General features: G+C 36.2%; 74 protein-coding genes, 6 tRNA genes and 1 CRISPR repeat array (1 of these 81 running past the window's edge). Of the genes, 13 read left to right on the top strand and 67 right to left on the bottom strand.

All coding sequences use genetic code 11. The features are described 5' to 3' along the window. Both BUC12_RS20165 and BUC12_RS18215 read right to left on the bottom strand, forming a co-directional pair. Positions 1-197: hypothetical protein (locus BUC12_RS20165; RefSeq protein WP_221407224.1), on the bottom strand; the 197-nt coding region annotated here is incomplete at its 3' end. A 212-nt stretch (positions 198-409) separates the two neighbouring features. Beyond that, the gene (locus BUC12_RS18215) at positions 410-757 is read right to left on the bottom strand and encodes a hypothetical protein (RefSeq protein WP_062184187.1); all 348 of its coding nucleotides are present in this window, start codon (positions 755-757) and stop codon (positions 410-412) included. A 337-nt stretch (positions 758-1,094) separates the two neighbouring features. On the opposite strand from BUC12_RS18215, the gene BUC12_RS18220 reads away from it, so the two are divergent. Both BUC12_RS18220 and BUC12_RS18225 read left to right on the top strand, forming a co-directional pair. Further along, positions 1,095-1,307: a hypothetical protein gene (locus BUC12_RS18220; protein WP_062184191.1), complete on the top strand. Its 213-nt coding sequence runs from the start codon at positions 1,095-1,097 to the stop codon at positions 1,305-1,307. 9 nt (positions 1,308-1,316) lie between these two features. Further along, entirely contained in the window at positions 1,317-1,814 is a 498-nt protein-coding gene (locus BUC12_RS18225; RefSeq protein ID WP_062184193.1) for a hypothetical protein, read from the top strand. 137 nt (positions 1,815-1,951) lie between these two features. After that, a CRISPR array of direct repeats spans positions 1,952-2,458; the repeat unit is 47 nt; unit sequence ACTGTATTTCAAGGAACTAAGATACAAAATTGAAAGCTTATCACAAC. 32 nt (positions 2,459-2,490) lie between these two features. Here BUC12_RS18225 and BUC12_RS18230 read toward each other — a convergent pair. From BUC12_RS18230 to BUC12_RS18240, 3 genes are read right to left on the bottom strand one after another with little or no spacing between them, the layout of a single operon-like run. Further along, positions 2,491-2,814 (bottom strand): SH3 beta-barrel fold-containing protein, encoded by a 324-nt coding sequence (locus tag BUC12_RS18230; protein ID WP_062184196.1) that lies wholly within the window; start codon positions 2,812-2,814, stop codon positions 2,491-2,493. A gap of 43 nt (positions 2,815-2,857) precedes the next feature. Beyond that, positions 2,858-3,181 carry a hypothetical protein gene (locus BUC12_RS18235; protein ID WP_062184199.1) on the bottom strand — a complete coding sequence of 108 codons (324 nt, stop codon included), beginning with the start codon at positions 3,179-3,181 and terminating at the stop codon, positions 2,858-2,860. A 37-nt stretch (positions 3,182-3,218) separates the two neighbouring features. Beyond that, entirely contained in the window at positions 3,219-3,533 is a 315-nt protein-coding gene (locus BUC12_RS18240) for a hypothetical protein (RefSeq protein ID WP_062184202.1), read from the bottom strand. 155 nt (positions 3,534-3,688) lie between these two features. Between BUC12_RS18240 and BUC12_RS18245 the strand changes: the two genes are divergently transcribed. Genes BUC12_RS18245 through BUC12_RS18255 form a run of 3 tightly spaced genes read left to right on the top strand, consistent with a single transcriptional unit; the run spans position 3,689 to position 5,188 of the window. Next, on the top strand, positions 3,689-3,970 hold the full coding sequence (locus tag BUC12_RS18245; RefSeq protein WP_062184205.1) for a helix-turn-helix domain-containing protein: 282 nt from the start codon (positions 3,689-3,691) through the stop codon (positions 3,968-3,970). Positions 3,971-4,016: 46 nt separating this feature from the next. Then, positions 4,017-4,757 (top strand): zinc ribbon domain-containing protein, encoded by a 741-nt coding sequence (locus tag BUC12_RS20170; protein WP_062184208.1) that lies wholly within the window; start codon positions 4,017-4,019, stop codon positions 4,755-4,757. A gap of 14 nt (positions 4,758-4,771) precedes the next feature. Then, complete coding sequence (locus BUC12_RS18255) at positions 4,772-5,188, top strand: hypothetical protein (RefSeq protein WP_062184211.1); 417 nt, start codon at positions 4,772-4,774, stop codon at positions 5,186-5,188. Positions 5,189-5,236: 48 nt separating this feature from the next. Here BUC12_RS18255 and BUC12_RS18260 read toward each other — a convergent pair whose 3' ends face one another. The 15 genes from BUC12_RS18260 to BUC12_RS18330 form a co-directional block, all read right to left on the bottom strand. Beyond that, on the bottom strand, positions 5,237-8,251 hold the full coding sequence (locus BUC12_RS18260) for a hypothetical protein (RefSeq protein ID WP_062184214.1): 3,015 nt from the start codon (positions 8,249-8,251) through the stop codon (positions 5,237-5,239). A gap of 4 nt (positions 8,252-8,255) precedes the next feature. Continuing rightward, the gene (locus tag BUC12_RS18265; protein WP_062184217.1) at positions 8,256-10,742 is read right to left on the bottom strand and encodes a hypothetical protein; all 2,487 of its coding nucleotides are present in this window, start codon (positions 10,740-10,742) and stop codon (positions 8,256-8,258) included. A gap of 2 nt (positions 10,743-10,744) precedes the next feature. Next, on the bottom strand, positions 10,745-11,749 hold the full coding sequence (locus tag BUC12_RS18270; RefSeq protein WP_062184220.1) for a hypothetical protein: 1,005 nt from the start codon (positions 11,747-11,749) through the stop codon (positions 10,745-10,747). A gap of 1 nt (position 11,750) precedes the next feature. Further along, positions 11,751-16,031, bottom strand: coding sequence for a tape measure protein (locus tag BUC12_RS18275; RefSeq protein WP_062184225.1), 4,281 nt, complete (start codon positions 16,029-16,031; stop codon positions 11,751-11,753). A gap of 3 nt (positions 16,032-16,034) precedes the next feature. After that, entirely contained in the window at positions 16,035-16,220 is a 186-nt protein-coding gene (locus BUC12_RS18280) for a hypothetical protein (protein ID WP_139262117.1), read from the bottom strand. 14 nt (positions 16,221-16,234) lie between these two features. After that, a complete protein-coding gene (locus tag BUC12_RS18285; RefSeq protein WP_062184230.1) occupies positions 16,235-16,717 on the bottom strand; it encodes a hypothetical protein in 483 nt (160 codons plus the stop codon). A gap of 20 nt (positions 16,718-16,737) precedes the next feature. Beyond that, positions 16,738-16,808: transfer RNA gene (locus BUC12_RS18290), tRNA-Met, on the bottom strand. A gap of 40 nt (positions 16,809-16,848) precedes the next feature. Continuing rightward, positions 16,849-17,394: a hypothetical protein gene (locus BUC12_RS18295; RefSeq protein WP_062184232.1), complete on the bottom strand. Its 546-nt coding sequence runs from the start codon at positions 17,392-17,394 to the stop codon at positions 16,849-16,851. A gap of 11 nt (positions 17,395-17,405) precedes the next feature. Next, positions 17,406-17,831, bottom strand: a complete 426-nt coding sequence (locus BUC12_RS18300) for a hypothetical protein (RefSeq protein ID WP_062184235.1) — start codon at positions 17,829-17,831, stop codon at positions 17,406-17,408. Next, positions 17,828-18,283 (bottom strand): hypothetical protein, encoded by a 456-nt coding sequence (locus BUC12_RS18305; protein WP_062184238.1) that lies wholly within the window; start codon positions 18,281-18,283, stop codon positions 17,828-17,830. Before BUC12_RS18305 ends, BUC12_RS18300 begins: the two co-directional genes overlap by 4 nt. Continuing rightward, positions 18,274-18,600, bottom strand: coding sequence for a hypothetical protein (locus BUC12_RS18310; protein WP_062184241.1), 327 nt, complete (start codon positions 18,598-18,600; stop codon positions 18,274-18,276). Before BUC12_RS18310 ends, BUC12_RS18305 begins: the two co-directional genes overlap by 10 nt. Continuing rightward, positions 18,600-18,911 (bottom strand): DUF6706 family protein, encoded by a 312-nt coding sequence (locus BUC12_RS18315; RefSeq protein WP_062184244.1) that lies wholly within the window; start codon positions 18,909-18,911, stop codon positions 18,600-18,602. Before BUC12_RS18315 ends, BUC12_RS18310 begins: the two co-directional genes overlap by 1 nt. Then, positions 18,908-19,987, bottom strand: coding sequence for a hypothetical protein (locus BUC12_RS18320; RefSeq protein ID WP_062184247.1), 1,080 nt, complete (start codon positions 19,985-19,987; stop codon positions 18,908-18,910). Before BUC12_RS18320 ends, BUC12_RS18315 begins: the two co-directional genes overlap by 4 nt. Before the next feature lie 14 nt (positions 19,988-20,001). Continuing rightward, positions 20,002-20,595, bottom strand: coding sequence for a hypothetical protein (locus tag BUC12_RS18325; protein WP_062184250.1), 594 nt, complete (start codon positions 20,593-20,595; stop codon positions 20,002-20,004). Positions 20,596-20,598: 3 nt separating this feature from the next. Beyond that, positions 20,599-21,288 (bottom strand): hypothetical protein, encoded by a 690-nt coding sequence (locus BUC12_RS18330; RefSeq protein WP_062184254.1) that lies wholly within the window; start codon positions 21,286-21,288, stop codon positions 20,599-20,601. Between the two features lie 225 nt (positions 21,289-21,513). Between BUC12_RS18330 and BUC12_RS20175 the strand changes: the two genes are divergently transcribed. Further along, on the top strand, positions 21,514-21,687 hold the full coding sequence (locus BUC12_RS20175) for a hypothetical protein (protein ID WP_157257581.1): 174 nt from the start codon (positions 21,514-21,516) through the stop codon (positions 21,685-21,687). Between the two features lie 45 nt (positions 21,688-21,732). Here the strand turns inward: BUC12_RS20175 and BUC12_RS18335 are convergent, their stop codons facing one another. The 8 genes from BUC12_RS18335 to BUC12_RS18365 are packed head-to-tail and all read right to left on the bottom strand — an operon-like array spanning position 21,733 to position 23,759. Next, on the bottom strand, positions 21,733-21,918 hold the full coding sequence (locus BUC12_RS18335) for a hypothetical protein (protein ID WP_062184257.1): 186 nt from the start codon (positions 21,916-21,918) through the stop codon (positions 21,733-21,735). Between the two features lie 19 nt (positions 21,919-21,937). After that, complete coding sequence (locus BUC12_RS18340) at positions 21,938-22,186, bottom strand: hypothetical protein (RefSeq protein ID WP_062184260.1); 249 nt, start codon at positions 22,184-22,186, stop codon at positions 21,938-21,940. Further along, a complete protein-coding gene (locus tag BUC12_RS18345; RefSeq protein ID WP_139262118.1) occupies positions 22,183-22,374 on the bottom strand; it encodes a hypothetical protein in 192 nt (63 codons plus the stop codon). Before BUC12_RS18345 ends, BUC12_RS18340 begins: the two co-directional genes overlap by 4 nt. Before the next feature lie 16 nt (positions 22,375-22,390). Further along, positions 22,391-22,576: a hypothetical protein gene (locus tag BUC12_RS20180; RefSeq protein ID WP_062179222.1), complete on the bottom strand. Its 186-nt coding sequence runs from the start codon at positions 22,574-22,576 to the stop codon at positions 22,391-22,393. 10 nt (positions 22,577-22,586) lie between these two features. After that, positions 22,587-22,790 carry a hypothetical protein gene (locus tag BUC12_RS18350; RefSeq protein ID WP_062184264.1) on the bottom strand — a complete coding sequence of 68 codons (204 nt, stop codon included), beginning with the start codon at positions 22,788-22,790 and terminating at the stop codon, positions 22,587-22,589. Positions 22,791-22,800: 10 nt separating this feature from the next. Beyond that, a complete protein-coding gene (locus BUC12_RS18355; RefSeq protein WP_062184267.1) occupies positions 22,801-23,121 on the bottom strand; it encodes an SH3 beta-barrel fold-containing protein in 321 nt (106 codons plus the stop codon). 18 nt (positions 23,122-23,139) lie between these two features. Then, positions 23,140-23,526, bottom strand: coding sequence for a hypothetical protein (locus tag BUC12_RS18360; RefSeq protein WP_062184270.1), 387 nt, complete (start codon positions 23,524-23,526; stop codon positions 23,140-23,142). A gap of 44 nt (positions 23,527-23,570) precedes the next feature. Further along, a complete protein-coding gene (locus tag BUC12_RS18365) occupies positions 23,571-23,759 on the bottom strand; it encodes a hypothetical protein (protein ID WP_062184273.1) in 189 nt (62 codons plus the stop codon). A 173-nt stretch (positions 23,760-23,932) separates the two neighbouring features. Between BUC12_RS18365 and BUC12_RS18370 the strand changes: the two genes are divergently transcribed. Together BUC12_RS18370 and BUC12_RS18375 are read left to right on the top strand one after the other, a co-directional pair. Beyond that, complete coding sequence (locus tag BUC12_RS18370) at positions 23,933-24,232, top strand: helix-turn-helix domain-containing protein (protein WP_062184276.1); 300 nt, start codon at positions 23,933-23,935, stop codon at positions 24,230-24,232. Between the two features lie 7 nt (positions 24,233-24,239). Next, positions 24,240-24,755: a hypothetical protein gene (locus BUC12_RS18375; RefSeq protein WP_139262119.1), complete on the top strand. Its 516-nt coding sequence runs from the start codon at positions 24,240-24,242 to the stop codon at positions 24,753-24,755. A gap of 12 nt (positions 24,756-24,767) precedes the next feature. Here BUC12_RS18375 and BUC12_RS18380 read toward each other — a convergent pair whose 3' ends face one another. The 37 genes from BUC12_RS18380 to BUC12_RS18535 form a co-directional block, all read right to left on the bottom strand. After that, positions 24,768-25,685 (bottom strand): structural protein, encoded by a 918-nt coding sequence (locus BUC12_RS18380; protein ID WP_062184283.1) that lies wholly within the window; start codon positions 25,683-25,685, stop codon positions 24,768-24,770. 98 nt (positions 25,686-25,783) lie between these two features. Beyond that, complete coding sequence (locus tag BUC12_RS20405; RefSeq protein WP_262485553.1) at positions 25,784-25,915, bottom strand: hypothetical protein; 132 nt, start codon at positions 25,913-25,915, stop codon at positions 25,784-25,786. 234 nt (positions 25,916-26,149) lie between these two features. Next, positions 26,150-27,643: a phage portal protein gene (locus BUC12_RS18385; protein ID WP_062184286.1), complete on the bottom strand. Its 1,494-nt coding sequence runs from the start codon at positions 27,641-27,643 to the stop codon at positions 26,150-26,152. Positions 27,644-27,654: 11 nt separating this feature from the next. Then, positions 27,655-28,896 (bottom strand): PBSX family phage terminase large subunit, encoded by a 1,242-nt coding sequence (locus BUC12_RS18390; protein WP_062184290.1) that lies wholly within the window; start codon positions 28,894-28,896, stop codon positions 27,655-27,657. Next, positions 28,841-29,401, bottom strand: coding sequence for a hypothetical protein (locus BUC12_RS18395; RefSeq protein WP_062184294.1), 561 nt, complete (start codon positions 29,399-29,401; stop codon positions 28,841-28,843). The genes BUC12_RS18390 and BUC12_RS18395 overlap by 56 nt, the downstream gene beginning before the upstream one ends. A 7-nt stretch (positions 29,402-29,408) precedes the next feature. Next, positions 29,409-30,149, bottom strand: coding sequence for a ParB N-terminal domain-containing protein (locus tag BUC12_RS18400; RefSeq protein ID WP_062184296.1), 741 nt, complete (start codon positions 30,147-30,149; stop codon positions 29,409-29,411). Then, on the bottom strand, positions 30,142-30,819 hold the full coding sequence (locus tag BUC12_RS18405; RefSeq protein ID WP_062184300.1) for a phosphoadenosine phosphosulfate reductase domain-containing protein: 678 nt from the start codon (positions 30,817-30,819) through the stop codon (positions 30,142-30,144). Before BUC12_RS18405 ends, BUC12_RS18400 begins: the two co-directional genes overlap by 8 nt. 245 nt (positions 30,820-31,064) lie before the next feature. Then, positions 31,065-31,424 (bottom strand): hypothetical protein, encoded by a 360-nt coding sequence (locus BUC12_RS18410; protein WP_062184303.1) that lies wholly within the window; start codon positions 31,422-31,424, stop codon positions 31,065-31,067. Positions 31,425-31,566: 142 nt separating this feature from the next. Next, positions 31,567-31,640: transfer RNA gene (locus tag BUC12_RS18415), tRNA-Val, on the bottom strand. 2 nt (positions 31,641-31,642) lie between these two features. Beyond that, entirely contained in the window at positions 31,643-32,089 is a 447-nt protein-coding gene (locus BUC12_RS18420) for a hypothetical protein (protein WP_062184306.1), read from the bottom strand. A 98-nt stretch (positions 32,090-32,187) separates the two neighbouring features. Beyond that, positions 32,188-32,868: a hypothetical protein gene (locus BUC12_RS18425; RefSeq protein WP_062184309.1), complete on the bottom strand. Its 681-nt coding sequence runs from the start codon at positions 32,866-32,868 to the stop codon at positions 32,188-32,190. Between the two features lie 77 nt (positions 32,869-32,945). Then, complete coding sequence (gene dnaB / locus BUC12_RS18430; RefSeq protein ID WP_062184312.1) at positions 32,946-34,364, bottom strand: replicative DNA helicase; 1,419 nt, start codon at positions 34,362-34,364, stop codon at positions 32,946-32,948. Beyond that, positions 34,348-35,196, bottom strand: a complete 849-nt coding sequence (locus tag BUC12_RS20385; protein WP_236689415.1) for a hypothetical protein — start codon at positions 35,194-35,196, stop codon at positions 34,348-34,350. The genes dnaB and BUC12_RS20385 overlap by 17 nt, the downstream gene beginning before the upstream one ends. Further along, positions 35,196-35,378, bottom strand: a complete 183-nt coding sequence (locus BUC12_RS18440; protein ID WP_062184315.1) for a hypothetical protein — start codon at positions 35,376-35,378, stop codon at positions 35,196-35,198. Before BUC12_RS18440 ends, BUC12_RS20385 begins: the two co-directional genes overlap by 1 nt. Then, on the bottom strand, positions 35,375-37,522 hold the full coding sequence (locus BUC12_RS18445) for a DNA cytosine methyltransferase (RefSeq protein ID WP_062184380.1): 2,148 nt from the start codon (positions 37,520-37,522) through the stop codon (positions 35,375-35,377). Before BUC12_RS18445 ends, BUC12_RS18440 begins: the two co-directional genes overlap by 4 nt. Beyond that, positions 37,522-37,725: a hypothetical protein gene (locus BUC12_RS19910; protein ID WP_073357338.1), complete on the bottom strand. Its 204-nt coding sequence runs from the start codon at positions 37,723-37,725 to the stop codon at positions 37,522-37,524. Before BUC12_RS19910 ends, BUC12_RS18445 begins: the two co-directional genes overlap by 1 nt. Further along, positions 37,712-40,234, bottom strand: a complete 2,523-nt coding sequence (locus BUC12_RS18455; protein WP_062184317.1) for a DNA methyltransferase — start codon at positions 40,232-40,234, stop codon at positions 37,712-37,714. Before BUC12_RS18455 ends, BUC12_RS19910 begins: the two co-directional genes overlap by 14 nt. Positions 40,235-40,344: 110 nt before the next feature. After that, positions 40,345-42,003 carry a DEAD/DEAH box helicase gene (locus tag BUC12_RS18460; protein ID WP_062184320.1) on the bottom strand — a complete coding sequence of 553 codons (1,659 nt, stop codon included), beginning with the start codon at positions 42,001-42,003 and terminating at the stop codon, positions 40,345-40,347. Continuing rightward, positions 41,988-42,356 (bottom strand): PDDEXK family nuclease, encoded by a 369-nt coding sequence (locus BUC12_RS18465; RefSeq protein WP_062184324.1) that lies wholly within the window; start codon positions 42,354-42,356, stop codon positions 41,988-41,990. Before BUC12_RS18465 ends, BUC12_RS18460 begins: the two co-directional genes overlap by 16 nt. Beyond that, the gene (locus tag BUC12_RS18470; protein ID WP_062184326.1) at positions 42,356-42,835 is read right to left on the bottom strand and encodes a hypothetical protein; all 480 of its coding nucleotides are present in this window, start codon (positions 42,833-42,835) and stop codon (positions 42,356-42,358) included. The genes BUC12_RS18465 and BUC12_RS18470 overlap by 1 nt, the downstream gene beginning before the upstream one ends. 11 nt (positions 42,836-42,846) lie before the next feature. Further along, positions 42,847-43,260 carry a NinB/YbcN family protein gene (locus BUC12_RS18475; RefSeq protein ID WP_062184329.1) on the bottom strand — a complete coding sequence of 138 codons (414 nt, stop codon included), beginning with the start codon at positions 43,258-43,260 and terminating at the stop codon, positions 42,847-42,849. Between the two features lie 5 nt (positions 43,261-43,265). Continuing rightward, complete coding sequence (locus BUC12_RS18480) at positions 43,266-43,472, bottom strand: hypothetical protein (RefSeq protein ID WP_062184332.1); 207 nt, start codon at positions 43,470-43,472, stop codon at positions 43,266-43,268. A 1-nt stretch (position 43,473) separates the two neighbouring features. Then, on the bottom strand, positions 43,474-44,121 hold the full coding sequence (locus BUC12_RS18485; RefSeq protein WP_062184335.1) for a PD-(D/E)XK nuclease-like domain-containing protein: 648 nt from the start codon (positions 44,119-44,121) through the stop codon (positions 43,474-43,476). A gap of 8 nt (positions 44,122-44,129) precedes the next feature. Then, the gene (locus BUC12_RS18490; RefSeq protein ID WP_062184338.1) at positions 44,130-45,329 is read right to left on the bottom strand and encodes a hypothetical protein; all 1,200 of its coding nucleotides are present in this window, start codon (positions 45,327-45,329) and stop codon (positions 44,130-44,132) included. 24 nt (positions 45,330-45,353) lie between these two features. Beyond that, the gene (locus BUC12_RS18495; protein ID WP_062184341.1) at positions 45,354-46,265 is read right to left on the bottom strand and encodes a hypothetical protein; all 912 of its coding nucleotides are present in this window, start codon (positions 46,263-46,265) and stop codon (positions 45,354-45,356) included. Positions 46,266-46,285: 20 nt separating this feature from the next. Beyond that, positions 46,286-46,696 carry a helix-turn-helix domain-containing protein gene (locus BUC12_RS18500; RefSeq protein WP_062184344.1) on the bottom strand — a complete coding sequence of 137 codons (411 nt, stop codon included), beginning with the start codon at positions 46,694-46,696 and terminating at the stop codon, positions 46,286-46,288. Positions 46,697-46,718: 22 nt separating this feature from the next. Further along, complete coding sequence (locus tag BUC12_RS18505) at positions 46,719-46,985, bottom strand: hypothetical protein (RefSeq protein WP_062184348.1); 267 nt, start codon at positions 46,983-46,985, stop codon at positions 46,719-46,721. A 31-nt stretch (positions 46,986-47,016) separates the two neighbouring features. Beyond that, positions 47,017-47,334 (bottom strand): hypothetical protein, encoded by a 318-nt coding sequence (locus BUC12_RS18510; protein ID WP_062184350.1) that lies wholly within the window; start codon positions 47,332-47,334, stop codon positions 47,017-47,019. Next, positions 47,306-48,304, bottom strand: coding sequence for a reverse transcriptase/maturase family protein (locus tag BUC12_RS18515; protein ID WP_062184352.1), 999 nt, complete (start codon positions 48,302-48,304; stop codon positions 47,306-47,308). Before BUC12_RS18515 ends, BUC12_RS18510 begins: the two co-directional genes overlap by 29 nt. A gap of 223 nt (positions 48,305-48,527) precedes the next feature. Then, positions 48,528-48,932, bottom strand: a complete 405-nt coding sequence (locus BUC12_RS18520) for a hypothetical protein (protein ID WP_062184355.1) — start codon at positions 48,930-48,932, stop codon at positions 48,528-48,530. Between the two features lie 24 nt (positions 48,933-48,956). Beyond that, complete coding sequence (locus tag BUC12_RS18525) at positions 48,957-49,397, bottom strand: hypothetical protein (protein ID WP_139262121.1); 441 nt, start codon at positions 49,395-49,397, stop codon at positions 48,957-48,959. 241 nt (positions 49,398-49,638) lie between these two features. Further along, positions 49,639-49,785, bottom strand: a tRNA-OTHER gene (locus BUC12_RS20185). A 9-nt stretch (positions 49,786-49,794) separates the two neighbouring features. After that, on the bottom strand, positions 49,795-49,950 hold the full coding sequence (locus BUC12_RS20190; protein ID WP_157257585.1) for a hypothetical protein: 156 nt from the start codon (positions 49,948-49,950) through the stop codon (positions 49,795-49,797). An 80-nt stretch (positions 49,951-50,030) separates the two neighbouring features. Further along, a tRNA-OTHER gene (locus BUC12_RS20195) sits at positions 50,031-50,108 on the bottom strand. 8 nt (positions 50,109-50,116) lie between these two features. Beyond that, positions 50,117-50,332 carry a hypothetical protein gene (locus BUC12_RS18530; protein WP_062184361.1) on the bottom strand — a complete coding sequence of 72 codons (216 nt, stop codon included), beginning with the start codon at positions 50,330-50,332 and terminating at the stop codon, positions 50,117-50,119. A gap of 112 nt (positions 50,333-50,444) precedes the next feature. Continuing rightward, complete coding sequence (locus BUC12_RS20200; protein WP_157257587.1) at positions 50,445-50,603, bottom strand: hypothetical protein; 159 nt, start codon at positions 50,601-50,603, stop codon at positions 50,445-50,447. Between the two features lie 2 nt (positions 50,604-50,605). Next, on the bottom strand, positions 50,606-50,893 hold the full coding sequence (locus BUC12_RS18535; protein WP_062184365.1) for a hypothetical protein: 288 nt from the start codon (positions 50,891-50,893) through the stop codon (positions 50,606-50,608). Positions 50,894-51,079: 186 nt separating this feature from the next. Here BUC12_RS18535 and BUC12_RS18540 point away from each other — a divergent pair, with 186 nt between their 5' ends. From BUC12_RS18540 to BUC12_RS18555, 4 genes are all read left to right on the top strand, one after another. Beyond that, a complete protein-coding gene (locus BUC12_RS18540) occupies positions 51,080-51,421 on the top strand; it encodes a hypothetical protein (protein ID WP_062184368.1) in 342 nt (113 codons plus the stop codon). A 260-nt stretch (positions 51,422-51,681) separates the two neighbouring features. After that, positions 51,682-52,320: a LexA family transcriptional regulator gene (locus BUC12_RS18545; protein WP_062184371.1), complete on the top strand. Its 639-nt coding sequence runs from the start codon at positions 51,682-51,684 to the stop codon at positions 52,318-52,320. Positions 52,321-52,379: 59 nt separating this feature from the next. After that, positions 52,380-53,465 (top strand): type I restriction endonuclease, encoded by a 1,086-nt coding sequence (locus BUC12_RS18550; RefSeq protein ID WP_062184374.1) that lies wholly within the window; start codon positions 52,380-52,382, stop codon positions 53,463-53,465. Between the two features lie 2 nt (positions 53,466-53,467). Further along, positions 53,468-53,884, top strand: a complete 417-nt coding sequence (locus tag BUC12_RS18555; protein WP_062184377.1) for a hypothetical protein — start codon at positions 53,468-53,470, stop codon at positions 53,882-53,884. A gap of 86 nt (positions 53,885-53,970) precedes the next feature. Here the strand turns inward: BUC12_RS18555 and BUC12_RS18560 are convergent. After that, positions 53,971-54,054: transfer RNA gene (locus BUC12_RS18560), tRNA-Leu, on the bottom strand. A gap of 41 nt (positions 54,055-54,095) precedes the next feature. Next, positions 54,096-54,168 (bottom strand) — tRNA-Gly (locus BUC12_RS18565). 148 nt (positions 54,169-54,316) lie between these two features. Between BUC12_RS18565 and dprA the strand changes: the two genes are divergently transcribed. Then, positions 54,317-55,046, top strand: the 5' portion of a protein-coding gene (gene dprA / locus BUC12_RS18570) for a DNA-processing protein DprA (RefSeq protein WP_062185371.1). It continues 389 nt past the right edge of the window; 730 of the gene's 1,119 nt are visible here — the first part of the coding sequence; its start codon is at positions 54,317-54,319; its stop codon lies beyond the right edge, outside the window.

The following is a 55,046-nucleotide window of genomic DNA, read 5'->3' on the forward strand; positions in this document are numbered from 1 at the left end:
ATATCAGCTAGTTCTTCTTTGTTTATACCTTTCCATAGCTCTGCTGCGGTTTTAGCAGCTTCTTTATAGCGTCCTTTATCTTCGTCTTTCTCGAATATCGACTTTATTTCTACCATACACATTATAATAGCAGCTCCTATCGTTGCGTATGGAATGTTACTCGGATTGATCTCTGAAATAATAATTAGTGAATCCACTAGGCTAAAAGCCAATAATAGATTATACCTCTTTCGCAATTTATCCAAAGTCCTGTCAAGTCCATAAGTATGAGTATATATACCTTTTGCCTTTGATTTACTTATACCGGACCATAGATCAGCAATTACAGCCAGTAAGACTATTATATACGCAAACAGAACTTTATATATCGCTGGTAGATATGGGTCTAGTATTTCTCGAACTATTTCTTTCATTTGGCTTTCTTATTTATAGATAAATACTTTATGAATTCAAACCTTTTTCGGACACCTAAATATCCCATATCAACCTGATTACTATATGCCTCCCTTTCGAATGATATATTGTAATAAGCGGCTTTAGCATTCCGGTATTGGATCAACCTAACAATCCATTCTACACCGTACCAGAGATAGAAGAATAAGTATAAAAGCTCTTTCATCTGTCTGGTGTGAATTTGTTCATGGTTAATAGTGGTATCCGATATCGGTTTATACTCTTTCCGAGCAAAGATGATCCCGAAAAGATTAATCGCTATATACCCTTTGATTGGCAAAATGGTGTTGTAGATTATTTTCATCTGGTTATTTATCCTAAAATATAAAGAGGCTGCTTATTTTTATATTAAAGGTAAAGACATAAAAAATGCCTACCATGTAAATGATAGGCTAGGGATAAACAGAACGATATATGTTTGAATATCATCCCTATATTTGTTGAATAATTATTATATTAAATTAGAAAGTGATGGTAGAAGTGTGTTTTTTTTTGTATTCAGAAGAACTTAATGTCAACTTTTGATGTTCTTACTATATCTTATAACATCATGTACTATAAGATTTTTTAGCTTTATTTTTTATTTGTAATTGAAAAATAATTGTAGTTTTGCACAAAACACGTGAACAAACTAAATAACTATGAGTATGGCAAATATATTCAGTCGTATATCTTCCAGAAAATCCGAAAGAACACAAGAGGAACTTACTATGCAGTATAAGAGACAATTAATGGAAGCCTTAAGCATAGACAAGCTAAACGATGCTTGGCAAATAGCAAAAAAAGAAGTTGAAGAAGAAGAGGCTCAGAAAGAGGAATCAGAACATAAACGATTATCTTTAGCTGTTAAGTAGTAAGATAGCATGGAAAAGCAAAACGACACAAATCCGATACAGACAAAATCTCCCCACTTTTACGACAACCTTACAGCCTCCTTAGATAACGAAATTTTAATAGCTTTGGCCTACGACCGGTATAAGCGTGAAAAAATAAAGGTAATCAAAGACTTCAGGGATTCCGGAATGAATAGTAAGAATATCGATAAAAAGATGAAGGAATGGCAAAAGACCGAATGTAACAAAGTGGATTTATACATAGACAAAGCTACAAGTACCTACGCTAAATCTATGCAAATAGCGTTAGAGGGTCCCTCTAAAGAGCTAGCTGAAGAAAGGAATGCCTTTAGGAATAGCGTAGCTCATTTTTGCCCCAAAAGAGAAACCCGGACCTCATCTTTTTTGTGGTCAGTTGGAGCTTCTGTTGTAGCATGGCTCATAACTATATTAATTGTGTTGATAGCATGGGTGTCTCGTTTGCCTAAGGGTACATCTGATAGATTGATAGCTCTTATTTCGGGATGATAATGGTGTTTTAAAGATAGTATAGTAGAAAATAAAAATCCCGACGATAATCGGGATTTTTATTTGAAATACATCATTTTTTGGAATCCTAATGAGTTGTGATAGTTGTTGAATTACAGCGTATTATCTATACATATACTGTATTTCAAGGAACTAAGATACAAAATTGAAAGCTTATCACAACAACGGTTTACTATCGTACACGACTTCTAAACTGTATTTCAAGGAACTAAGATACAAAATTGAAAGCTTATCACAACCGCATGGAGCTGGCACCATTAGTACTCTTTACTGTATTTCAAGGAACTAAGATACAAAATTGAAAGCTTATCACAACAATTGTATTGCTTTTAGTTTAGCGTTCTTGACTGTATTTCAAGGAACTAAGATACAAAATTGAAAGCTTATCACAACTGCCTCACTCTTAGCTTTGCTTATTATAGACTGTATTTCAAGGAACTAAGATACAAAATTGAAAGCTTATCACAACAAGTAACATACAGCATTCTTCTGATACTTCACTGTATTTCAAGGAACTAAGATACAAAATTGAAAGCTTATGACAACATTTAATTTATTGTTATTAAATAAAAGTAAACTGTATTTCAAGGAACTAAGATACAAAATTGAAAGCTTATGACAACTACATTAATGGAGTTGTCATAACTCTATATATTTATGCGATTGATATTATATTCATTCTCTTAAATGATCTGAAAGCTTCTTTTTCAGTGTCCCAGTAGGTAAAAAGAAGATCATTCGATTTTCTCTCTGTGCCTTTTATCTTATCAGCTATTACATCTTCTTTCAAAGTGCCGAATGCTTGACGAATCGAACCATCGATCTTTTGAAAATAAAACTTAGCGATACCCTTACGCATTGCTTTCGCTAATTTGAATAGTTGCCATGCCTTTTTAAGACATTCTGCGAATGCTTCGCCTGTTACCTTGAATAGTCGCCATGCTTCGCTCATTATTCTGCTTAAATCTGTAGTTTTCATAATCTTTATTTTTTTATGCGGGGCTTTCGCCCCGATTGGTTATTTAATTTACGTTATCTTCTATCTCGTAATCACATGAACCATTACATCGAGTAATCTCAGCTACTGCGATGCCGGTTATATCTACATACATACAGAAGTTGTCTACTTCTACGATATGCCAGCCATCATTGTAACGTACATATCCATCTTCATAGATAGTTTGTATAAGTGTACGGCCGTCAGGCATTTCATAAGATGCCAGTTCACAAGGATTTTTGATAGTGCCATTATTATACTCGCTAATGTCGGACATAGCTTTTAGGACTCTATTAGCTAACTTTCTTTTAGTATCGAATTTGTCTGTATATATATGTGTTGCTTTCATATGTGTGTATTTGAAGCCCCCGAAGGGGCTGTTTGTCTTATGCTGTCATTAATTCGCTCATATATCTCTCATATTCATTGTACGCTTTTATACTCATTTCGAGAAGCTCAAATTTGCCATCTCTTTGAATACATACAAAGTCAACAACTACACCTACTTGCTTAGTTAAGAAAAGCATATAGTCAACACCTTCTACTTTTATTAATTTAGGCATATCCTTAGAAGATAGATTGTAATTCATACGTACAACTTCACATACATCTTCAGGTCTGCAATAAGAGCAATAAGGGTTATAATCTTCTTTTTTTAAGCCCTTAATGAAGTTTACTTTGTTTGAATCGTTTGCTTTCATATGTGATATTTAAATTATAAAATATGTTGTTATAATTATATCACAAATATAAAAATATATTTTATATTACGCAAGCTTTTATAAGAAATTATTTTATATTTGTATGTTTTTATAAAATGTATTCTTATATTTGCTGTATAATTAATACTTTACTTATGTTCAGAATTAAGGAGATTATAAAAGAGAAAAATTTAAAAGTCAGTGATATTGCTGATAACATGGGAATTGCTCAGCCAAGCTTAAGTAATCTAATAAATGGGAAGACGAAACCATCTCTAGATATGCTCGAAAGAATTGCGGAAGCATTAAATGTTCCCATTAAAGAGTTATTTGCAAATGATGGGATTACCGGCTTTATTAAAATAAAAGAAGATATTAGAGAAATAAATTCAATACAGGATATTGAAAAATTATTAGAAGAAATAAAAGGAAAATAGAAAGGAATGTTTAGTTTTGTGTAAACAAACAAAACTATATAATGCTATGGCTCTGATCAATTGTTCTGAATGCGGTAAGCAAGTTAGCGATAAAGCTGTAAGTTGCCCCACCTGTGGAAATCCAATAAACAAACACACTACATCTAATGCGATATCTTCATCCAATGATATAATGAAATGTCCTAAATGTAATTCCACAAATTTAACAAGTGATAAAAAAGGGTTTAGTGGACGGAAAGCTGTTGCAGGTGCTGTTCTTACAGGGGGGATAGGATTGTTAGCTGGCACCATAGGAAGTAATAAAATGATGATTACTTGTCTGAACTGTGGATATAAATATAAAGCAGGAGAATACCATTCTGAAAAGCGAAAATTTGACAATGAAAGAGCTATAAATAGACGCATTGCGAACGGAGAAGAATCTTTTGCCGGACTTATAATAGTGGGATTTATATTTAGTATTGTCGGGGCTATTATATCCTATAATTTATATCAAAGCGATTGGGATTTCTTAGGGACAATATTTACTATAGCTACATTTATATGTGTTGCTTTCACAATATTAGTCATATACTCAGAGAATAATAAAACTTTGACTAAGAATAAGCCCGCAAATAAAAATAATACTAATACTTTATCTGATAATCAACTTGATAATATTTTAAAAGATTATATTCGAAAGGGGCAATTATTGCAAGCCGTAGACTTTTATAGGTTAAGGAAGGGTATTGAATTTAACGAAGCAAAAGACTATATAGATAATTTAGCTTCAAATATTAATAAATAAAATCACCAACTAGGATGAAACAACTACTAACTATCCTATTTGCAATAACATTATTCGCTTGCAGTAGCGATGAAAATGAACCAATAGTTACACAAGATTATACCAGTTTTACGATCGCTCGTGAAACTGACAATTCTATAACATACAATTGCGTTATCGGCTATCAGGGATCAGACGGTATATGGATTCGTGTCGCATCTCTTGGAGATATTAAAGGAAAAACGGAGTCCAAAGAAATAATAGTTGATTACGCCAAAATTAAAGAGGTTTATATGTTTCAAGATTATTATGAGAATGGAGCATATAAAGAAACATTAATTGCTGTTAACCCATTTGTTTTAAAGGAAAATATTAAAAATACATTTATCATATCTAATAATTACAGCATCAGAACCGTAAACAAAGATGATCCCAAACAATACCCGATATGATCTAATTATTAAATATCCGATCTAGGAAGGATCGGATATTTTTTTATTTTAATATTTATATTTGCTCAGTAACCATACTTTTACTTTAACATCATCTACCAGTCTATCATCAACACATACAACCGTAGCCGTCTCTCCCTCGACAATATCAATATAAGTACTCTCGGTACTGTTCTGATATAACTTATGACCTGTAGGAGGTTGTAACCTTATAGAACCGCTCATCCATTGCTTCAACTCGAGTTTTAAACCGATATAAGCGTCAGCAGGCAGCGTAACGGTTTGCTGTACGGTCGAATCAGAGAAAATATAAGTATCGGTTGTTAATAGTTCGGTGTTTTGGTCGGTTGTTCCGGATATCTGTTTTACCTTTAATATTAACCCATTCACTCGAAGCTTATCGAACCAACCACCATAAGCAGGAGTTACATCCGAAGCATTCACATTTGAAGCAGTTCCGTAAACACCTATCGTACCTTTATAATTCTCTCCAGTATTTATTGCGCCCCGACCTAACGCTGAAACAGAAGATAGGTAAGTATTACCATCAACGGCGGAACTAACATAACTACCCCTGCTTGACACATTCAACCCATTAGCCGAAAGGCGGGAATTATTATTTGTATTGTATGCATAAATACCATAAGACCCAGGATCGATCTCTATCGTTTCCTGTCCTTGCAGTTCCGGCGAGTCCCAAAGCTTTTTGACCCTGAATATACCGTTAGTACCATCCAGTAGTATTTTAGGAGTGCCATCCGTATTTTGAGCAATAGAGCTGAACTTGTCATTATCGATAATCCACCCGGCAAATAAAGCCTCACCGAATACTTTTAATGTTTCGCGAATTACAGCATTGGCCAGAGTCAAAGTGTTCTCTTCTGTCACATTCCAATCTAAGCCCGGCACTTTAAACTGATTATCCAACAATCGCCACCAACTATTCCCGTCGCTCGAATAAATATTATCGACAGTCATTTGTCCGGGCAGAATCTCGGTGTATCCGTACACGGTTCGAAAAGAACGATCCCCTTCAAATTCGGAACTCAGATAACCGACCCATAAGCAATAATAGCCATCAATATCATAAAGCCCTATACCCTCAGAGGATATAAAGAATTCACCGGTACCGATCATTAAGCCATCCGTCTCGTCAAATGATTTAGAGCATTTCATATAGACATAATATCCCTGATCTGTTTCAGTGAGAACATCAGTCAAATATTGAGTAACACTCCAGTACTTGTACTGGTCAGGCTGCCGGTTCGGCTGCATCGTATCAATGTCAAGAGTCATATGCTTCACATTACTCGCCGGTAAGAGGAATTTCTTCGTTTCCGGATCAAAAGCAAAAGCCGGAGTTTGAACAGTCAGCCAGTCGGCCGCAACAAATTGATATTGCAGGGTTTCATCACCAAATAAAGCCATCATCGAATGAATAGATACAGAACTTAGAAGCTGTTCAACAAAGCTACCCGATGGATCACGCATTGCATTTAATAACTCCATCGATTGGGCCCAGCTTCTTTTAGCGAATCGTATCACCTCCTGTTGTTTCCGGTCAACCGTCTGCTCATTATTCTCTACCTTATTGACGACTGATGTGTTGAATGAAGTACGGGTAACACTATTCGATAATTCAATCTTAGGCATTCTCGGCTTATTGACAAACCGTGTAGTCGCTGTTATCCGGATATCAGCACCTTCAGGTAAGAAATGAGGATCGGTAAGGTGGATAAAGTAACCGATATTCAAACGGTCACCGATAACACCCCAATTCTCTTTAGCATACTTCTGGTCCAAAGTAACCGAATAAGTATATTGAGGCTGTTCATTCTCGTACAGATAAGCGACAACCTCATTCAAGGCTTTCTCTTCCGCTTCATCTATGTACTCCTGAGGTAATTTAATATGAAATACAGCATACTTATCACCAACTGCAGGGATAATAGTACCTTGAGGATATACCAAGCCATTCTCTGAAATAGGCTGAATACGGAACCGTTTTGTCGTATGGTCGTAAGCGAAAGTAAATTCTTTTTCCGATCCGGCCAGTTCACCTGTTTGAAAGATAATAGCAGCCGTTTCTCCGGCAATCGCCAGCTGATTGTAGTCGATTACATTATCAGCATCAATAAATGCCCATAAACCCTTGCTGTCGTCTATTTCTTCAACGCCGGTAATAGTACCTTCATGTGACGGGTAAATCTCGGTAACATCGAGTGTTTCCTCAGGAGGAACAGCAACATCCCTCAGTGGTACTGCACGCTCAATATAAGAACCTGTAGAATCGGTTACATATTCAATTCCTTCGTAAACAATAGTCCTGCTTTTCGGCAGCCGTAAAGTATCATTACCATACGAAGCAAAATCAATATTCCGGTCGGATGATTCGATCCAGACGCGCGAGATAGGTGTTTTATAAATCTTTCTCTCAAGACCATACAGAATACCGTTTCCTTCACCATAAGCAAGTGGGATAGGAGGGAAGTCTTTTCTCTCTACTTTCTTTAAATGAACCGTTTTACCTTCAACATTGAATTCGGTCTTATACCTGTCAGCGACATCACCCAAGAATTCATAACAGAACATATCGTTTATGTCGATAGTCATTTCAACACCATCAATACACTCTCCTTTAGTCCATCCCCTGTTACGGTCGTTATAGTTCATACAATCGATAATCATATCCAGAAAGTCGGAAGGAGTACCACGCAATGAATATTTAATCTTCGGTGGAGCGTTTAACTCGATACTTCCATCCGGCTCTTTATTCAGTGTAATGAACTTAAACTTTGTTTTCTTCATATAAGCAACAGGAGCCTCAAGAACTAAAGTGTATTCGTAATTCCTGTTACCCGATTTCTTGAAGTTATTCTCGCTGACCAGATAATACATCATGTTCTGGAATACACAGTACATATCAATAGGCATATCTATATACTGTGTCAGGTTGAAATACAAACTCAGGTCGTCACGATTCATTATCGAATTATAAGCGTATGATTCGTCCGATACTTCAATGTCGATCAAGGGTGTAGTATTTGGATTATATAGTTGCATGCAGTTACCAGTTTAATTGAAAGTCCCGTTTATCATTTGTAAAATCGTTCACCCCGATTTGCCATATAATCAGGTCGATTGTACTTAATGAACCTATTACCTCAGATTTAAATATACTAGGGTCGCCGCCCGTCATTGTATTGCCCGTATCAATCCCGTCGAGATTAGTAGCACGTAAGGTCATACCTGAACCTCCGCTTATCGTAACAGTAGCCCCAAGAGCCACGCAAGCCCGACGTAAGAATTGCGCCCACGCAACACCGCCCCAGTCGTTATAAGTAGCTCCGACTGTGATCGAGTCCCCGACCAACTTAACACGCATACCCGTCATATCGCCGTATATGGAACGCAATTGCCCTGTTAGTAATTGCGTTAACAGGTTCGCCAAAGCTTGCGATCCGTCATCCATTCCCGGATGTAGCCCGTCCGAAGTCCAGTTCATCAGGTTGTTGACAGATGTTCCATCACTATTTACATTCTTTGCGAAATTTGTCAGCCCTGAAATAGCAGCCAAGTCTATGAATGGAATATTCCGATTCTTACATACTGCTCTCTGAGTCGCAATTAAAGCTTCTATTTCGGGGTAGTTTACAAAATGACCAACAAAGCAATGCAATGCCTTTTCTTTACTTGCATATACCTGATCTAAACAGGTATTGAATGAACCGACAAACGAGTTTAACCCTCGCATATTTATATCATATTTAGCGATGGGCGTTTCACCGTCATAGATTTGATCCGATGATACTCGCAGATTTGGTAAAGTATATAGTGTATCGCTATCCGGAAATACACCGACATCTTTCAGATCGCCACCCTTAATTGATACTTCAAGTCCGGTTTCTTCTCCTGAATCGCTATCAGGATCTTGATATATCTTCCAGAATCTGTAATCACGCTTTTCCGGCAGGTCTTGATCGTAAGTTGTCTTGAACGAAGATACGTTCGCAATATTGAATCTTACGAACTTACATCCAAGGCCTCTGGGTATTAAACCTGTTTGCACCCGTGCGTAATATGAATTTGGAATATTGGTTTGCGTAAATACAACAGCCGGAGGCGCCATAGGCACACCTAGTGTCTTATCACCCCAAGGTATTTCCTTTTTATTCTCATCATACATGATAAACGGTATCAACGTATTACCATCTGTCATAGTGGTGTAGTTGGTAAAGCTGGGAATATAAAACAATCCGCCGTCACCGTCTACTTCAAAATAAAAGTCAAGGTAACCGAGATTATTGCCTCCCGTTGTTGGCGCTGCCGTGGGTAAACCTCCGGTCGCCTCTAAAATAACATTGGGAACAATAGGTAAATCACTGGATGTTGGATATTGAGGCCTTAAATCCGTTACAAATCTATTCTTCAGGGTAGTCGATGAACCACCACCGGATGAACTCGATATCCCTTTTATTTTTGTTACAGTGTCGCTGACTACATTTTCAAAATCGAAACTCTGTAATTCATTGCCGGAAACATCAGTAAGAGCCGCCGCCGAACCTGTCGTACTACTGCCTGCATACTCGTACAGTTCAATCTCATTTCTTATATCGAAGCGGAACCAGTCCATTTTTGTCGTTAATATTGCTCCTGAATTGGTAAAGAAATTTGCATCCGAACAAAACACGGGTACAACTAACCACAACTCGACATTTGGAGTAGTGAACTTAAACGGATTGCCCCATTCAGGATAAGCAACATACGACGGATATGCCGTTGTTCCCGTTACAGGTTCAGTTCCGGAAGCTGCCGAAGCAAACAGCAATACGGATGCCATGTGCCGTTGAGTCACGTTCTGATACGGGGCGGTATTGTCATACACCCACAAATTATTAGCAGGAGCAGGAGCATCGGGTATCGATCGCTTCGTAAAGTCCATTGCTGCTGATTCCGGATCATAATCCACAATTGGCGGAAATAAGTCCTGATATCCGGTCTTTACGTTCCGAAGTTCATACGTTGTCGCCGGCTTTAACTTCATCATTAAAAATCGGTTCGTATTAGTCGATGTTGTTTTCTGAATGAATACGCCAACACCTGTAAGGGTCGAACCGATACCGTTGAAATACCAGGAATTATATCCGGAGAATAAATAGCCGTTTGCAGCCCCTGTTTCGGTTGCCCGGAAAGCAGTTGTCAGGTCGGTTGCTCCGCTCGATCCGTCGTTGCTATCGACGGCAGGTTTGAAGTAAGCGGCGGCTTGAGTCTCCGAATTTACTTTATCAGCTTTGGTCGCCAATTGCACAAGTGTTACTTCTCCGTCAGCTCCTTTTGACGGATTACCGGAATCAACCCCATCGATAAGCCAGTTACCATTCGCCCCGACAGTTACGACAGGCGAATGTCCGTCTGCTCCTTTGTTCCCTTGGAGTTGCTCAAGAGTAACTTTAACCGAATTATTATTTGCATCAACAGCAGGAACTAGTAGGCCAGGGGTGAGAGTCCCATCCGGAAAGTCCGATATCTTTATCGTTTTATATTTATCAGCCATTATTATATTTCTATTAAAAAGTTATCATCTTCTGTTACAAACATCAGTTTATCCTCGGTACCCAGTACCTTAACCGTTGTCTTCGGTCTGGATTTGGTAAATACCAGAACCAAGTTGAACTGACATAAAATATAGGATGGGTGCATTTCTATCTTAAAATTCGAAGAACTTTTATAGTGACATTCGAATGTATCATTCATATAGTCGACACCCAGTAACCTTTCATCCGGTGCAGTTAAAGCCGAAAAGAAAGCGGTATAGTTATTCCAGAACATATCTATATTCTTTGTCAGAAAGCTGCATTCAAGAGTAACCTCTTTGCTCTTGAATACATTGAATGATGTATCATACTGAACACTATCCTGAGAACCGATATTCACTTCCAGATTCGTTTTCAGATCAGGAATTTTATATATCTCAGCCCTGCCTTTATTGACGATTAAGCCATATTTAGAAAATGAAATACCATCAAGCTGGTACTCTGACAAAGGCATATTCATACCATGCCCCATAGCTGAGGTAGAACTATTCGACATGTCGATGAGGTATTGACCGTCTTCAGTAATAAGCAGATCTCCGCTTTCCGTACCCAATACATAAGGGTATATCAATAATAAGTCTCTGGGAAAATCATCATAAAATTGCAAGGTGAACTCCTGAGCTTCACGCTCTACATTCCTGGCAGACTCTTTATTCAACCTTAATCGATATGAACGTCCAAGTGAAGTGAAAGACAGTGTCCGGTATCCGGGTTCCGTCAGGAATATGATAAAATCATCGATCTTCTCATTGTCACGGGTGACGCATGAGAAAGTTAAATCGACAGCCTCATTATTTAGTTTAATTTCTGAAAGGTCAACATCAATGCCATCGCTTTCTGGCCAGTCATTATAATAGAGTTCTTTAATTGAAGGGAATGTAATAAGCCCTCCAAACCCGTCTCTGGATATTCCTATACCGTATTTAGCGTATATATCTATTCCGTCTATGTACCAAAGTCCTGTCATGTTATCTTAATGATATGCCGTTATCCCTGATCTCTCTTAATATAGAAGTTGTGGCAGCCGTATTAGCTGCTATCTGCCTTTGAAACTCCAGCTGGTCGTTAAAAACCTGTTTATAGCTATTGACAGCATCTTTCACGTCCGACAAGTGTCCGTTCTGAATTTTCAGATAATCCTGATTTTGTTTATTGATATTGCGGATATCATTAACCGATTGACGCAGGGCATAGAAATTGGCGTTAATCTCATTCGCTGAATCCTGAGTAATAGATGCCGCTACACCGGTTATTCCGTTTATGTCAGAGTTTTCTTTACTGACACCCATAGCATCCAAAGCTGAATCATACAGGCTTTGAGCTTTGTTATATGCTTCCTCATACATTTTTTGAAGCTCAGCCTTTTCACCGGATGTTAAGCCGAAAGTATCATCTGTGCTACCGGATTCGGCATATTCGGCAAACTTATCATACCAGTCTTGTAAGGCATTGGTCAGGTAACTGCTCTTTGTGAATTTGAGAGCAGCTGTTCTCATATGATCATTGAATGAATCCCCAACATCGCTGAATATCGTATCGGCTGATTTTACCAGATCATCCAAACTATCTTTCAGACTATCGAATGTGATACCTGTTACAGCCTCTTTGACAGATTTTTGTATATCCTCTATCTTTTCGCTTCCGTCAATTATATTTTGAAGATATTCCTTAGTTTCATCATTTAGCTTCGCCCAAAGCGTAGGGGCTTCCTCCTTCAACCTTTCTAACTGTTCGGCGGTCAGGTCAAATAAGCCTGTCATTCTTCCCGTAGTGACAGAACTATAAAGAGAATCGGATATATTGTTGTTTTTCTTCCATGCCTCCAAATCTGCCCAGTCATCACTATCGATCCTTCCTTGCTGGCGAACACCCCACGACTTTCCTCCTTTGTTTTGAAAGGAGTTTAAAAAAGATTTACCTAATTTCCTATAAGACTCAATGCTTTTTTCGACCAGGGATTCGGCTTCTTTACCAACCCTTACAGCTTCTTCTCCATAGGATATGGATAGGTATTCTTTCTTTTTATCGATAAGTTGGTCCCAAACCGCATTGAGCCTGTCGTATTGCTCTTTTAGTTTTATGTACTGTTTGTTATCGCCTCCTCCGAACATTCCGAAAATTCCGGCTACGGTTTTACCCAGACCGGTTATTGTTTTCACCGATCCCGATATGATAGAGAATGGCTTGGTTAGGTCAATTGATTCAAGGCCTGACATCATTTGCCCTACACCCTCGAGAGCCTTTTGGAATTGTTCGGGAACTTCCACCCCGAAATCGTTAAGCATGTCCAGTATATCGTTACCTGCATTGACAATTTCAGTACCTTTCCGTCCTGCGTCATTGATGGATTTGGACATTTTCTTCAGGGCAGCAACTCTGGCGTTTTCAGCATTGGCTAGGTCTTTTTTGTATTTGACATAATTAACATCATTCTCTTCAAGTGAATTCAGATTTGCCTTTGCTTTTGCAACATCATCGATTGCTCTCTTGTAATCGGCATAGCCTTCTTTAAGTTCGGTTAGAGGCTGCTTATTTGCTAGTTTTTCGTCAATACCCTCTATCGCTTCACTTACAGCTTTTAAGTCTTGTATATTAATATTATCTCCGGCAGCCTGTAAGTATTCTCTTAGTTTATCGCGAAGGTCTTTCAGTGCATCAGTCGAAACTTTATCAAGGTCTCCAAAAACCTGTTCCCAATTGATCTTTTCTTTAAAATCATCAAGGCTAAGAGCAGATGTTTCTTTCTTCTCAGCTTTATTTAGATTTTCAATCAATTGGAGATTTCCAGATTCCATAGCTTTAGCCCGGAGATCGATATATTTTAGAGCTATCTTATTTTGCTTTTCTTCAAATGTTCGATATTCTTCCAAAGCATCATCAAATACATCCTTACGTTGTAGTTTAGCTATATTATTAGAATTGTTACTCCATGATGCATATGCCTGATCTTCTTTTTTATTGGTTTGTTCATCAATATACTTAGTCTCCAGTTCTTCAGGTAGAGCTTTTTTACCAAACTTCTCGATGAAATCAGCCTGCTCTTTTAGTTTCTCGTCATTGAACTCTTTTATTTTTTGTAGTTCTTTCCGGTAATTGAGGTCATTCTGTTCAAACTGTTTTTCATAAGAATCTTTTTTCAGGTCGAGTAGAGCTTGCTCATTATCTAATTCAGCCTGGATAGCTTCATTGGTTAGCTTTTTACGAAGATCGGATTCTTCTTTTGAGATTTTTTGAGCTTTTTCGGCATCTTTTATATTCTTTTTATTTTCAGCATCTTCTTGCTTTGAAGTTTTACCCTTCAAAGTCTTAATTTCGTCTTGTTTAGCCTTTATCTTGCTATCTATATCTTCAAGTTGCTTTTTTAGTTGATCTTCACTTAACTTCGCATCATTCTGTTCTATTTTTTTTCTTTTATCTTGTAATATCTTCAGATCACTATTATATTGTTTTTCCCATTCGATGTAACTTTTTACAGGAAGCTTTCTTTTATTTAATTCAGCGGTTAAAGCGTCAGTTTGTTGCTTAATCTGGTCAGCATTAAAATCACCATCAAGAACTCCACCTTTGGTTGTTCCTAACTTTGCATCCTTATATTGCATCTCTGCTTGTAGCCTTTGACGTGCAGCTAACTCAGCTTTTATCTGAGTATCGGTCATTTTATTAATGCCTGATATAAAAGAGTTTATTCGATCGTTCTGAACCTTCGATTCATGATCTTCTAAAATCTTATTGGCATAATCCATTTTATTTTTAGCATCAGCAAGAGCTATATCATATCCTTGCCATGCAGCATTAGTATTCTTGAGACTATTATAGTATTTTGTAGCCTTATCTGCTTCAGCTTTCGCTTTATCATAATCAGATTTATTTGTTTTTACTTTTTCTCCAGAATCAATTTCAGCTATTTGTTTTTTTATAGATAGGATATCCGCCAATTTCAATGTCTCAATGTCGTACTTTGCAAATATCTGAGGGTATTTTTGCTTTAATTTCTCAAGTGCATCGGTACGTTCGAGATCTGCTAAAGCTTGATTTGTTGATGAAGTAATTAATTTCTCAATCTCATTCCTATGTTCTTCTTCTTTTTGAGCAGCTTCTTCTTTTATTTTATTTAGGTCTGCTTGTGCTTTCTCTGCTCCCGTTGTGCTATCTCTTAAAGCCCACATAGTTGCTACTAAGCCAATAATAGCAACAGTGACAGCTACATAAGGATTAGCAAGCATAACTTTATTTAATATAGATAATGCCGCACTCCATTGTCTAGAAGCAACAGCTCCTAATTGTTGAGAAGTTGTTAATGTCGCATTTGCTAAAGCTGCTTGTAGTGCCATCTCAGCTTGCACTCTCATTATAACATTATTCAAAATTATTGCAGTTCTGTATGCTCCATAAGTAGCAACTAAAGCAAGTAATACTTTACCCAGCTTCTCATAATTAGCTACGAGAAGATTAAGCCCATCCATAGATGAGTAGATAATACCTTCACTGCTTTTACCTATGGAATTGAATACAGCATCTATATTGTCTTTTAGTTCCTCCCAACGTCCACCGATGGATTTAGATTGCTCAGCCATCAGGCCACCGTACATACCTCCGGCAGTTGTCATATTCTTGAAGGCTTGCTCAACTTCTGGAAATCCTACTTTTCCGGCAGAGACAAGTTCGTTAACTTTACCTTCAGCGACACCAAGTACTTTTGCAAGTTCTGCATAAATAGGAATTCCACGTCCGGCAAACTGGCGTATATCCATTAAATAGGCACGACCTTGCATTCTAAGAGTTCCATACAGATAAACAAGATCACCTATTTGCTGACCGGTGCCGGCTGCCACATCTCCGAGCATAGTCATTTCTTTAATGACATCTTCAGCTTTGGATCCGTAAGCGATCAGCTGTTTAGCTCCAGATGATGCAGATTCAAGGCCGAAAGGAGTATTTGCAGCAAATGTTTGAAGTTCCGACATCAGCTTTGTTGCTTTTTCGGTACTCTTCAACATGGTACCAAAAGCAATCTCTAATTGTTGGAACTGATTGCGTACCTGAACAGTTTTACTAATAAGTTCTTTTACTCCGAATGAGATTCCAAACATGCCAGCTGCACGTGACATCTTGTTAAACATCAATTCAATTCTGTCACCTTCAGAGATAACATTATTTGAAAAGGTGTTAACCGCGCGTCCTGATCTATTGAGAGCATTAAGAAACTCCCGATCATTTGCTGTTATGTTAAAGCCTAAACCTGTATTCATTCGCTAAAAATTAAACTGCTCAAAGTGAGTGTATTTTTGCTTTTGTCCTGTATTTTTTCTCGGTGTCTGACCTTTAGTATCATTTGAACTACTTCTGTATGGAGGTATTACATTTAAGAGTTGTACCATATTCGCATAGCTTAGTTCATTCCTGATCTGGTCCCGTGTATATCCGGGGTATGTTTTCATGAAAACCGATTCGATCATCCAAGGGCTGTCTGATCTGTCTCTTTCGTCGGTTTTATCTGATTGATTCCTTTCAGGATAGTGATACAATCCTGATAAAAAAAAACATGAGAATTAAGGAATAGCTGTCCTGTAACATTATGAATCTCTTTGATTGAAGCTTCTCTATAAGCTAATTCAAATACTTTCTTTCTAGCTCGGTTATTAAGAATGCTTTTTATCCATTTGGGAAACTTAAGCTTAGACTTATATACTGCTGATATAGAAATGATCTCAGCCAGTGTTTTAGAATATTTCAATTCTTTTATCACAGGAGGTAATGCAATATGATCAGGTGTCCCTTGTGGATAAATCTCAGGTATTGGAAGATCAGAAGTTAAGGCACTTATTTGTTGCATATCAGAAAGTGTGGCAGGACGCAGATATACTGTTTCACCTCCTAACTGTATAGAGAATTCCCTTTGTTCAAGGACTTCAATAACTTTCTTTTCTTCAGTCATAATCAATAAATTTGAATTAGTGGCGGGAAAAGGATTCGAACCTCTATCTTCAGGTAATGAGCCTGAAATGCTACCATTACAACATCCCGCGATATTTTAAAAGGCATCGTATTTTGACGCCTTTTATGGTTTTAGATGGCTTTTTCCCGATAACCTCTGATCTTATTACCTGCTGCATCGTAGTTTGGCTGACGTGTAACAGTAAAGGTGTACTTACCGAGGTTATTCTTTCCGATAGATCCTGTTTCCTTAGTTTCAACTAATACAGGAGTATACTGTTTGATTTTAGCCGGATATGCACCAAGAGCTTTAGTCTTGATTTGCATTGCCAGTGTTTCAGTATCATCATGATCGGGATCTTCAACTGTCCAGCCTTCATCATCAGAACTAGCAGTACCTGCTTTCATCCCTTTGAAATATTTTGCTATTGTATTTGATTTATCCGATGTTGTAAACACTATGGTTTTAACTCCTTTAGTTCCCGGTAAACGCAAGTTATCTGCATTTTCAAACTCAATATCTACATTACTGTTAGATTCTTCGGTTGGTTCAACGGAATCGATATCTATCATTTGAATCGCTATTCTGTCCGGATCTGTATCGAAATCTGGAAATGCACCATCTGCTGCTAATGGAGCAAATACTATTTCTTCTATGCCATAATCTATTTCTGCCATTGTTTTAAAATTTAGGATTTAACACTTTTTGTTTCACATATGAGTGAGTAATAAAAATATCTGTTAGTTGAATCACTGACCAACTGAGGAGCAATCGAGGTGATTGCTGTATCATCGAATATCGCATCATTAAGTACTGGCATGATCTTTTTTACAAGACTATCCAGTGTTGATAAATCAGGTTGTGTTTGATCATCATCCTGTTGAATATTTTTAGCATAGATGCAAACTTCGAGTGTACCATCTACATCTACATTACCAATATCAAGAAAGCTTCCAACCGTCTTAACCAGAATGAAAGTATCAGGTAGATTCTTATTCGGATGAATAAGAGAATATATCTTCATAGAGGACAATGCAATATCAGGCTTTGCTAGTTCCTGTAATAAAAACTTACGGGCTGATAATATGATTCCTGTATTTACGATATTTTTCATTTACTGAATTGACTAAATAAGCGTTTAGCTATTGCTTTAGATTCCGCTTCTGTTGATTTTAGAACATCATAACCTCTTTTCTCTACATAAGGAGCATATACTTCACCTGCAACGAATATCAAGACATATCCGGATGAAAAGCTTTTTAATTGCTCTAATGCAAAATGAAGTCCGTCTTGTGCACCATCTTCACCCTCAGTTCCGCTATTCGCGTTCGGATTAAATCCGCCTTTCTCTTTAGTCGTTCCATCTTTTGCGATAATATAACCGACAGAGCTTCTAAGATTACCGGTTCTATCTGTATAACTTCCATGTTCACGGGCATAAGCTAGTCCATATTCGCCAATATATTGAAGTACTTGAAGTATCTTATTTTCCATTCGAATTCTAGCTTCTTCAATTGCTCTGAATACATCATCCCGGCTACTTCTATTTTGAGGTCTTATACCCATAATCTGGAATGTTTTACATCTTTACCGCTTGGACGTTTTACTTCGCCTTGAAGCCTTACAGTCTTATCGTCTTTTTCCCTTACCTCTATTTGGGTACCTGATAGTATTTGTTCGACACCTTGAGGTAAAAAGATTTGAGAAGAAAAGACATACATAGATCCATTACTCAGCCTTATTTCGTTACCACTTCCATTAACCTGTTCATAGCAGTTACTAACAAAAACAAATTCTTTATTTCCAGGTATTGTTTGACCGTAATCATTTTCTGTTTCATCTGTAACGACTACTTTATAAAGCTTATGGGGATAACGGTCCATTATCGAAATGTTACGGTCGGTTTAGGTGATAATTGATCTTTAAGTCCATATAACTTGCATAAGTATGAATAGTAATCTTTTACACCTTGAGAATTATAAGATTCAGACATATCTCCTTGAGACCAATTAGCCCGTAGGAGCAGAGCAGGAATAAATCCTGCCATAGATATCTCAACGGCTCTTTTGTTTTCATTAGATATCTCACTTTCAAGATCTATTTTTGTACTCAAGGTTATATCTACCAAGTCAGCCTCCGATAATGAAATACCGAAGGACTGAAACTTAGTTGATATGTAATCTTTTACTTTCATCCTAAATCAGACAAGTCAAGAATTGCCATTTTGGTAGGTTTCTCAATAGATACAATACCTTCCATTCCATACTCCATAAAACGACCTTCTTCTGTACGTTTAGAAGCAATAAACATCTTACCATCTTCAAGAGATGTGTACTGTTTACCGGGTACGTTATCAACCATCTCATAAGGACGTTTCCACATCAGACGACCGATCTTACCGGCAGGAACGAATGATATCTTATCATCCGGTACAACATTTACAGACGTATCGGGACTTGTTTGAATCCATTCTTCACGGATTACGATACGTGGAATTCCGGCAACGGATAGTACAGGATTAATAAGCTCAGGAGTAAGTAAAGTGAACGGATTGACTTGATCTTGTTTGATACCCAAACGATACTTATCTTTAAACTCGCTTGATCCTAAAATACGGTTCTGAAACGTGTTAAGATTCATCTCCATGCGATCAAAAGAACAACCTTTTGGACGTAGTGCATTAATCACTTTGTCTCGAATGAAAGTTACCAGATTGTTCTTATCCCCGACTGCTGCTTTGATGTTATTAATCGGAATCGTGATATCATCAATTGTAACACCTTCGTTATTTGCATTAGCAGATACTTTTGCTGTACCCGTAAAACGAAGATCTGCATTCATCTTATCAAAAGCCTTATGTGGGGCTAGAGTACATTGACGAAGATCATCTACAAGGAAGTCAACAATCTCATTGATAACAGTAGCATTGGGCGTTCTATTATATGTATCAATCAAAATTTGGAGTTTTTCCAAACGTTCGTTAGTCATTTGATACGCATCTCCCAAACAAGCGACCTCTCCGATGCCACTACCTAAAGAATGACGTTTACGAATAGGTTTATTTGAATATCGATCAATGAATGTACCAACAACAACCCCTGTTTGATTTCCTATGAAGGTTTTGAATGTTCCATCCGGATTGGCTTGATCGTAATCCAGATAATCACGCCAATGTACACGGTCGGCTTCTGTCGCTGTTACAACAGATCGGTCAATTACCGCTTTTACAATTTGCGGATTGCTCAATAATAAATCAATAGTAAGTAACATATATCCTCCTTTCTTTAAATAAACATGAATAAATGTCCCAAGGCTTCTTTATCCCATTTAGAGATTGGGAGATATAGATCTTTCTCTTTTATCTCGAACACTTGACCGATTGCCGTAAGAGTTTGTCCGGCTACAGCGACTTTATTGCGTTCATAATTCAGTTTGTTAGCTACATTTTTAGGTGTAGGATCAGTTGCAGAAGTAGCTTCAGTTAAAACCTGACCTTCTTCTATTGCATTTTCAAGAGCAGATACAGTTATAAGATCAAAAGATTCGTCGGACGTATCAATGGAATTTGCATCAGAACCAACAGATATTACTTTCTCTCCATCACTTATATTGAATGATTTTTCAATAAGGCTTCCTTTCTGTATTTTTATTGAAGTGGCACCAACGGCAGCAACTTCAACAACCTTTACATTTTTCACCAACACGGCTTTCTGCGGGTTGTGTGTTACTTTGATCGGTGCTAGAAAAGGAATCTTATAGCCCGCAGGTAAACCGGTAATATCCCAGTTAAAACCTCCAATCATTCGATAGATAGTCTGCTCATTGCAAAGCTCTCTTTCGACTTCGGGGGGCATATTGTACTTTATTCCAGGAGGCATAATTTACTTTTTATTTTGTTCGACAATTTTTTCAGTACCGGCGGTAATGGTTGCGACAAAAGAGTCAACTTCTTTGACTTCACTATCTCCACCACTTGGAGGTACAGTTTCTTTGAATCCGTTATTAACAAGTTCCTGTTTAGCTGATGCCCATTGAGAATTTAGATCTTCGACAAAAGAATCAACTTCAGCTTCATCCTTAAAAGTTCGTCCTGAAATGGCGGGATTAGCAAAGTATGAAGGGATGTTTTTTTCTTTGATAGAATCAACAAGTTTTCTCGATAGGGTTGTTTGGAGTTTTTCTCCTTGCATAGCAGATAATGAACCGGTCAATGTTTCGACATTTTTTGTCAAAGCGTCAATGGCTTTTTGCCATTCAGGTACATCTTTAGGTGGATCTTGCTTTGTTGTATCGGGTTTTGATTTTTTCAAATCCTCGATTTCTTTTTCATACTTCGTTTTCAACTCGGATTCTTTAGTTGAAGTTGAAGTAGCAGCAACACTATTAATATTCGCTTGTACTGCTTTTAATGCAGGAACAAACGGTTTAATAGCTTCTGCTATCTGGCTTTCGTCGGTGATTTTTTCAGCGTCGATAAGACCAACATAAATGTTTATCGTATCATCTGACACAGAGGTTTTTCCTCCGATCAGAATTGCGTCTTTAAATGCTTTGAAGATTTTTTCTTTCATTGCTTGTAAATTCGTTAAACTTATTTTAAGCTAAGTTACAGATAACAAGCAGGGGTGTGAAGTATTTTGAGGGTAGGGGATAAACAGTTTTAATTCTGTTTGTGAGTAGGTCGAAAGGTGGGTAGAAAACTACTTATTGACAGGTCGATAAGTTTTCGTATTAAGTGCAGTAAATTAAAATATTTTCTTATACTATTGCATCTTGTTTAAATAAAATTAAAGAAAATGGAACAAGATTTTAGACCTTTAGAATTAATGAATTTTGGCAAGAAAGAGTTTTATTCAGCTATAGCACTCCATGCTATATTAACTGCAAATCCGAACAAATCTTATCATTACAAAGATGCAGCGGAGGAAGCTGTAAAGTATGCAGAAGCGTTAATTAAAGAATTAGAGTAAACAAAGTAAAATAGCCTACTTTTCGGGTAGGCTATTTTTCATATCTCACTCTTTTATGTATTCGTTATAAAAAATACTGATTGTTGTATTTCTATCACTCTCTGATTGCAGGATGTTAAGAATTAAACATTTACCATCTTTAGTTTCTCTTAATAACCATTCGTTGATTTCGGCTTGAAGCATATCTCTGCCATTGCCGCTGAAAATCTTTACTTTTAATTGATGTGCCATGATTGTTTATTTTTAGTTATTACAAATAATTTCCTATTTTACCCTTTTCAGGATCTAATGATAATTGACCTTTATTTAACAGGTGATAGCCTGTATTGAGACTAAAACCGACCTGACCTCTATTGCCTTTTTCAGTGTAATACGCATACTGAATTGTATTTGTATACTTATTGTATTTAGGTCTGAAAGAACCTATCTTTTGACTACCCTTTACCATGATAGAGCCGTAAAGGGTAGGTTTATTTTGAAGTATATCGAGTAGAGTCATTGTTCAGATTTTATCACATCGTAATTATCAGGCCATACAGAACATGAATATATCCATCCCATATGATGTACATCAAAATTAACAACACCGTTTACTTTGCCCGGTGTTGTATGGCTTGCAATCTCATCACTGACCTTTAACCCCAAACGGGTTAACTCATAGTCTAATTCACCTTTTAACTTTATCATGATTATATACTTTAGTTTAATAATATTCAGGATACTGCTCTCTGAACGCTTCATCAGCATCGTTTATGAATGAATAATAGAATCTTCTCGGGCTTTTAAATAGTAGCTTATAACTCACGCATTTACCGTTTTCTATTATTGCTTGTGCTTTAGCGGTATTACCATCTATTTCTGGGTATATCAAAAAGTCTATTGTTTCCATATCTCAATAATTAATACCAATAACTGCTCTGTGCCCTGCACACATTATAATCCTCAACATTAGCATTGACGATGCTGGCAAAGTTCTCGTCAGTTGGCTCAACACCATTCGTAACTTCTAGATAGAATTCATCAAATGAATCTAAAATCAGCTCACTTGGGTCTTCAAACCAATTAGGGTGTAGAATTGCCTTTAATTCTTCTTTTGTTATCATAGCTGTATATTTATGCGATTGATACTAAATTAGCTTTCTTAAAACAGCGATATTCTTGTACCTCTGTATCGAAATAGGTTTGAACTGTGTCGTTTGGCTTTCTTTCGCCTTTTGTTTCAGGCAAAACAGATTCTTGAAGAGTGCCATAAGCTTCACGTAAACTACCATCTACCTTTTTGAAGTAGAACTTTACGATTTTGCTTTTCATGGCAATTCTAAGTTTTATATTCTGCCAGGCTACATGTAAAGCTTCACTCATTGAAAAGCCATTTCGCTTAACGAATTGCCAAGCGAGTTTGAATACTGATCTTAATACTTCTTTTGTTTTCATTGTCGTGTGTGATTATAATTAAAAATGTGCTGTCATTAATTCATTAAACTCTTTGCCATTATCAGTCAATGTTTGCTCTTTATCAACAGTCCAACCAATATGGAATCTATAACCACCTCTATAACCTGAGTATAATATCACGTCAAACATTTTACCATCTCGGTAGTAGTTAAGGTTCTGCTTACAGCTTATATAGCTTTCTGAACCTGTTTTGACATTGAGAATCTCGCGAGCGATGCGAATATCATCATGTTGATGTGATTCGTAGTCGTTTATGCCGATTAATGAATTATTTTTATTGATAATTACATTTGCCTTTTCACTAAATATTTGTAGTGATGCCTTTTTTATTGCATCTAACAGTACATCTAATTCTATTCTGTCGTAAAGATTCATTGCTTTCATATCGTGTGTGATGTTGTACAGGGCTTTCGCCCTGCCAGTTGTTATTATATTACTTCTACTGATTCTACTTTATAAGAGTCAGCTACATAACAACCTGCCTCTTTATCATTTTGCTCTAATTCGGCAATTACCTCAATTGCTTCGCCTTCGAATCTGAAAGGGTCTGTAACTTCGTTGCCTGTAATTGTATCAATTACTACAAATCTTACTTTTATTGAATTAGCTACTTTCATATCTTTTGTTATTTAGTTATGTCTAATATTTCTATGACACAAATGTAATACATATATATTACAAAACAATGATTCAAAAGTTAAATATTGTTATGTATTCATATTACATAACCTTAAATAGTGTAGTATATGTATTTGTCTTTTATATTTGTACTCATTAAAATGTATGTAGCATGAATATTATACGCATAGAAGAGATAATGAAAGAAAAAAATATAGGGGTAACAGAGCTAGCTTCTATAATGGGGGTTAACCGGCAAACAATATATTATTATATCAAGCAGGATGATAAAAATTCAATATCTCAGCTTCAGAAGATTGCTGATGCTCTAAGTGTCTGCCTTTCAGAACTCATTAGCCATCAAGAACCAGATAACTCCATCACTTGTCCCAATTGTGGCAAAAAGTTCATAATGGAAGATTCACATATCCCGGATCATGCTAATATTAGAGGTAAAGAATATTATAAATAACCCACCTATGAATAAACCCAATTACATTGCAACCGCAAAGAGCGATTTTAGCATTAAAGACTATCCGTTCTCCCAAGGGGTGAATTACCACTTTTATATAGAAGATTTATCTACAAAGTATTTTAAATCGTGGATTATCGGAGAATCTGAATACTTCCTGATAAATAAGGATCTGTTCGATATTAGACCTGTCGAAGACCGGGCTTTGACATTTAAAGAAATTGAAGCTTTGACAAACGAAAAGTTATCTATCCCGAATGATAAAGAGATAGTTGAAACGAAAGCAATATTAGAACAGAAGTTGGATTATAAACCTATCAACCGGTTGGATAATCTAGGTGTAAAGGAAGGATATTCAGAAGCTATCAATGTCCTTGATTCTAAGATCAAAGATTATAATAAAACAAATATCAATGATTTGAAAACCGATCAGGGACGAGCTATTGTTATGCTTGCTATTGATTACCTGAAAGGTGAATGTAGTCAGAAAATGTTGTGTAATGTTCCGATAAAAGATAGATGATTATTCATCGGACTAAAGTACCGGTATCTCCGGCTCTTTAACCTCTACAACTTCACCATTTACAATCCGTATCATATCAGCTTCGGAACATAAGACTGGCGTTGCAGTGCAAAGACAGCCTACATGTATTCCTATGAATTTATGCGACTTAGGAAAAACAGTTCCGTTCATTCTTGCACAAATATCGCAAACGGTCGCTTTTCGTTCAGAATTTCGAAGTTTATAACCGGTAACAAAAGGCATTTGAGACCATCTCAAATGATCTGCTTCACGATAAGCCCTATTGATAGTCTCTTTAACCAATCGCAGTGCATTAGCTTGAGAGTTGCGATATACGCCTTGCCCAGGATTATAAGAAAGAGCGTTCTTTGAGGGTTTTAAGTTTCCAAACTTATCGCGTACCCTGCGAAATCTCATATCAGGTTTATTCAGGTACTTCTTAATGTCTTTAGCGAGAGATTTAGCTGATTGACCTTTCTCTAAACCTGCACTGAGTGCTGATTCAAGCTCTTGTCTAAGATTTGCATTCGAACTCCACACACGATCAGACAAAGTCAAACCTTTAATCTTACTTTGCCTGAATGTTTCCAGAGCTTTTTCATTATGCGATTTTAAGCTATCTGTCGCAATTTTATCATACTTACTGAATGTTTGGTCGATTAGATTGTCATTCTTCAAATTTGACAAGCTCCAGACATTAGAAAGCTGATTATTTATATATAGATTCAACTTAGTACCGAGATTTTTTATCAGTTCATCAGCTTTTTTCTTTAGAGTAGGGTAATTCTTGAAGTAAACATATTCATCAAGCGGAAGATCCAGTATCGATGTAGCCGAAACAAGATCTTCAACCATTTCGCTGTACATCTTTTCTAAATCTAGTCTTATACGGAGTTGCTTTTGTTTGTATTGCTTATCGTATTTATTCATGATAGTTCGTCATTTAGGTACAGTTAAAAAGCAAGAAGGTCGGAGTTGCAGCCCCAAACCTTCTCTATTAATCCCATAAACTGAAAAAATGAGAGTTATTATTTGATAATAGCTCTCACAAACTCTTTCAGCCATAGCCAAATAATATACCGTTTACGAGGGCGAATATTCACTGACAAGCTATTGCCTATTGATGGAGCTTGTGATACTTTGAATTTTAACTTGTTCATACTTCTATTTTATTTCCACAACTGCGATTCGGGCATTTAACAAAAGTTTCATTCCGTCCTTGCATTTGGATGTCTTTTCTTTCATATTGAAATACACATCCACAGATCGGGCATTTTTTTTCGAATAATTCAGGATGCTGCAACATGTCCTTTCCTTGTTTAATAACTATCATATTATATAATTTGGAATAATTATTGTAATTTATTGTATATAATTATTGCAGAAAATTGTATTTATTCTTCTTCTGATAATCCTATCGGATAATCTACCATTTCGTTTCTTTTTTTCTCATCAGCTTCTATAGCTTCCAGTTCCTCTTCTATATTATCTTCTTCAACCAATCCGGCTAATATGATACCTGTTTTACGGGAAGCAATACCTCCGGTAACAGCATCAGAAGCATTCTTAATTTTATCAGCTATATCGTTTATCATATATGGGACTATCTCGACATCAATATCTATTGTCTCGGCAGCATCCGCATAAGCAGTATTAACGGATCCGATAGCTGACACAAGAAAGTTATACCGGCGCTGTAAATGTTCTCCTAATGTTTCGGCATGCATTTCAACGGCCATGTGAGCTCCCATGAAAGCATATTGAAAACTAACACCCGAAAAAGCATTACCAAGGCCTTGAAGATTCTCAAAACTGATACGTGGTGTATTTGTGAGAGAATAAGCCCTTTCAGTTAAGGTATCAATCTCAAGCTTTGCAGCTTCAGGTGTTTGCTGCCAGGATAAATATTTGAGGTCTGCACCATCTTCTAACTGAACTAATCCCCCACGTGCCGCTTTCGGATTATTCCCTACAATACCACCAGTCGCAACAAGCTTCGGGAAGAAGTTGTAATCAATACAATCACCATAATTAGATATAATTGTTTCAAGCCTGTTTCTTATTGGACGTATCTTTTCACACAGAGCTTTATCTCTCCACGAATAGATTGTCGGATTCTTCTCGAATTGATGTTTAAATGGATATCCTGTCTCATCCTGCCATGAAGCTCCACCCTGTTTCCACAAATAAACATTATCGTCATCAACAAATTGGAAATAGGTAATAAAAGTGCCATCTATCTGCTTTACTTTGTATTCACGTCCAAGACCTTTATAGTCATTTACATCATCAAAGAAAGGAAACAGAATATCTCCACGGAAAGGAGACCATATGGCGCATTTGAATTTACGTGTAGCATTTGTTTTAATTCCAAAGACAGATTTAATTTTATTAAGAATCAACTTCCAGAAACTTTTATCTTCAACAGTGTACCAATATTCAGCGACCTCTTTTTCCGAGAGCCATGAACGAACGACACGTTTATTGAGATACTTTACCTTGTTTTTCCGGTCAATAGTTTTTATTACCTTGAAAAGTTCTTTTTCTTTATTATCATCTGTCTCACATGTAAGATTCGGTTCTGTACCAACAGTAAATGCAGTGTGAATATTCACGATATCTTGTTCTAAGGGTAGAGGGATCCTATTAACCGGTTCTGGCTTCGTAATGGCAGTTTTTGTTACTTTGCCTGTGAGAGGATCTCTTTCTTCCGGGCTGATAACTTTTATTTCATCCGGACGTTTTTCAGGATCCATCACATCATGCTTCTCAGGCTCCCAATCTGCACGGAGCTGATCCACATTTGGTAGAGGTGTTTTTCTTGCTTGCTTGATATATCTTATTCTTTCGGATATATCTTCTATTTGTAATATCTCTTGTATTGTCATTAAAAATCGTATTAATAAAATACTCCTGTTAAATCTATATCCTGTTTGATTCGTCCCATTATCGCACCCATAACCCAATATCGAGCAGCATCAATAATATGATCATCTTGACCTTCCGGTACTTCATTGACGAACTTATTTAGTTTATCATCAAAGCGCCAAGTATAATTTCTAAATTCTTTGATTGCGTTGATACTTCTTTCTGTCACACAGATTTTATATCCTTGCATCACCGAAATACCTGCATTAACGCTCCCCGGGCCTTTCTTGACTGAATATATATCTATCCCTGCATTCTTGATTTCCTTAACAAGTCTTTCATCTGCACTTTCAGACATAACTTTCATTGGAGGCAGCTTTTTATGTTTATTAATTATATCTGCTGATACCATATGTGTGCAATAGCATTTTTCATCGATATACAAAGTCTTAGTTGCTTCAACGAATGCACAATCAACAATAGCTGTAGGATCATTCGTATATCCAAAGTCCTGTCCATATCCACGCTTCATAATGCCTTCAGGTATTTCTTTGACGATACTCCAATTTGAAAATATCAGACCTTCGAGAGTAGCACGCTTGCCCAATCCGTATATTTCCCATTTACGCTTATCGACAGTACCATTCTTTCTGTTTTCTTCAGTATCTTGATAAGAAAGAATCTGTTCTTTAGCATTATCTGGAATAAGAGGATTATCGAGCATGGTAGAGTGCATATAGCACGTCTTTTTTCGCTTGCAAATCTTATCATATATCCAGTGCTCATCATAAGATGGGTTATAGTCTAGAATAGCAAAACCGGAACACCGTTGCATGAGCTGTGCGTAATCATCGAAGCTGGCTTCTACCGCTTCATTTATCCAGAACGCATCGGACTTCATACCGTGAATACGTTGTTCATCGTCCAATCCTAAAAACCAGAACTCTGTATCATACAATTTGTATATACCAGCTCCTACGGATTTATTATGATTCTTTTTATCATACAGTCCGTAATCTTTCAATATATCAATAAAGTCTTTGACCACTGTGGCTGTTAGCCATGTCGCTTTAAGACGGGAGACGATAACACGCTTGTTACGGCCTTTATTTTTTTCTGCGTATGTTATCCAGAATTGGCATATTGAGTGAGTCTTACTTGACCGGGAGCCGCCTTCTAGGACAAATACGTTATATCGTTTACACTGATAGGCAACATTAAGTTTCTTGTATACCGGAGTCAGTGCTATCTTCCTCTGTACTACTGTTGCCATTCTGTATATTTTTTATTTCTTCAAGATCTTTATCGGATAGTGGAGTATCTGCAAATACTAACTGCACACCGACAGTTTCACCATTAGATGTAACATCCAGTTTCTTTCCATCAATAACCGATTTGCGCCATTCTTCATCGTGATTGAATAACCATTGCGCCAATACACTCGGATTAGGGGGTAGCTCTGTTTCGGTTTCCTGAATGACATCACCATCCATCAATGATCCATCTTCAATTTCAACTTTCCGGCGAGTAACAGTTCTTGTTTTGATGCCTCCTAAACCTATGGAGAGATATTTTTGACGCACAATCGCATTGATTTGTACGCGTGCGCGTGTGAGTGCTTCGGACAATTCGGGCACAGCTTCTTTCTTCTCACTAAAGTAAGTCGGATTTAAACCCATAGAAAAAGCTATTTCTTTATCGGTTAAACCTTTCTTAGCCAGACTTTCAATCTGATCTAAGAACTCTTTACTCTTGTAATTATATTTAGGCTTTGCCATAGTTTTATTATTCTACACGTTCAATCATGTTTTCAAATACTTCTCCTTTCAGGAACTTTTCTCTAGCATCAAAACCGAATCTTTCCATAAAAGCAGCTTTAGTTTTATAATCTTCGAATGAAATCATCACATAAGCTTCCATATTTTCGGCTTTATCTTGAGCTTCTTGCATCACCTGAGCTTTGACTTCTTTATTATGGGCGATCTTTTCGGCTTGAGACAATTCTTTCTTGGCTTGTTTTATGGCTTCTTTCTGATTCTGAACAGGACCAATGAGGTTGTTTATTTCATTGGTGATGCTTTGTTCTGTTTCTGTCTGGAACGTGAAGTCAATTCCAATAAGTTGTAAATCATCACCTGTTAATCCGGCATTCTTATAATCAATGTCCGGAATGATAGTAGATAGAATATCGAGGTCGAATTGCGTTCTTGACTGGGTTTGAAAGATATTCTGTTCTTTCTCTGTTTTCAGGTCAAGTTCAATCTTTTCTACTTTTACTTCATAATCAGTATCAGGTGTGCCATCGTATTTATTCAGAATATCTAATGCCATAACTCTTTTATGTCCGTCGATTAGATTGCCTGTAATAACGTTCCACACTATACCGCCTAAAAAAGCAACTCTTTTGATATTCTTTTTTATCTCATTGATTTGCTCTTTAGTATGATTCTTTGGATTGTAAGGGGCAAAGTTGATCTGACTTCGCTTGATTACAACTGTTTCGCTTTGTTTGTATAGGTCACTCATGTTGTAGCATTTGTTTATTATCATAATCCCATAGAATCTTTTCAGACATGGGGAATGCTTTCAATATCTTCTTTAAATCTTCAGGGTGATTTTCTCTTAGCCATAAATAGCATTCGAGATTAAAACCAACACCACCGCTTGCTTTTTTTGAGTATCGTACAGGTATAGGCATATTCTTTTGATTGACATAAGCCAATACCTCTTTATTTGTCCAATCTGATAAAGGATATACTTTGTTCGTTTCGGATATAGGAGTATCACCATATGAACTCAGCATCAATCTGCGATTCAGGCTATCAGCTTTTTTCATTCCGAAAAATGAATAACTAATGCCTGTTTGCAACCTGATTGATTCGTCTATATCTGCAAGTTTGAGAAGTTTGATTTTGGGATTGGGTACGCAATATGTACCACCTCTAAATATATAAGTTAAATTCCAATGTGGAACTTGAAGTATCTTAATGTTTGGGTATTTCGATTCAGCCCAACGAATATATCTGTTTATATGTTCAAGATCTCTCACGAAATACATGAACACACAAATAATCTCTTTGAAATAAGGTGCCATTAAATCAAGCAAAGCCAGTGAATCTTTACCACATGAGTAAAATAAAATAACCCGATCAGCCTTTTGACTAACGGTTTCAATTATTCTATTTGCGATTTGGATTTTACTGACTCAGCTTTGATTTTTTGATAAATAATAAAGTGATCTGTTTATCTGTGTTAACCAGATGACATACCAAATGATCGACGCAAGTCTCCATAACGTTGCCTTCTGCTGATAAACTGACCACCTCTACCTACTGCACCACCTGAACTGGTTGATGCTGCACGGGTACCACCCCGGTAACCGCTTGTAGCATTTAATGTTCTTCTTTGTCTACTTCTGACTCAGCTAAATAAATTAAAGGATTAAACATTCTTATTTAGAACCTTACCCAGATCGTAAACGATTTGAGCTGCGGTATAGATCTCACCCTTGTGTTCATATTCGATAAATTCACCTTTATCATCGACCAATAATTCGATATTTGAACCTGTAATTTCAACAAGAGCATTTACCCGGTCTTTATTATACCCAACATAAAATTGAATAGCATCATAAGGACGGGGGATAAGTATACCATCTTCTTCTTCAGGATATCCTTCATCATCCAATTTACAATATTTGTTATTGCTGTTTGGCCGGATCTCTCTAAACTCTTGTGTCTTGGTCCCGTCGATGATCTCATCGAAAAATTTCTGCTTAATAATTAAAGTAAGAATCTTCATATAATATAAATTTGTCGTGTGAATTCTAATTAAATTTACGAAAAACAGACGAGATATACAAATAATTTACAGCCAAAAATGAACGATATTTTATCACCGAAACTAACGAGTATATCTCATATATCCTTTATTTATCAGTTAGTTGCGGGGGTAGGGCTCGAACCTACGACCTCCACCAAGTCAAAGTGGCAAGCTACCAACTGCTAACACCCCGCGGTCTATCTTAATCCATTCAGTTCAATTCTGAATAAAATCTCACTATAAAGGTAGTCAAGTGATACCTGAAAATCCCGGTAAAACCTGTACCACGAACAAACAGAACGTAAACTGTTTGAAACATGAGAAGGGGATATCTGTAAGACCTCCGCTATCGAATCTCGTTTACCTCTTTCAAGAAATTGCCCTGCGAATATTCGAGGTGAATAAAGCAGGGCAGCTACGATTAGAAAGTAATGTTTTTCGTTATATTGCAATGTGTTGATATCGTCTCTGTTTTTACAGAGCTCGAATGTCCAATCATAAATAGTATAGATGGTTGATATATCTTTCAGCTCCGATTTTAGTACTACTTTTTCTATTTCTCGAAGCTTATCTAATTGTTTTTGATATTCTTCAATATCATCAATTCTTTTTCGAAGTATACCTTCAGTTTTTGTCTTTTCCATTGCTCCGATATATTAAATAAAACATTATCTTTGTGATATATCGGTAAGTTCTCCGGAGCTTACATATTAAGAGTAACCTTAGTCGTGTGGGGTTGCTCTTATTTATTTTGATTAGGTTTGTCGATCAGTTCATAATCATACACCCATACCCAAGGGTTGTTATCCCAAGTATCTTTGCCATCAATCGAATTAATAAGAGCTTTGTAAGCTTCACGAGGAGTTAAAAAGAGTAAATAATCAAAACCATTCACAAATAGTTCATTGTTTGATATTGCCGGAGCAATTCCCTCTTTAAAGCAATCCTCATTAGAAATATCCTGCAATCTTTCGGCTCTTACAGCTATAATCTTAATGTAATGACGGGCACACCAAGCAGGCATAAATAGTTTATTCAACCAACCAGACTTAGATTTTTCCTGCTGAATACACAATTTTTCTAATCCTTTGTGTCCCCAGGAGAATGGAAGTTCTATCTTCTGTTCATCAAACTTATAATTGACATACCAGATATTATGCGAATGGGTTATTTTATATGGTTCCTTGAGATAGAGAATATCTCCAACTTTGTACTTGGGTTTTACTAACCATTCTGAACCGTCTTTCTTTTCGCTTCTCTCATTTTCATCGAGAGCCACAATACGAATAACCTTTCCATCCTTTAAATGAGCTTGCAAACCACCGTAAGCATTTGGCGGACAAGCAACGATTCTTCTTGTCTGAATTTTTATCTTTTTGACCGTTTTGCCATGCAATGGTGGTATAAAACATATTCCTTTCATAATTTTATTGGATTTATTATGTATAAAATTTTGGTTTTTCTATATATGTTCTGGTTGATATGTATAGAGAATCATGTTTAAAAAGGGACATCATTACTAAACCTCTCCGATTGAATTTCATATACAGGTATTTCATGTTTGTAGTTATAATCAAAGAATTTAGTCATACCTATATTATGTTTGAATTTCACAGTACCAGTAGCTCCATTTCTGTGTTTAGCTATAATTAGTTCTCCATAATTTGATTCTTTAACTCCATTCTTATCAGTCACTTCAATACCATAATACTCCGGTCGGTGAATGAATATTACCATATCAGCATCTTGTTCTATAGCTCCCGATTCTCTTAGATCTGATAATAGAGGTTTCTTATCAGATCTGGATTCATTTCCACGATTTAACTGGGATAACAGAATAAAAGGCACTTCAAGCTCTTTTGCTATTTTCTTAGCCGTACGTGACATCTTTGCAACTTCCTGTTCACGGCTTCCGCTTTCTTCGTCATTTTCGGCAAGCTGCAAATAGTCGCCGACAATTAAACCTAATTGGCCTTTCTTTTTAAGCAGACGGCACTTAGCCCGGATATATCCCATAGATGCACATGGATTGTCATCCACATAAATGGGTAATTTCCATAGAGTGCCAGCGGATTTCTCTATTAAATCGATTTCTTCATTCGATAGATATCCTGATTTAAACTTTTCAGGATCAACATTAGCCTCAGACAATATTAAGCGATTTGCCAAACTTACATCTGACATCTCCAGAGAGAAAAATGCAACCGGTATACCTTGCAGAGCCGCTGATTTAGCATGTTGTAGAGCTACGGCCGTCTTACCCATGGCAGGGCGTGCGGCTTCAATAATAAGATCTCCAGGTTGCCAGCCATTAGTATATTTATTTAAGTCTGCAAATCCAGTATTGACTCCCGATCTAATACCTTGACGCGCAAGTTTTATGCGATTATGCATTTCTTCAAGTGCTTTCTTGATTGGGACAGATACATGATCTCCATTTGCTCTACCAATCAAAGCCTCTTGCAGTTCTTCAATTTTCTTACCAAATCCGAAAAGAACATCTGATATATCAGAATTCAGCATGATTTGCTGTGTAATTTCACGGCCAATAAGAATTGCTTTACGCTCTATCGATTTTTGCTTGATGATATTAGCATGAAAAGCAATATGGGCAGCAGAAGCTACTCTTTCGGTTAATTGGGCAATTGCCACTGGACCTCCTATTTCTTCGAGTTTATTATCGTTTCGTAAAGATTCGACAACAGTCATCATATCAATAGGTTTACTCTCCTTGTTCAGCCGTCGAATAGAATTAAAAATAATCTGATGCTGATCTGTATAGAAATCGTCCGGTAGAAGTATTTCTTCAACTAAAGAGAATGCTTCCTTTTCTATCAGAATGGCACCAAGAACGGCTTCTTCCAACTCTAAAGCTTGAGGAGGAACAAAACCTATATCCGGATTAATCGGGGATAACATAGGTTTGTGCTGGCTTTTCTTGTTGTATTTTGTTTTTTCCATATTCCTTTTTAGCCCAGTTTAATACAGTCCGGTATAGATTTGTGTAACGTTTTCTTAAATCTTTACGATTCTCGATTTGCTCCACTGTATCTGCTATTTGCCGGCTTGTATAATCTTCTTTTAGTTTAAAAAACTCCTTTTCTGTAATTTGTGATGGGAAATTTTTAGTGTTGCTGCAATAGGGAGCAGCTTTCTTTATCCATTCATTAAATTTTTCAAAATCGGGGTGAGTGGGTGAAGAAACTTCTGTTTCTTTCTTATCTCCGTTAGGAGATTCTTTAATAGAATTATTATTCTCTTTCTTTACTTTCTTATTATTTGTGCCCTTGCTGTGCCCTATCTGTGTCTTTTGATGTGTTCCTATCTGTGCCTTTAATTCCTGTAACTCTTTTAATATCATAGATATATCTGTGTCCTTAACTGTGTCTTTTGCTGTGTCCTCGATATATTCTGTCGAATTGTATTTATCAAATTTACAGAGAGTTATCACATTCATCCCTTGGGAAGAATCAGTCGTTATAGATCCATCTTTTTTTAATTCATCCAAAAACGCCCGAACTTTCTTTTCTCCCCATGTCCATTTTTTAGCAAGAAATCTTATAGATGCAGGATATTGACCACGTCCGTATTTTATTTCCCGACCATCGATGTACTCAATTGTTACGGCTCCATCATATCGTGCTGATTGTATTAAATCTATCCACGCTTCGAACTCCGAAAGTACCCGTGCTTTTGTCCAGAATTTATGAGCAAAGCTTTTACGGTTTAGTTTTATAAATCCCTTATCCATTATTTGAAATCTAATTCGTTTTGACCTCTCTTTTGAAGCTCATTTCTATATTCTTTTAGAGCTTCTTTTACCATTGTCTCATTACGCATTAATCCAAAAGGAAGAATACCGGACAATCTAGCCTCGCAACGGGCTATCCCGTATCTAAGTTGTTCATTTGTATAATCTTTAATTGTTTTCATACAACAGCCATTTGATGTTTGTATAATTTTCGGGCATTGGCTTCGCATATTACACGAGCCATATTAACTTCTACGGCATTACCTATATACTTTTTCTGCTCGGCTTGAGTACCTATCAAAATATAATCTTTAGGAAATCCCATTATCATTTTGAGTTCAGGAATACGAAGCATTCGCATTTTTATATCGAGAATACCATACATCGCCATAAACTCTTTTATTTCTTTCATTTTGGGAGAGTCATCTTTATATATTTCATAGATAATAGTATTATCAATAGTTTTGATGAAAGAAGGTGCATGCTTTTGCTCTGTAGATGCTTCGATTAAATATGGAGGTGTTTTATCCATTCTTGCAATCAAGGTAAAACATGGACTTTCAATGTCTTTTCCTATCCTTCTATATTGAGCATCCATTAAATAATGCCATTTTCGGTTTGCTGTGACAGTAGGCGAAGGTTCATCTAATGAAGAACCTACATTGCCGAAATTGGTATTCATTAACCAGTTACGGCAAGTAACAAGATTGTATTTTGGATTTGCCGTTATTCCTCCTAATGGATTATTGATACTTGCGGCCTTCGATTGTCCGAATTGTTGGTCAACAAAATGACATTGTACTAAATTCTGCTTGGGATTAGTCATTATTGCTGGACATGGTTTATTGACAGAACTTATTTGACCTCCACCCGAATAGTTGTTCATGAAAAATGGGGATATAAGAGAAAATCGATCTTTGGTTAATACTGTAGGGCATGGAGATTCCAAATCTTTAGGTTCATCTTTGTAGTTGTATGAACATAAGAATTTGGGACTGACAAAAGCTAACCTATCCTTAGTTGTTACAGTCGGCGATGGACCTTCAATAGAGTGATTGTGACCATTTCCATAATATGCAGAAAGGAATGACGGTGTTACTAATGACTGACAATCTTTTGTCCTCAAAGTAGCTGCCGGATCATTTATATCTGAAATCATTTGATCGGGATTACCTGAATAATATTTTGTCAAGAATGTAGCATTGACAAAAGAATGATGATCTACTCCAGTAATTGTGTGGGCGGGTCCTTCTATACTTATATTCTTACTATCAGGATGGCCGGAATAGTGTTTACACAAAAATGCTTGGACTAAACCGAACCTATTATTGGTTGTAACCGTATTACATGGATCATTGATTGATTTAACCCTGTCATTTCTTTGATTATATTGGACTAAATATTTTGTCGAAATTAACTGTAATCGACCTTGAGTACTTATTGTTGGACAAGGATCCTCAATTCCAGGAGCGTTATATTTCCCATTTTGGCTCATCGAATTGTATTTTAATAGAAACTTATCTTTTCCTCCTGCTACAAATTTTATAAGTCCGGATAATATCCTATCGAGAGTAGCTTCTACCAAAGGTTTTTTTCTGCCGAATATAGACTCACCTTCATCTGAGAAATTAAGACATTCTTTTACAGGTTTCCATTTCAGGAGACTATTAAATAAATCTTTTGTACCTGTTTTACTATGAGTTTGACTTGGCCATGTAATAGGTAAATCTTTTCGGGCGAATATTCCAAAAAAACGCTTTCTACTTGTATATGCACCATAATCAGCAGCATTAAGTATTCGATAATCGAAATTGTAGCCATATTTTTTGACCTCATTTATCCATCTGCGATAATGCTTTCCATTAGTTGAAGAAATAGGTTTTCCTCTCTCATCAAGATCTCCCCACGACATGAACTCTTCTACATTCTCTATTTGTATATAGTCCGGTTCAAGATTATGAATGTATCTGAATAAATGTTCCGCTAAGGTACGGCTATCAGCATCTCTGGGTAAGCCACCTTTTGCTTTACTAAAATTTGTACATTCTAAAGAAGCCCAAAGAACAATTTTTGCATTTGGATATTGTATTTTATTAAGTTTAATACATAACCATATTTTAGTAAGATCCAGCGTTCTTATATCTTCTGTGAAATGTAAAGCTTCAGGGTGATTTTCTGCATGTGAAGCTATTGCATTGGCATCATGGTTTACACATGCTATTACTTTAGCGCATTGTTCCCCTTTCAGACGGGCATTTTCTACACCTGTCGATGTACCTCCAGCTCCGCAAAATAGATCTATATATAGGAATCGTATATTATCCATCATTTCATCAATTTATATCCATCCATATAATTACCAACCCGATAAGATTTAACTACATTATTTTCGGATATAATACCCAGTACATGAAGTTCATTCGTCGATCTCCAAAACTCAGATTTACTCATATCGGCCATATTATGACAAAGGAGATAACTGTGTATCTCCTTTATTCTTGCTTCAATTTGTTCTTTATTTCGTCTCATAATCAATCATATCAAATAAGGTTGGCATACTTAATTCATATTCAAGCGACTTTAAATAGAAAAGCCCATCATCGTAATATTCAGGCTTCAACTCAGTAGATACAGCTTTTCGCTTCATCTTAAGAGACATATAAGCAGTTGAGAATAAACCTCCGAACGGATCATCTACCGTATCACCCTGATTGGTAAACCGGTTAATCAAACGTTCAATAATATCAAGCTGAAGCGGACAAATATGTTTTTCTTTCTTCCGGTTAGCCTGATTGGCATTGAGTGTATTCATCCGGTTAATATCCGTCCAAACAAGATCATTCGAAGATGTAGGCGGGATCATCATAAATTCTTTAGATAACCGGCCGGATTCCATCAGATCATTACACACCCTCAAATGTTCCTGAAAATTATACACATGCGTTTTATCGAACTCTTTCCACATATTGCAGATTGTACTAGGCTCGAATGTTTTCAGTTCATCATACGATAAAAACCTGTTACCGTTAGATTTCCAATAAGCATGTGCATCTAATTGCCAAAGAGAAAGAAGGTATTCATCGATTTTCTTTACTACCGGATCATCAGCATAGGCATTTGACCTGTCAGTAGGTATTTTTCTAAACAGATATACATATTCAGGTAGACCAACTCCCATTTTAGTACCGTCTTTACGTTGTTCGCTCCAACCTAAACGGTATGTCTGGTTGTTTTCACGAACTACATCGGTCGTTATGGTAATCTTACCTACTAAAATAAATCCGTGCTTTCTGAAATGGTAAGATACATCCGCAGCAAAGTCTTCAATAGAAGTAAAACCCGTTCCAGTCTGATAAGAATACCGGATGCGGTCTTTAATATGAATCGCAGCTATCCGACCGGGCTTTAATGTTCGAAGTAAATTTGGTGTCAGATAATCCATTTGTTTAAAGAATTCCTGATTCCCATTGTTGTGTCCGAAATCGTTGTAATTATCAGAGTATTCGTAGTGATCACCAAAAGGTATTGATGTCAGAATCATCCCTGTGCGGTTATCTTCCATCTCCTGATGTATAACTACCGTATCATCATTATATACCATCGCATCACCGACCTTGTGTGATCGACGGCCATTAAATATTTGTCTTTTCATGTCGTGTGTAATTTTACTTGAGTTCAACCCGTATTTTCTAACCAGGTTAATCATGTTCTCCTGAAGCTTTACGTGATTTCTCCATTTCTCAAAGAGAGTTTTTAATACTTCCCTTTCATTTTGGGTATAAATGATGTAAACATGTACTTCATTTACCTGCCTGAACCTGAATACACGGTGCAGGGCCTGTATAAAATCATTGAACTTGTAGTCTATTCCTACAAATACCATATTATGACATACATGCTGAAAATTACATCCGGATCCCGCAATAACAGGCTTAGTAGAAAGTACCTTGTATTTACCATTCGAAAAACCGATAAGTAAATCTTCTTTGTCCTGATTCTTTTGAGAACCATAAACCGAACGAAGATCAAAACTTTTAAATTTCTTCTCAATGGCCGTGCGTTCCGATTCTCTGTGATGCCATAGAATCCAATTCTTATCAGGCTCTTTGCTTACAATTTCTAAAGCCTTGTTAACCCTTAATTCTACTGTTTCCGATTTCTCACGGCTTACATCAACTAAGCTCTTGGTATTATCCTTAAATAGAACAGGTTCACCTTTTTTATTGAGAATAACATTATCAGTCAGATATTCAACTTCTATCTCGTGGATATGAAGCTTAGGTAAATTATAGCCTTCATCAGAGAATCCGAGATCAGAAGGTTTATTAATAAATACAGCCCATGTAGATACCCATTGCCAGAACTCCTGCTCTTTGTTTTCATAAAGGGTTAGGTTGCCGGCCGTTGTGCTATCTCGCTTAAAAAAGCGTGTCAAAGCATGCCCACGATCAATTACTCCCAGAAAGTCAGCATAATTGAGAATCTCAATATAATCGTTCGGGGTAGGGGTTGCAGTTGCAACAAACCTGTATTGTATCTTTTTAAAGAAAGTAAGTACATAACTCGTCGTTTCAGTAGAAAGATTCCTGAGAATAGATGCTTCATCAAAAGACACCCCACAAAACTTAGAAGGATCGATATCTCCTTTTCGTACACGTTCGTAATTGGTAACATATATCTTTACGTCGTAACTACTTATGCTGTCAGTATCGGTGATATACTCAAGATCCAGTTCCGAATGAAAGAATTCTTTATTATCCCGCTTAAATTCACCAACAACACCCAATGGCATACAAATAAGAAAAGGCTTATTCTCTTTGCGGATGCATTGGTAAGCCAGTTCAAGTTGCATAACTGTTTTAGTTAGTCCGAATGATGCGAAAATTGCACGACGACCGCCTTTTAAACACCATTGCGTGATAGCTTTGGCATGAGGTAATAAATCTCCGATAATACCATCCGGCTCAAAACCATATTCTTCTGCTATAACTATTTTATTTTCGAGAAATTCTACATACTCTTTATTTTTAGTTTCCATTTTAATGTAAGTTTAACCGGGCCCGATTGGTTAATACTCTTCGTAACTGGTGAGAAACTCGACCTCTCACACAAATACCACCTCAAAAGAGGATTATTTACAGCTATTGGTTATATATTCTTACTTAATAAATTAATAACTCCACTTTGTACACTCATCTCAACATCATCACGTGCCCCGGTAATCGCATTTGATACAGAGCGTTTTTTATCAATAATATCATATATATGTTCGTCTATCGTGTCTTTTCCAAGGAGATAAACACAACTGACAGAATCAACCTGTCCGATCCGGTGAGCTCTGTCCTCACATTGTTCACAATCTGCCGGATGCCATGGTAATTCGAGAAAAGCGACACGGCTTGATGCGGTTAGAGTAATACCCACACCGGCAGCTTTGATAGAACAGATAATTAACTGCACTTTCGGATCTTTCTGAAACTTATCGACATTAGCTTGACGAGTTTGTGTATCATCATCTCCAAGGATAGTCACAGCAGCCGGAAATGATTTTTTTATCATGTCCTGAACCTCTCTTAAATGGGTAAATAAGATTAGTTTTTCGCCTGAATCAATTACATCAGAGATATATTCGATTGCATCTTTGATTTTACCACGAGCCGAAATATTTTTGAGTATTCCTATACGGACCATGATTTCTCCTTTCATGGACTTCTGGATCTGGGTATCCGTAGCTTGTCTGTAACGCTTCAGGTAATCTTCCAAATCAGCCAAGGCGTCATTGTATTCTTTACGAGTAGTGATGTTGCAAAGAACGATCTGTCTCATTTTAGCAGGTAATTCTTTTAGTACATCGGCTTTCTCTCTTCTGTAAAAGCAATTCTTTTTTAGCAGGTAATTAAGTTCATGATATCTATCACTACTATCGCAATAAGATGAAACGAAATTTTTATAACCTCCGAAATCTTCCATACGATCCAAAATCCCAAGTTGGGATATTAAATCATTTGGCTTGTTAACGACAGGTGTACCAGTAAGCAGATATACATATTCTTTTCCAACAGAAATACCTTTAACAAACTTTGTTGTTTGAGTTTTGATATCTTTCACTCGGTGACTCTCATCACATACAATAGATTTAAATAACTTTATCTTTGATTTGAACTTGATGTGATTAAGCCGTAATGGGACTTTCTTTCCATCTTCACCGATAGGCTGTTTAATTTCAGCTACGAAATACTTCTTTAGACTTTCATAATTGACGATAAATATATCAGCATATCGCATTTGATAAAGCATATCCCACGTATCCTTGATGCTATCAGATAGAATTGTGGCTTTATGATTGCCCCACATATCAAACTCTCTTTCCCAGTTTATTTTAAGAGAAGAAGGACAAATCACTAAGCATGGAAAAGCCTGTGCTGCAATTACAGTCGCTATAGCCTGAGCCGTCTTTCCAAGCCCCGGCGCATCTCCTAAAATTGTTTTTTTGTGAATTAGGTTATAAGCAACACCTTGACGTTGATATCCGAATAGTTGACGTTTCAAAGGTATATCCTGTTCGAGTATTGGCATTTCAGGGATTCTCATATTGGAGATAGGCTTTGGAGCCGGTTTATCTCCTATTTGAAATCGGTGAGTTTTCGCGAACTGATTAATATACGATCTACTCGATATCGGTACGAACCATGATTTATCCTGATAATTGAATTGTCTGCCAGGTATAAGTTTTATATCATTTACTATATTTTGATTATAGTCGAATAAAATATTAAAACCTCTAGGTGTCTCTATAATTTTACGCATGATGACGTCGTGTTATTTATCATTTGTAATACTTTCAGGTGTTCTCCTCGCTTTAGCATTTGATAGGTAAACTGAAGTACCTTATATCCGTGAATTTGAGCGAGGTTTATTTTGACCAAATCATTCTCATAACCGTCACCGCCCCTTGTATGACGACCACCTGTAAATTGACCGCCATTAACCTCTATAATAATTTTAAGTACAGGCATTAAGAAGTCAGCCCGGAATTTTCTTTTTGTAGGTAAGAAATGAGAGAAAGGTACTTCCGGCATTGTGAACCGATCTACTTCTTTGAGCTTTTTGTGAAGTTCAGAATATAGAACCTTTCTCTCGATATTTCCTGATAGTTTCATCAATAGACGGTTTCGGATTCGTCCATTTCTGCGGGTTCCGCTTCCGGTTCTTCATCTGTTTGAACTTCGTTTGTGTCAAACTCATTAGCTCCATCGGCTTCTTCTTGAAGTTTTTCCTGATACTGATTAAATAGATTGTGATCGTATTCAGTCATATTCTCAACGAAGCTTTCGTCTGTGTCAGAACGGGTAATAAGTTTTTTGTTTTTAGTGGGTGTATGCCACTGAACGGTACATTCAATATTACGGTATTCATAACCTGCTGCAATTTTGTCGGATAGGCTGTTAATTGATTCAGCTTTTTCGTTGATCTGGCTACCATACTGGGATGTCACAGCTTTCTTTTGATCTTCAAGTCTGCGTTTGTTTTGAGTTTCAACTGCTAATTGTTGAGACATCTGCATCTTTTCATCATCTGTAAAATAATACTCCAAATTGCGTTGACAAGTCTCATACTGACTTTTTTCTAAATCGTTCATAAGTTTAAATTTTAAATGAAATTTTTATATTGTTGATAGAATTCATCCCAATAAAGATCTTTGGGGTCGGGTAGGGTAATACCAAGCTCAACACTTGCAAACTCCTGTATTCGATCTAAATAATTTTTGAATTGAAGTGTATCGAGCTTAGTTGTGGTATTTGGCAGATAAAAATGATGTCCGAAACATTGGCGTTCATCTACACCCAAAAACTTTGTTTTGAAATACTCATGTAGATTATCTTTATTTTCTCCGGTTTCATTCATCAAACAAGAAAGCCAAAGCCAGTAAAGAGCATTCTGATCAATGGACCGTCTTTCTCTTGCGACTTTGACTTCTACGATATATTTTTTATCCGCTTTCAGATCATCTACATAGGCTTTAACCTTGTCTTTATCTTTAGGGGTTCGGATGTGTAGAAGCATTTATATTACAATTTTTCAAACTCCTTTTCTTTTTCTTCCACATATTCACTCAATGCTTTAAGTAGTTTTGAGGTCAGTAATTTATCTGGAACTATTTTTATATCTCCAAATGAGACCTCGCAAAGACCAGCACCAAGTTTTTTAAATGCTGAACTAGCTTTAGATGAATTTTCCCTAATGTTTTGGGCTTTCAAATAAGTTTGTATATCCATATCAATGTTCTCTTTTCCACTCACCAAACATTAAATAATGTCTATAAGCGAGTTCGTTATACTTATTAAATCCATCTTTAAAAAAAGAAGAATCACGGGTGATATTTATTCGAAATATCTTTAGATTCTTCTTGCTTATACCTATCAGTACATCACGGTCAGAATTAGCGATCATCATATACCATGCACGTTGGCGATCATAATCAAAGTACCTTGCAGCTTCTTCAAATTGCTTTTGCGTTTCAGCTGTCGTACTTTTTATATCACCGCCCCAATTCCAATCTTCACGCCATAAATCCCATTTACACCGGGTATTAAGAGAAAAAGAAAAACCTTCAAAATTGAAGGCTTTATATTCTCTCATTACTTTTTGACCATCTGCTTTTTCAGCGATTAGCTTGCAAAAATCATCTCTCCAGAAGGCTCGCTTCATATCTTCAGCTAGCTTGAATTCATCTACAGTATATTGAATATCATCTAGTGTTCGATTGAAGTAATTAACCCTTTGAGGTTCGGTAATCATTGCATCTATCAGAGAGCCGAATTTATAAGCATTGGTAGGATCCGGCATATCACGAGGGTATAGCTGTTGTTTTAACCACGATAAATCAGAATTTGAAACATCGGGTAATGAGTAATAAGGATCCATCTTATTGGCTATTTTGCTTTGTATTTTGGTTCGTAAATAATTGCAGGATTCTTGATAAACTCGTCGTTTTTCTTAGCGTAATTCTCGCAGAACGCCTTTACCCGAGCAAAAGTGAACTTTTCGAACTTATCTTGAGGTAATTCTTTACCCTCTTTTTCAAACCAAAATTGAACTAACATGAGATAACCGGCAATGTTTGATAACTTAATTTCGTAAGATTCAACTACTTTAGGTGCTCCAAATAATCCAACTTGCGCATCTACTAATACCGCGGCTTGTTCACCTGCCGCTTTTACGGATGCAGCGGTTTCAGCTTCTTTGCGTTTATTATCCGCTTCTTGAGCAATGCGATCAGCTTCATCTTTCTCTCTGACTTCTTTTTCTTTGAGCAGACGTTCTGTTTCTGCTGCATCTGCCAAAGCGAGTGTTTGAAGTTCTGCTTTTTTAGAGGGTATCTTATCGACTAATTCTCTCAACTGAGATTGTATTTCAGATTTGAATTGAGATTTCTGAGACGAATAATCAGCGTCTATAAACTCTCGTCTAATAGATCCCAGAGTATCTTTATCTAAAAGAGAATTATCCGGAAATGTAAAATTTACTCCTTCGTAGAAATAATTGTCAAAATTCGATGTGGTACTTTCAAATCCAGCCTTATCTACATTTTCGAGGGTTAAGCCATTGAAATGTTCAAGAAACTGTTTTTTTATTTTTGATGCACATTCAGCAAAATAAGAGGAAACGGCAATTTCGCAGGCTTTACGATATTCTATAATCTCCTTCTCTTTAGCTATTTTTAATTGAGCTTGGCGATCTTCTTCTTGCTTCATCTTCATCTTTTCAGTAGCGTAAATATTTCGCCTATTCTGAGCCTTATCAACTACTATCTTGAGGTCACTTTCAATCGAAGTAAATTCCTTCTTGATAAGATCAATCATTTGAGTGACAGGTTTTCGCCTCTCATTCATCGCAGTAATCGTTTTTTTACCTTTTTCAACGAATTTAGCAAGTTCACTATCATAAAAGTCAGACATTCCATTATCAGCAATCAGGTTTTCTATTGTCAGATACACTTCTGTTGCTTTCGACTTGCTCGTTTGATTCTGCATGAGTATTTCAGGTGCAGAATTTAAAATAACAGGCAAGTCGTTAAACTCGCCTGATTCAGTATTTTGCTGTACTTGTAGTGAAGTATTATTTTCTTCCATTGTCGTGTGAATTAATTATTTATTTTACCAGGGTTCATCGCTATCATTTATAACAGATGTTACACTTCCGTTCTGTGGTGTAGTCTCATTTGGTTGATTATTAGTCGGTGCGTAAGACTGAATATTTGCAGGGGCTTCATATTCTTCATCTCCTTCAAAAGAAACAGTGTCGCTAACACGAAGTTTTGAATAGGCTCGCATAGCGTGTTTGATCGTTTTAGCTTCCAGAAATCCCGGATCTATTTGTCCGTTATTAGAAGAATACAAAACTGCGGCTTTTGGATTAGGATTTTTATCAGTTACTTTGGGTTTGCTGTATCCCGCAAGCCTTTGTATATCATCTTCGAGCAGCCATTTGAAGTCATACTGATTCTTTGGCAGGACAATACACACATAGCAGCCAATAATATGATTTGTTTTCCGAGGGATGGCAGGCGCATAGTCTACAATCAAAACTCCCTGTTCGTTGGTTTTGGGTTGAAATCTGTCACCTTCATAAATAACCTGAGGATTATTCATTCGAATGATTTGGCCTGCACGGATCCTCATATTCAACTCACCATAAGCAGTTATAACAAAACTTGCGACATTGATTTTTTTTTCTTTTCCTGTTTTCGGATCCACAACATTGCCTCCATATCGATATTGCAAAAAAGCTTCCGATTTACTACCGGGTTGAATAGATAATCCGGTAGTCGCTATTTCCAAGAATGCACTATATAGAGATATACCAGTGCATATCGCAAATTCATTATTTCCTGTAATTGTCTTTTTAGAATACAGCAACTCCTTTTCGTAGATCATTTCGGCATCACCTTCACTTTTGCCGTGAATCTTCATTAATACATTGATGAAAGATTCTTTAACTCTAGGATGCTCTAGCAAATCTATAGCCGGTAACTCCCAGTTCATTTTTTCAGTTTCTTTTGTTTCCATAAATATATCGTGTGTAAGAATTATACAATTAAAGGTTCTATCTCCAAATCAGAGCGTCTCGATCTCTTTGCTTGTTTTTCGATACTAAATCTTGTATTCATTTGATATACATCTGTCATGTTTATATATATATCATATGACATTGTAAATAATAAGATCAAAGCCATAACTCCTTGCTTAAACTCATGAAGGTTTACTTTTCGAGCTATATAAATTCGAGCCCGTTTTATTGCTATTCGCTTAGCATAGAGTATTGAGAGTTCGCTTCTGTTTCTGATGCCTAATACTTCAAAAGCCTTCATTATTTGGTTATTTACTGTACATAAAGCTTTAAAGTTTTTGTCTGCAATTTCCTGTTTCTCCATGCCTGTAGCATACTGTTGAGAAACAAAATCCACTCTTTCTGTAAGTTCTGTAAATACCCTGTCCATTTGTCGTGTGTTAGACAGGATATTAAACAGATTCTACCTTTGTGTTGTCAACATATCGAATTGTTGTATATCCTTCTTTTTCGGTAACAATAACAGAATACTTTAATTCATGCTGACTAATTTCATTAAGCATACGAGCATATTTATTTTGCCTTGTAGCTTCTTGACTGATAGATCGGGCTTTTCGCCGTATCTCATCTTTTACATGGAGAATATCTCCTGGCTTTTTTAGTTTTTTGAACAGGCCTACAATGGTATCACCTTCTTTCATTTCAATTGTTCGTACCATATATTTATTATTTGATATTAATATTCAAAAGTTATGTTAGATAAAATGTTTTACCACTACCAGAACCAAATTTCTGTTGTCTTATTGTAGCAGTGAATGGAAACTCACTCTTTGGAATTTTATCCAAAGCATCTTTAATCGGAGTTGCATTAGTGAAAAATTTACTTTCAACACCTTCACTTTTTATCTTAACAACATATCTATTCTCACCATGAGAGGTTTTTACACCTGATTCATAGTCTAAAATTTCTATTTCACAGTTTAAGACATCCGTGATAGATATCTTAGGTACTGGAAATACATTTTTATTATCTAGGGTATTAATCCCAAAGTCTGAGAACTTTTTCATATTTAATAACCTTTCTGATTAAATGTCGAGAATTACAATGTTTTGCCCATCCGAGATAAGAGCATATACCTATCTTATATTCTTTAGGGGATATTTTTTGTTTGTTTAGTTTTGATGCCCGTTTGCATAGGTTTTTCTTTATTCGCTTTCGCATCAGAATATGATCATGAAAGAAAACATAGCCGACAAAGTCGATACCTCTTGCATCTACCGGAAATATCTGGTAATTGCTTTTAATATCTAGTTTTAAATTGTTTCTTAAATAATCATGTATTTCTTTTTCTAAAGAATGCAAGTAATCTTTACTATCTGATAGAATGATCATATCGTCAGCATACCGGAAATAATACGGAACCTGTTTGTACTCCTTTAGCCAATGGTCAAAGTAAGATAAATACAGGTTTGCCAGAAACTGCGATAAATAGTTTCCTATAGGAACACCCGGAGCTGATTCTATAATACCATCCAAAAGACTAAGTAGTTTTCTGTCTTTTATTTTCTTTCGGATAATCATTTTCATTACCTGATGATCAATCGACGGATAGAATTTTCTCACATCCATTTTTAGGCAATATAATGTACCTTCTTTATCTTTTAAAGCTTTCTTCAAGTGGATTAATGCCCCGTTAATACCCTTACCTTTAATGCTTGAATAAGAATGAGAGATGAAAACAGAAGTCCAAATATTTTCTAATACATTCATAATAGCATGGTGTATCACCCTGTCACGAAAAGGCAACCGGTATATTATCCGTTCTTTCGGATCATGAATTGTAAATACATCATATTCGGACGTTCTGTATGTTTCATCAGTCAACTCTTTTTGTAGCTGAAGGATATTCTCACTTAAGTTCTTATCGAATGACAATACACCATATGTCTTGCTTTTACCATGTTTTGCATTACTATATGCCAGATATAAATTGTCTAGTTCGTAAACTTTATCATATAAGTTTCCTATCCGTTTCATTATATCAGCCTTTGCTTTCTTATAGGAGCTTTCGAATAAGTTCTACCAGCACCGTTTGAATCGTTATTTTCAACCAAGAGGTTAGGCCTTGTCTTTTATTTTTATATCTTAAGCTTAGGTGGGAACTGGACCCTGCATTCGCATTCGAGTTATCGTAATTCGTATCGTTGAACGCGAACCCCGAAGCAGAGCCAGAACAAAAAGGCAACAGCCTGTTTATTTTTTAGAAGAGCTGAACTTTTTCCCAGATGTCAAGGAAAGTTTCACCTAGATACTCACATGTGATCTTGCTTAAAACGCGAAGGCGGGAACCGGACCCCGCAAACGCACGCGAGTAATCGAAATCCGTAAAGGCGAAAGCGAACCCCGAAGCAGAGATTCTAAACCAGGGTATCCATTTCCATTGACTGTAGTCTGTCCAATCTAATTTTTCATCCGAGCCGTTCTCGATTTCAATCTTTCGGGCAGCTTCAATAAGAACTATTACATTATACTCAGCTTCACGGTTTACCCTTAAATCTTCAGGATAGAAAGAAAAGTCTATTTTTGGACGGCCTGTTTCTTTATAAGCATCCTCTACTGTTTTAAGCCTTTCGCTTAGTTGCTTCTTTAAGTTTTTCGTATTCATTGTGATGATTTTTAGTATTATAAATTATGATTCTAAATATTCACGCATAATATCAATGTGTTTAGTCCCAATAACCTTTACCGACTTTTCGCTTTTTAAAGCAAGGCGGGAACCGGACCCCGCACTCGCAAGCGAGTAATCGTAAAACGCACCGCCGAACGCGAACCCCGAAGCAGAGCCATTTGTACGAAACCAAGGAAAATGTCTGTAAATATTAGTATTGTAGATATCCATTTTTTCGCCTTGATTATAAGCTTCATTCATAACAATGACTCTATAGTATTTTTGAAAGTGATCTCTTAAATCTTCCGGTAGGTCAACAAACTCAGGTACATCGGGACGTCCTGTTTCTGCCATCATATCTTCCCATCCATCAATTCTGTCATTTACGTCCTGAGAAAAGAATTTTTTACCGTAATGTCTTTCGAGAATTCCTTTCCATTCATCATTCGAAGTTTTATACAACTTCCTTGCTTCTTGATCTGTGATTTGTAATGTTTTCATATATTTGTATATTAATGATTCGTGCGTGCAGGTTGACTTACTTTTGGGGTCGCCTGTACGCTATTTTTTATTCCAATAATTATGTCGTAGAATTGAAAGCTTAACAACAATTATAAAAAAGCGAGCTACATCTGTCACAGACTGGCTCGCTCTACTTAACACAAACTTTACAAAACTACACATACCTATTAAAGGCATATTGTGGAGTAAACAGGATTCGAACCTGTATGTATCGGAGCTACAATGTTTCTTCTTCGCGTAATCGCTATCTTTGGCATTGTACGCCTCTCTACCTCGATACTAAGACTTACGTTATCTCATTAGCGTCTACCAATTCCGCCACTACTCCTTTACCCCTTCAAAAATTTGCTCCCGGATAGCGAACCAACGCACACCGGGATATATTGTTATCATGGCAATGCCATGAATTAATATATTCATTTAGCACAGGGTTACTTTTCCACCATACCCCGAAGTCATTTAGCTTTTTAAAGCGTGCTTTTACTCTACCCATATAGAGCTTTTTATTTATAGACGATTCTATCATACTTTGCTTCGAATGCGTCTCAATATGTCAAAAATCTCTTTTCAATGTGGACGGTGACAGAATCGAACTGTCCTCTTTTCGTTGGTGCACCTCAGAAATGTTTCAGCCAAGAATACTAACCGCCCTATTGGCATTAATAGCCGATTATGTCTTCAGCAAATTTTACATCCCTATTTTGGGATCTATGATAATTCTCAATATTTGCCTTTTCAACCTGTTCAGTAAGATTATCGCCTTTATTCATGCGTGCAGTGACAATCAGCATAATGATATAAGCTATGACTATTGAAGCCGCTATAGCTAATACCTTCAATAGTGTAATAATTGGTGAGATCAATTTCTTTTTCATAGATTATCTATTAAGGAGCAGATCAGACCTGCTATGATTGTACCTGTTATTATTGTGTAGATCTTGACTGCTAAGTTTAATCTTCTCATTTTGCGTTCTTCTTTTTCGATATTCATAAAGCTTTAGGTTTAAATAATTCAGCGAAATGTTCAAATAGGTCTTTATCTTCGTAATAGCGTTCTTTTGCCCGTTCTTCATCATAGTTATAAGAGTCATCTTTTTCTTCGACTCTCTCAAAAGCAGCATTCCAAAGTATTTCCTCTGTTGTCATGGCTAGATAAGTTTACGTAGTTTGTCGAAATCTGTTTTTAGGATATCAGATAATCTGAATTGTAGGTTACTTCTTGATGAAGTGCGTTCAATAACCGGCAATAAACCTCTTTTTACATATCGTGTTACAGTAGCCTCACTCACATTATGTATTTTACATACCCATGAAGAAGGTACTATCACACCGTGAAACCTTTCAATTAAAGATTCTTCTTTAGTTAATAGGAGCTCTTTAAGCTTTTTATCAAGGCTTTCATCTGATAACACATGATATATTACTGTCCCATTCATACCCTAAATGATATTTATATATTATTGCTTCTATCTGCTTAAAAATTTTATCTTTGTAGTGTATTGTTACATAACCACAATGCAAATATAGTGAAGTAATTCACAATTTGATTTATATAAGTGAATTTATTCACATGATTAACTTTATTTAATAGTGTGCTAGCTTTAATGTTAAAATAGTAGGGTATGGAATTAGAGGAGTTTGTAAAGAGCACGATTGAAAATATAACAGATGCTGTAGCTAAATTGCAGGAACAAAACACCACATCAGGACGTGTTAACCCAATCGGGATTAAAGGTGGCGATCATATAATGATTCCATCTGGATCTGGGCTTGAAGGAGTAAGAGTTGTGAATGTCGAATTTAATGTTTGTCTAGAAGAAACCGAAAAAGTGGGAGGTAAGAAATCTATAGGGGTATTCTTTAAAGAGTCTGGTATTGGCATAGATAAAAAAATAGAGAACAATACAATATCATATACCAGTGTAAAATTCTCTATTCCTATAACGTTGCCTATAAAACCTTAGGAAAATGGACGTTTGACGCCATGTTTTATGTATGATAAGATAAATTCGGCTTCTTGAGATACTAATCTCACATCTATATCAGTAGACTTAGAGTTAAGAATCAACATTACAATTTTCAATCTTAATTTCCGATCTCTTATTTTTTTAATCTTGTCAAACATGGCGAAAATAATTAAATAAATATTAAAACATAGATGAATACAAATATAGAACAAAATATATAAAATGTGAATTAATTCACATTTTTAACTTCTGATAAGATGGAACTTAATATAAAAGAATTAAGAGATAAGTTTAATAAGTCTCAGCAAAAGGTTGCTGACGAAACAGGCATATCTAGAGACAAGATAGCAAAATGGGAAACAACTTCGCATAAGCCTAAAACTGAAGATTATATTAAACTAAAAAATTATTTCGAATCTCTTGCTAAAGATATTGGAGATAGTAGTGTATCTCTCAAATTTTCGCAAACGGAATCACAAGGTCAGCCAATTCTTGATATACGAGTTTGTGCCGGTCATGGCATAGGATTAGAGGGTGATGAGAATAAAGTTATTGAATGGGTGAATATCCCAAAATTCGATGGTTGCTATGGTGTAACAGTTTATGGAGATAGTATGTATGATCGGTTTAAGTCAGGAGATGTAATATTTGTGAGGCTAATTCAAGGACGAAATGATTTTGATTTTGGTCAATGCTATGTAGTGATAACTAATGAAGATCGATATATTAAAAATATATATCAGAGTGGGAGAGGAGACGAGTATGTAACAATGACCTCTTATAATACAGAAGTAAATCCGGATGGTAGGCGAAAATTTCCTGATAGAGATATTCTTATAGATGATATTAAGTTTCTGTATAAGGTTGCAGGGAAATTACGGAGAGATCAATTGTAACACAAATAAAAAATAATCATGTAAATATATTCCAAAAAACTTTATAAAAATTATACACTATGGATTTTAAAGATCAGATTAAACAGCTATCAGAAAGGATCGAAAAACTAAAAGATAGCATAAAAACGGAAGAAGCTACAAAAAATGCATTTATCATGCCGTTTATTCAATCATTAGGATACGATATATTTAATCCTTTAGAAGTCGTTCCTGAGTTTACTTGTGATATAGGTATAAAGAAAGGAGAAAAGGTTGATTATGCTATTTTTAAAGATGGAGAACCCAGTATATTGATTGAGTGTAAATATTGGAATAGTAGGTTAGATTTATATGATAATCAATTATTGAGATATTTTCATGTTACCAATGCAAAATTTGGGATTCTGACAAATGGTATTATTTATAAATTTTATACTGACTTGGAAGTTCCAAATAAGATGGACGAAAAGCCATTTCTTGAAGTGAATTTACTAGATGCAAAATCAACTCAAATAGAGGAGATTAAGAAATTCCATAAAGCATATTTTGATATAGAAGATATTTTGAGTTCTGCTAGTGAGTTAAAGTATACAAGTGAATTAAAATCTATATTGAATCAAGAATTTACAAATCCTAGTCCTGAATTTACCAAATATTTAGTAAAACAAATATTATCAGGTATGATAACCTCGAAAATAATAGATCAGTTTATTCCACTTGTAAAGAAATCTATTTCAGGAATAATTAGCGATGCAATATCTGATAGGTTGAAGACGGCATTAAATACAGAGGAATCAGTCCAAGAAAAACAAGTAGAACAAGAATTGAAAGAATCTGTAATCAGTGAGGATGACAATAAGGTAATTACAACAGAACAAGAATTGGAGTCTTATTACATCATAAAATCTATATTGAGAAAAATATTTCCGGCAGAAAGAATATTTTATCGAGATGCCCAAGCATATTTTACTATAATTGTTGACGATAATAATAGAAAAACGATTTGTCGTTTATATTTGAATTCACCTTCTAATTGGCAAATCGCATTTATTGGAGATGACAAAAAGGAGGTTAAATTTAAAATAAATTCGTTAGATGATATTTATAATTATTCTGAAGAGCTGATAGGAGTAACTGGGCGATTTATAAGTTTAGAAGAAGATTAACTATGCTAACTCTATCTTTCGGAAAATCCACATCTCCACGATACAATAATGCTATAAAGCTAGCAGATAAATTTTCTCTTGTTGAAAAATCAGAGAACGTTATTACTGTTACTTTACCGGTTAAAGAGGTTTTTGAGAAATGGGAGCATTTTAATACCCTGTTTTGGATGGTTGTTGATTGGAAAGAGACTGTTTTATCTTATGAGGGTATGAACTACCAATCACACATTGATAAAACCCGTATATTTTACGCATTGCAAAATTCTCATTGGAAATGGATGAGTTATGTAGAAGAAAGAATTTCGAAGGTTTATAATACAACTCTTGAAGAATTAGATATATCTAATTTAGATACACAAAATATAGATGATACTACCGCTGATTTATTGATCGACTTATACACGTTTAATAAGGAATAGTATTTAGCTGTTCCAAATAGCGTTCCAATAAAAACAATAAAGGCAGTATAATCAATTGATTTATACTGCCTTTTATTAAAATAATGTACACACGAGGGGATTTGAACCCCTACGCCCTTGCGAGCACTACCCCCTCAAAGTAGCATGTCTACCAATTCCACCACGTGTGCGTACGTATTTAGAAAAAAAAATGTGACCATTGCCACATTTGAGCGAAAGACGGGATTCGAACCCGCGACCCCGACCTTGGCAAGGTCGTGCTCTACCAACTGAGCTACTTTCGCGATTACGGGTGCAAATATAGAAGCATTTTTTGTTATTCACAAATTTTTATCAAAAAGATTTCAATACCTTTGAATACAAAATTGGGGACAAATATTTCACTCATATATTTCAACAAATATATGTTTAGATTATACTTAAAAACAAACAATGAACGATTATTCAGCAAAGTTACTGTATAGAATTGCATTAACTCAAATCAATGGAGTGGGTGATATATTGGCTCGTAATCTTTTAGACGAAATAGGTGATGAAGAAGCTATTTTTAAATCTACAAAAAAGGAGTTGATGTCTATAAAGAACTTCTCGGTACACTTAGCTCAGGAGATATTAAACCCGGAAGTATTGAGGAAGGCTGAGAAAGAACTGGAATTTGTAAATAAGAATAATATTCAGACATTTTTTTATATGGACGAAGATTATCCTTACAGGTTAAAAGAATGTGCCGATGCTCCGATTCTACTATATTACAAAGGAAAGGCAGACCTGAATGCCAGAAAAATAATAAGTATTGTTGGCACCCGTAAATCGAGTTCATATGGAACCGATTTCTGCGATCGGTTTATAGAGGATATAGCATCTGTGTTTCCTGATATATTAATAGTAAGTGGCTTGGCATATGGGATAGATATTCAGAGTCATAGAGCAGCGGTTAAGGAAAATATCTCTACAGTGGGAGTACTTGCTCACGGATTAGACCGTATATATCCGGCAGTTCATCGTAAGACAGCTGTGGAAATGTTGGAAAAGGGAGGATTACTTACTGAATTTATCAGTGAAACAGAACCCGATAAATTTAATTTTGTTAAACGCAACCGTATTGTAGCAGGAATGTCAGATGCTACGATTGTAGTTCAGACGGATATGAAAGGAGGATCTT

Source organism: Indolivaga macrotermitis (assembly GCF_900128985.1).
GTDB lineage: Bacteria > Bacteroidota > Bacteroidia > Bacteroidales > Dysgonomonadaceae > Dysgonomonas_A > Dysgonomonas_A macrotermitis.

Bases quoted from the DNA above. Each gene is read 5' to 3' on its own strand.
- BUC12_RS20180 (WP_062179222.1), bottom strand. From the start codon at position 22,576: ATGGAAACAATAGACTTTTTGATATACCCAGAAATAGATGGTAATACC.
- BUC12_RS18320 (WP_062184247.1), bottom strand. From the start codon at position 19,987: ATGTTACTTACTATTGATTTATTATTGAGCAATCCGCAAATTGTAAAA.
- dnaB (WP_062184312.1), bottom strand. From the start codon at position 34,364: ATGTTATCCCCGATTAATCCGGATATAGGTTTTGTTCCTCCTCAAGCT.
- BUC12_RS20385 (WP_236689415.1), bottom strand. From the start codon at position 35,196: ATGGATAAGGGATTTATAAAACTAAACCGTAAAAGCTTTGCTCATAAA.
- BUC12_RS18260 (WP_062184214.1), bottom strand. From the start codon at position 8,251: ATGCAACTATATAATCCAAATACTACACCCTTGATCGACATTGAAGTA.
- BUC12_RS18380 (WP_062184283.1), bottom strand. From the start codon at position 25,685: ATGAATAAATACGATAAGCAATACAAACAAAAGCAACTCCGTATAAGA.
- BUC12_RS18515 (WP_062184352.1), bottom strand. From the start codon at position 48,304: ATGAAACGGATAGGAAACTTATATGATAAAGTTTACGAACTAGACAAT.
- BUC12_RS18490 (WP_062184338.1), bottom strand. From the start codon at position 45,329: ATGGAAGAAAATAATACTTCACTACAAGTACAGCAAAATACTGAATCA.
- BUC12_RS18505 (WP_062184348.1), bottom strand. From the start codon at position 46,985: ATGGTACGAACAATTGAAATGAAAGAAGGTGATACCATTGTAGGCCTG.
- BUC12_RS18355 (WP_062184267.1), bottom strand. From the start codon at position 23,121: ATGAAAACAAAAGAAGTATTAAGATCAGTATTCAAACTCGCTTGGCAA.
- BUC12_RS20190 (WP_157257585.1), bottom strand. From the start codon at position 49,950: ATGGGTAGAGTAAAAGCACGCTTTAAAAAGCTAAATGACTTCGGGGTA.
- BUC12_RS18295 (WP_062184232.1), bottom strand. From the start codon at position 17,394: ATGGCAGAAATAGATTATGGCATAGAAGAAATAGTATTTGCTCCATTA.
- BUC12_RS18425 (WP_062184309.1), bottom strand. From the start codon at position 32,868: ATGAAAGGAATATGTTTTATACCACCATTGCATGGCAAAACGGTCAAA.
- BUC12_RS18495 (WP_062184341.1), bottom strand. From the start codon at position 46,265: ATGGAAACAAAAGAAACTGAAAAAATGAACTGGGAGTTACCGGCTATA.
- BUC12_RS18455 (WP_062184317.1), bottom strand. From the start codon at position 40,234: ATGGAAACTAAAAATAAAGAGTATGTAGAATTTCTCGAAAATAAAATA.
- BUC12_RS18465 (WP_062184324.1), bottom strand. From the start codon at position 42,356: ATGAAACTATCAGGAAATATCGAGAGAAAGGTTCTATATTCTGAACTT.
- BUC12_RS18350 (WP_062184264.1), bottom strand. From the start codon at position 22,790: ATGATAACAAAAGAAGAATTAAAGGCAATTCTACACCCTAATTGGTTT.
- BUC12_RS18335 (WP_062184257.1), bottom strand. From the start codon at position 21,918: ATGGCACATCAATTAAAAGTAAAGATTTTCAGCGGCAATGGCAGAGAT.
- BUC12_RS20170 (WP_062184208.1), top strand. From the start codon at position 4,017: ATGGCTCTGATCAATTGTTCTGAATGCGGTAAGCAAGTTAGCGATAAA.
- BUC12_RS18395 (WP_062184294.1), bottom strand. From the start codon at position 29,401: ATGGCAAAGCCTAAATATAATTACAAGAGTAAAGAGTTCTTAGATCAG.
- BUC12_RS18375 (WP_139262119.1), top strand. From the start codon at position 24,240: ATGAATAAACCCAATTACATTGCAACCGCAAAGAGCGATTTTAGCATT.
- BUC12_RS18370 (WP_062184276.1), top strand. From the start codon at position 23,933: ATGAATATTATACGCATAGAAGAGATAATGAAAGAAAAAAATATAGGG.
- BUC12_RS18340 (WP_062184260.1), bottom strand. From the start codon at position 22,186: ATGACTCTACTCGATATACTTCAAAATAAACCTACCCTTTACGGCTCT.
- BUC12_RS18285 (WP_062184230.1), bottom strand. From the start codon at position 16,717: ATGACTGAAGAAAAGAAAGTTATTGAAGTCCTTGAACAAAGGGAATTC.
- BUC12_RS18460 (WP_062184320.1), bottom strand. From the start codon at position 42,003: ATGCGTAAAATTATAGAGACACCTAGAGGTTTTAATATTTTATTCGAC.
- BUC12_RS18530 (WP_062184361.1), bottom strand. From the start codon at position 50,332: ATGAAAAAGAAATTGATCTCACCAATTATTACACTATTGAAGGTATTA.
- BUC12_RS18420 (WP_062184306.1), bottom strand. From the start codon at position 32,089: ATGGAAAAGACAAAAACTGAAGGTATACTTCGAAAAAGAATTGATGAT.
- BUC12_RS18225 (WP_062184193.1), top strand. From the start codon at position 1,317: ATGGAAAAGCAAAACGACACAAATCCGATACAGACAAAATCTCCCCAC.
- BUC12_RS18310 (WP_062184241.1), bottom strand. From the start codon at position 18,600: ATGGACCGTTATCCCCATAAGCTTTATAAAGTAGTCGTTACAGATGAA.
- BUC12_RS18475 (WP_062184329.1), bottom strand. From the start codon at position 43,260: ATGCTTCTACACATCCGAACCCCTAAAGATAAAGACAAGGTTAAAGCC.
- BUC12_RS18220 (WP_062184191.1), top strand. From the start codon at position 1,095: ATGAGTATGGCAAATATATTCAGTCGTATATCTTCCAGAAAATCCGAA.
- BUC12_RS18215 (WP_062184187.1), bottom strand. From the start codon at position 757: ATGAAAATAATCTACAACACCATTTTGCCAATCAAAGGGTATATAGCG.
- BUC12_RS18480 (WP_062184332.1), bottom strand. From the start codon at position 43,472: ATGGATATACAAACTTATTTGAAAGCCCAAAACATTAGGGAAAATTCA.
- BUC12_RS18255 (WP_062184211.1), top strand. From the start codon at position 4,772: ATGAAACAACTACTAACTATCCTATTTGCAATAACATTATTCGCTTGC.
- BUC12_RS18275 (WP_062184225.1), bottom strand. From the start codon at position 16,031: ATGAATACAGGTTTAGGCTTTAACATAACAGCAAATGATCGGGAGTTT.
- BUC12_RS18300 (WP_062184235.1), bottom strand. From the start codon at position 17,831: ATGAAAAATATCGTAAATACAGGAATCATATTATCAGCCCGTAAGTTT.
- BUC12_RS18550 (WP_062184374.1), top strand. From the start codon at position 52,380: ATGGATTTTAAAGATCAGATTAAACAGCTATCAGAAAGGATCGAAAAA.
- BUC12_RS18470 (WP_062184326.1), bottom strand. From the start codon at position 42,835: ATGAACGATTTAGAAAAAAGTCAGTATGAGACTTGTCAACGCAATTTG.
- BUC12_RS18410 (WP_062184303.1), bottom strand. From the start codon at position 31,424: ATGAAGATTCTTACTTTAATTATTAAGCAGAAATTTTTCGATGAGATC.
- BUC12_RS18330 (WP_062184254.1), bottom strand. From the start codon at position 21,288: ATGAAAGAAAAAATCTTCAAAGCATTTAAAGACGCAATTCTGATCGGA.
- BUC12_RS18485 (WP_062184335.1), bottom strand. From the start codon at position 44,121: ATGGATCCTTATTACTCATTACCCGATGTTTCAAATTCTGATTTATCG.
- BUC12_RS19910 (WP_073357338.1), bottom strand. From the start codon at position 37,725: ATGAGACGAAATAAAGAACAAATTGAAGCAAGAATAAAGGAGATACAC.
- BUC12_RS18265 (WP_062184217.1), bottom strand. From the start codon at position 10,742: ATGGCTGATAAATATAAAACGATAAAGATATCGGACTTTCCGGATGGG.
- BUC12_RS18555 (WP_062184377.1), top strand. From the start codon at position 53,468: ATGCTAACTCTATCTTTCGGAAAATCCACATCTCCACGATACAATAAT.
- BUC12_RS18500 (WP_062184344.1), bottom strand. From the start codon at position 46,696: ATGGACAGGGTATTTACAGAACTTACAGAAAGAGTGGATTTTGTTTCT.
- BUC12_RS18245 (WP_062184205.1), top strand. From the start codon at position 3,689: ATGTTCAGAATTAAGGAGATTATAAAAGAGAAAAATTTAAAAGTCAGT.
- BUC12_RS18440 (WP_062184315.1), bottom strand. From the start codon at position 35,378: ATGAAAACAATTAAAGATTATACAAATGAACAACTTAGATACGGGATA.
- BUC12_RS18230 (WP_062184196.1), bottom strand. From the start codon at position 2,814: ATGAAAACTACAGATTTAAGCAGAATAATGAGCGAAGCATGGCGACTA.
- BUC12_RS18365 (WP_062184273.1), bottom strand. From the start codon at position 23,759: ATGAAAGTAGCTAATTCAATAAAAGTAAGATTTGTAGTAATTGATACA.
- BUC12_RS18270 (WP_062184220.1), bottom strand. From the start codon at position 11,749: ATGACAGGACTTTGGTACATAGACGGAATAGATATATACGCTAAATAC.
- BUC12_RS18445 (WP_062184380.1), bottom strand. From the start codon at position 37,522: ATGGATAATATACGATTCCTATATATAGATCTATTTTGCGGAGCTGGA.
- BUC12_RS20200 (WP_157257587.1), bottom strand. From the start codon at position 50,603: ATGACAACAGAGGAAATACTTTGGAATGCTGCTTTTGAGAGAGTCGAA.
- BUC12_RS18345 (WP_139262118.1), bottom strand. From the start codon at position 22,374: ATGATAAAGTTAAAAGGTGAATTAGACTATGAGTTAACCCGTTTGGGG.
- BUC12_RS18540 (WP_062184368.1), top strand. From the start codon at position 51,080: ATGGAATTAGAGGAGTTTGTAAAGAGCACGATTGAAAATATAACAGAT.
- BUC12_RS18280 (WP_139262117.1), bottom strand. From the start codon at position 16,220: ATGAAAACATACCCCGGATATACACGGGACCAGATCAGGAATGAACTA.
- BUC12_RS18315 (WP_062184244.1), bottom strand. From the start codon at position 18,911: ATGAAAGTAAAAGATTACATATCAACTAAGTTTCAGTCCTTCGGTATT.
- BUC12_RS18235 (WP_062184199.1), bottom strand. From the start codon at position 3,181: ATGAAAGCAACACATATATATACAGACAAATTCGATACTAAAAGAAAG.
- BUC12_RS18360 (WP_062184270.1), bottom strand. From the start codon at position 23,526: ATGAAAGCAATGAATCTTTACGACAGAATAGAATTAGATGTACTGTTA.
- BUC12_RS20405 (WP_262485553.1), bottom strand. From the start codon at position 25,915: ATGAACAAGTTAAAATTCAAAGTATCACAAGCTCCATCAATAGGCAAT.
- BUC12_RS20175 (WP_157257581.1), top strand. From the start codon at position 21,514: ATGGAACAAGATTTTAGACCTTTAGAATTAATGAATTTTGGCAAGAAA.
- BUC12_RS18305 (WP_062184238.1), bottom strand. From the start codon at position 18,283: ATGGGTATAAGACCTCAAAATAGAAGTAGCCGGGATGATGTATTCAGA.
- BUC12_RS18510 (WP_062184350.1), bottom strand. From the start codon at position 47,334: ATGAAAAAGTTCTCAGACTTTGGGATTAATACCCTAGATAATAAAAAT.
- BUC12_RS18325 (WP_062184250.1), bottom strand. From the start codon at position 20,595: ATGCCTCCTGGAATAAAGTACAATATGCCCCCCGAAGTCGAAAGAGAG.
- BUC12_RS18390 (WP_062184290.1), bottom strand. From the start codon at position 28,896: ATGGCAACAGTAGTACAGAGGAAGATAGCACTGACTCCGGTATACAAG.
- BUC12_RS18400 (WP_062184296.1), bottom strand. From the start codon at position 30,149: ATGAGTGACCTATACAAACAAAGCGAAACAGTTGTAATCAAGCGAAGT.
- BUC12_RS18545 (WP_062184371.1), top strand. From the start codon at position 51,682: ATGGAACTTAATATAAAAGAATTAAGAGATAAGTTTAATAAGTCTCAG.
- BUC12_RS18385 (WP_062184286.1), bottom strand. From the start codon at position 27,643: ATGACAATACAAGAGATATTACAAATAGAAGATATATCCGAAAGAATA.
- BUC12_RS18520 (WP_062184355.1), bottom strand. From the start codon at position 48,932: ATGAATACGAAAAACTTAAAGAAGCAACTAAGCGAAAGGCTTAAAACA.
- BUC12_RS18535 (WP_062184365.1), bottom strand. From the start codon at position 50,893: ATGAATGGGACAGTAATATATCATGTGTTATCAGATGAAAGCCTTGAT.
- BUC12_RS18240 (WP_062184202.1), bottom strand. From the start codon at position 3,533: ATGAAAGCAAACGATTCAAACAAAGTAAACTTCATTAAGGGCTTAAAA.